Source organism: Rhodococcus sp. C3V (assembly GCF_029269915.1).
GTDB classification, from domain to species: domain Bacteria; phylum Actinomycetota; class Actinomycetes; order Mycobacteriales; family Mycobacteriaceae; genus Rhodococcus_F; species Rhodococcus_F qingshengii.
Map to the genome: position 1 here is coordinate 747,453 of NZ_JARJBE010000002.1, position 57,671 is coordinate 805,123.

Below are 57,671 nucleotides of genomic sequence, written 5' to 3' on the forward strand. Positions count from 1 at the left end.
CGCAGGTCGGTCTCCCCCTTGTTCGGCCACAGCGAGGCCGAGCGCTCGGCCTGAGCGGCAATGGTCAGCGACGGATTCACACCGAGGTTGGCCGAGACCGCTGCGCCGTCGACGACGCTGAGCGTCGGGTAGCCGTACACGCGGTGGTACGGATCGATGACGCCGTGATCGGAATCCGACGCGATAGCGCAACCGCCGAGGAAGTGCGCCGTCAGTGGAACGTTGAAGATCTCGCCCCACGTGCCGCCCGCGACGCCGTCGATCTTCTCGGCAACTCGACGCGTCGCCTCGTTGCCCTCCGGGATCCACGTCGGGTTCGGCTGACCGTGGCCCTGCTTGCTGGTGACCTTGCGTCGACCGAACAGGCCCTTCTTCGTGTACGTGGTGATGGAGTTGTCGAGGTTCTGCATGACCAACGCGATGATCGTGCGCTCACTCCAGTCCTTGACCGTCAACATGCGCAACATCTGGCACGGATTCTTCGCAACCACACCGAGGAACTTGATCCATCGGGGCGTCTTGCCGCCGCCGTCCGTCATCAAGGTCTGCAACAGGCCCATCGCGTTCGATCCCTTGCCGTAGCGGACCGGCTCGATGTGGGTGTCGCTGCTCGGGTGGAACGACGAGGTGATCGCCACTCCGCGGGTCAGATCGAGTGCGGGATCGACCTTGTACTTGCCTGCACCGACAATGGATTCGGAGTTCGTTCGAGTCAGCTCGCCGAGCGTGTCGGAGAGCTTGGGCAGCGCTCCGGTGTCCTTCATGTCGAAGAGCAGATGCTGAGTGCCCCACGTTCCGGCCGCGAGAATGACGTTCGCAGCCGTGTAGGTGCGGCGGTTCTTTCGTCCGAATGCACCGGTTCGCTCGGTGAACACGTCCCACGAACCGTCGCGAGCCTCACGAAGCCCGGACACGGTGGTCATCGGAATGATCTCGGCGCCGGCTGTCTCGGCAAGGCCCAGATAGTTCTTGAGGAGCGTGTTCTTCGCTCCGTGACGGCAGCCCGTCATGCACTCGCCACACTCGATGCAACCGGTGCGCTCGGGTCCGACGCCGCCGAAGTACGGGTCCTTCGCTTTCTTGCCCGGCTCACCGAAGTAGACGCCGACAGGGGTCTGGATGAACGTGTCGCCGACGCCCATGTCGTCGGCGACCGACTTCATGATCTCGTCAGCGGGCGTCATGTGCGGATTCTGCACGACGCCGAGCATCTTCTGAGCCTGCTCGTAGTACGGGGTGAGCTCGCTTCGCCAGTCGGTGATGTGCGCCCACTGCTTGTCCTGGAAGAACGGCTCCGGCGGCTGGTACAGCGTGTTGGCGTAGTTCAACGACCCGCCGCCGACGCCTGCGCCCGCGAGAATGAGGCAGTCGCGCAACAGGTGCACGCGCTGAATGCCGAAGCACCCCAGCTTCGGAGCCCAGAGGAACTTCTTGAGATCCCAACTGGTCTTCGCGAAATCTTCGTCGGCATACCGTCGGCCGGCTTCGATGACGCCGACCTTGTAGCCCTTCTCCACGAGACGAAGCGCGCTCACGCTTCCGCCGAACCCGGATCCGACGATCAGTACGTCGTAGTCCGTTGCCCGTTGCTTGCCCATCAGGACACCTCCACCGTGAACCGTAGTTACCCGCCAGTATGCACCTATCCCTTGTGACTACCACCACAAGGGGCCCCATAAGCGTAACCGCAAGTATCAGGAACGGAAGAAAGTCCTGCACAACGAACTGTGGCCCCGGTTCACGAAGAACCGGGGCCACAGAAAGGTACAAACTACGCGCGGACTGTCAGCCCGACCTTCTGGAACTCCTTGAGATCGGAGTATCCGGCCTTCGCCATCGACCGACGGAGACCACCGACGAAGTTCAGCGAACCGTACGGATCGTCCGAAGGGCCGCTCAGAACCTGGTCCAGACTCGGACGCTCACCATAGGAAACCGGAAGAAGTGCTCCACGCGGAACCGAAGGATGAGCCGCAGCGGACGGCCAGTACCAGCCACCACCCGGCGCCTCGGCGGACACGGCCAGCGGCGTGCCCAGAACGGCAGCGTCGGCACCGCAGGCGATGGCCTTCGCCAGATCACCCGAAGTTGCGATGTCACCGTCGGCGATGACGTGGACGTAGCGTCCACCCGTCTCGTCGAGGTAGTCGCGCCTGGCTGCTGCAGCATCGGCAATGGCCGTGGCCATCGGAACGCCGATGCCCAGGACCTCACCGGTGGTGGTTGCACCCTCGGTAGACCCGTACCCGACGATGACACCGGCAGCGCCGGTACGCATCAGGTGCAGCGCGGTGCGGTGGTCACTGACCCCACCCGCGACAACCGGAACGTCGAGTTCCGAGATGAACGTCTTGAGGTTGAGCGGTTCCTGCTCGGTGTGCACGACGTGCTCGGCCGAGATGATCGTGCCGTGGACGACCAGGAGGTCGATTCCCGCCTTGATCAGCTCCGGCGTCAGTGCGCGCGCATTCTGCGGGCTGACGCGAACGGCAGTGGTGACCCCCGAATCACGGACCTGCGCCACCGCAGCTGCCAGAAGACCGGCCTGCAGCGGAGCCGCATGCAGCTCCTGCAGGTAGCGGATGGCCGCGTCGACGCCACCGTCCTTCTCGGCGATCTCGACGAGACGCCGGAGCTTCTCCTCGACATCGGGGTGACGGCCCCACAGGCCTTCACCGTTGATGACACCGAGGCCGCCGCGCTTACCCAACTCGATCGCGAAAGTCGGCGAGACCAACGCGTCGGTGGGATGTGCGAGGACAGGAATGTCGAACCTGTAAGCGTCGAGCTGCCAAGCAGTCGACACCTCCTTCGACGAACGAGTTCGCCGGGAGGGAACGATGTTCACATCGTCCAACTCGTAGGTACGTCGGGCCGTTCGACCCATGCCGATCTCAACGAGGTCGCGCACGCGCGCCCCTTTCTCGTGTACTGGTTGCTAACGAGCGGTGTAGTTGGGTGCTTCGACAGTCATCGTGATGTCGTGCGGATGGCTTTCCTTCAAACCGGCCGCCGTGATCTGGACGAACTGAGCGTTCTGCAGGTGCTCGATCGTCGCCGACCCCGTGTATCCCATGGCAGCGCGCAGACCACCGGTGAGCTGGTGCGTCACCTGCGAGAGCGGGCCACGGAACGGAACACGTCCTTCGATGCCTTCCGGAACCAACTTGTCCTCGGAAAGTACGTCGTCCTGGAAGTACCGGTCCTTGGAGTACGACTTGGCCTCGCCACGCGACTGCATCGCGCCGAGCGAACCCATTCCGCGGTAGCTCTTGAACTGCTTGCCGCCGACCAGAATCAGTTCGCCGGGCGATTCAGCGGTACCGGCCAGGAGTGAACCCAGCATGGCCGTCGACGCACCTGCGGCAAGAGCCTTCGCAATGTCACCGGAGAACTGGAGTCCACCGTCTGCGATGACGGGCACACCGAGAGGCTTGCACGCGGCAACCGCTTCCAGGATGGCCGTGACCTGAGGGGCACCGACACCGGCGATGACGCGGGTGGTGCAGATGGAACCAGGGCCGACTCCGACCTTGACGGCATCGACGCCGGCTTCGACCAGTGCCAGAGCACCCGCGCGCGTAGCGACGTTGCCACCGATGATCTGAACCCGCTCGCCCAGTTCACGCTTGAGCTTGGCGATCATGTCGAGAACGTTGGACGAATGCCCGTGCGCACTGTCCACCACGAGTACGTCCACACCGGCATCGGTGAGCGCCATCGCGCGCTGGAAGGCGTCATCGCCGGCACCGACTGCAGCGCCGACGAGCAGTCGACCGTCACGGTCCTTGGTGGCGTCGGGATGCTGCTCGGTCTTGACGAAGTCCTTGACCGTGATCAGACCGGTGAGCTTGCCGTTGCCGTCGACGATCGGCAGCTTCTCGATCTTGTGCCGACGAAGAAGGCCCAGTGCCACGTCAGCGGTGACGCCTTCCTGAGCGGTGATCAGGGGCATCTTGGTCATGATCTCCGCGACCGGGCGATTCTGGTCGACCTCGAAACGCATGTCCCGGTTGGTGACGATGCCAACCAGCTGGCCGGCGTCGTCGGTGACAGGCAGACCCGAGATGCGGAAACGAGCGCACTTCGCATCGACCTCACCCATCGTGTCGGTCGGCTTACACGTGACGGGATCGGTCACCATGCCGGCCTCGGAACGCTTGACCGTCTCGACCTGTCCTGCCTGGACCTCAACCGACGAGTTGCGGTGCAGAACACCCATGCCGCCGGCGCGTGCCATCGCAATTGCCATGCGTGACTCGGTGACGGTGTCCATCGCAGAACTGACCAACGGAATCCGCAGACGGATGTCGCGGGTCAGTTGACTGGACGTGTCGACCTGGCTCGGGATGACGTCGGACGCAGCCGGCAACAGCAGCACGTCGTCGTATGTCAGTCCCAGCATCGCGACCTTGTTGGGGTCGTCTCCTCCGGTGTGTACATGTCCTGCAGAACTACTCATGCGGTCAGGACCCTCCATGGACCTAGATTCGCCCAGGGCGACCGCTGTAGCAGCCGCCTCGAAACGGATTACGAAAGCTGGATATCGGATAGAAGGCGCCTGCACGGAAAGAAATTCCTGGCACCTTTTCCCGGCGTTGCACACCATGGTATCGGCTCACTCAAAGGTCCGAACCATCCCACCCACGCTGCGTGTACGCGTAACAAGTGGCGCTGACCCCCCTGACCTGCGTACCGTGGTGCTGTGCGTGATCAACTGCCCCCCGGTCTGCCGCCAGATCCCTTCGCCGGCGACCCAGCTGACCCCTCCGCGGCTCTCGATGCCATCGAGCCGGGCCAACCACTCGACCCCCACGAACGCCAAGCGGTCGAGGAGGATCTCGCTGACCTCGCTGTTTACGAGGCACTCCTCGCTCACCGCGGTATCCGCGGTCTCGTAGTCTGCTGCGAGGACTGCCAACAGGATCACTACCACGACTGGGACATGCTGCGCGCAAACCTGCTGCAGCTGCTCGTGGACGGAACCGTCCGCCCTCACGAGCCTGCCTACGACCCGATGCCTGAGGCATATGTCACGTGGGACTACTGCCGTGGATACGCCGACGCGTCGATGAACGAGGCGATGCACGGCGACGGTTTCGACAGCTGAGCGAAACCTCACCCAAGCTCATACGAAAGTGGCCGACAAGCAATTGCTTGTCGGCCACTTTCGTATGAATTCAGATCGGAACGATGCCGATCAGAGCGGGTCTCAGGGCGGCGGTGACGAGAAATCACCGGACGGCGACGAGGCAGGCGCCAGAGACGTCGTCGTCGTGGTGGTGGTCGTTGTCGTCGTGGTTGTCGTCGGCAACGAGGTCGGAGGCGTCGAGGAAGCCGACGTCGGCGGCAACTGCAGCTGCACTCCCGGATCTGGTTTGGTCGAACTTGTCGGTTCGCCAGGTCCCTGAGGATTGAGCGGTTTGACCGAGGAGCCCGGAATTGCCGTGATCGAAGTGGTCGGGCCGGCCGGCTGACCACTCGTCGGCGGCGGCGCTACAGGTGACGTGGTCTCCTGGACCTGCGTCATCAACTTGCCCCAACGCTCGACGAGGTCGGTCTTGTCCTGCGAGTCCTTGACCGCATCGGCACGGTGAGCTGCGTTGTCCAGCACCATCTTTGCAGCAGGAATGTCTCCGGCAGCCAACAGCCGCTCGGCCTTTTCCAGCTCGGAAGTCGTGTCGATCTTCGCAACTGTCGAGTTTGCCTCGTCGGCGAAGACGACCTGCTTGACACCCCACAGGGCATCGCCGGGCTGGGCGTCGTACGCCATCGCCGTCGCGCCACCGAAGACCACTGCTGCAACAGCTGCAGCGGCGGCGATCGGACGAACCACACGCAATCGAGAACGGGAACGTGAACGCTGACGATCGGAGAAGCCGGACGGCGTCGCTGTGATTGCAGCGATGACATCGTCCAACAACGGACCCTCGGGCATCGGAGTCGCAACGACATCGTCACGCCATTGCGAGAGGATCAACGCAAGTTCGTACTGTTCGGTGCTATCGGTTGCTACCGGCCCACCATTCGAAATGGATTCGATCAGCGCATCGTCACGCCGAACCGCAGCCAAATCCACTGGCGTACCGTCGTCGGCGAGATCACCGAGATTCGAAGCGTCATGCCCCTCGTCTCTAGCCAAAGCTCTCACCTGCTTTCGTCACTTCTTTTTTCAGTTTCGCGATCGCTCTGTGCTGAGCGACTCGTACAGCTCCGGCGGTACTACCGACGGCGACGGCCGTTTCCTCGGCCGACATCCCGACCACCAGGCGAAGTATCAAGATTTCTCGATGCTTCTCCGGAAGTGTGCCGAGAAGTTCGTGCATCTGTCTGCTGGACTCCGAATCGAGAGCTCGCTGTTCGGGACCATCATCCAGTGCTATTACATCCGGTACTTCGGAAACGGGCTCCGACTTGTTACGGGCGGAGCTTCGATGTGCGTCCGCAACCTTGTGCGCGGCAATTCCGTACACAAAGGCCATGAACGGGCGTCCCTGGTCCTGATAACGCGGCAGCGCGGTCATCACGGCCAGACAGACTTCCTGTGCGACGTCGTCAGCGGACAGGTGTCCTCTCTCGGCCGCACCCACTCGACCGCGGCAGTAGCGCACCACCATCGGTCGGATGTTCTCCAGAACCAAAGCTAGAGCTGTACGGTCGCCCTGCGCAGCAGCGGCGACCGCGGTGTCCAACTCATCGCTCGTATTTGTCATCGTCAGCGAAAATCCTGGCGTTACAGTGGCACCTCCCGAGCGGGTGTGCTCCCGCTCTCAGCGGAACCCTCTAAGAGTAACCATCCGGACCGACTGGTCTCCGCATACCTGCCCAGCAGTCGCGATATCGATACAGCTCCTTCTGGAATGTTCTCCGGAGACTTCGGTGGCGTGGTTACGACAAAGGTAGGAGTGATCCACCACGCATCGCAATCAGATCGCCGATCTCCCGGGCACTCGGTGAGGTTCTCTCACCACTGACACCTTCGATCAACAGAGACGACGCCCAGGCCAGGGGCAGCAGGCCGTATTGCCGGCACCGCGCGAACACATCTGCTGCCATCTTCACGGCTGCGCTCGCGTCGGTTCCGGTCAGCGCGGCGCTACGCAGCAGATCCGACTTCACGCGGTGCCGCACAGACTCCGATTCCGCTGACAATTCGACGGCGCGTTCTGCGTGTCTGCGGGCACGAGCGAAGTCGCCTCCCGCCAACGCCAATTCTGCGGAGACCCATTCGATCCGAATTTCCTGCCGCCACAGCCCGCCCTCGGCATCCAGACGCGCCCGACATTGCGCCAGCAGGCGCCAGCCGAGCGGGAGCCTGCCACAGCCGAGGGCGTCTGCGGCCAGACCGGTCAGAGCGTCACAGGCAGCCTCTGGATCACCTGCCAGGCCGCCGACGATCGCCAGTGCGCGCCCGTCCCACGTGGACGCGAGTGCATGGCGTCCGCTCTGGCGAAGAAACGACGCCCTCGTGCTGGCAGACAGAGAGGCAAGAACTCGATCCGAGTGCGTCGAGAACCCGGCCGTGAGCCGATCGAGGACATCCAATGCAGCCCGCGCTCTTGCGTAGTGGCCCTGACCACCCAGCACTACTGCCGTTGTCCACCAATCTCGGGTAGAGCAAGGCGCCGGGAGGCGGTCGAGATCCGGATCCGCACCGAACGCGGCAGACTCGAGGGACCCTGGAAGTGCAGTTGTTTCGTTGGGCACAGGTGATTGAGGGCGCGCAGGTGTCGACACAGGTTGATCATCGCAGCAGCACGAGCAGACATTCGCACGACCGGCGTCACACCAACGATGCCAAAAGTCGCACGAAACACGAAAAGGCAAGTTTGTCGGAGTTAATCAGATATTCAACTGAGATTTGCCAAATGTACTCGTAATGATATTTAACGGGCATATATCCGTGACGTTAACTGCGCATTACTTATTGGACGGATGTCCTAGTTGAAACTTGGGCACTAAGTCCCGAAATGGAGTGCAACCCCGCCCACGCAATATCGGACAAATGACGCAAACCGAGCCGAATGACCGAGTGATTTCGCCGGGCGATCAGCCTCGAACATATCCCTGATCTGTAGGTTTCGCATCTCGAGCAGCCAGGCTTGCCGGCCGCCACCTCGATCGACTCAATTTCGACATCGGCGCAGAACAACGCACGAGGGGCCCGAAATGTAAATATATACTTCGTTAACTCTCGCATTTCGATATATGCCGATCGCCACTGAACGAGCCTATTGACGCGATTTACTCAGCACCCTTACGGTTAGCAAGCGTGAACGATTCAGAAGGCCCGGATAACCTCCGGGCAACTTGGTCCGCTCGTTGATCAACGCGAGCTTGCAGTAAGGAGTCAACATGCCTGCACCGAATCACCTTCCAGGCCCCAACGCAGACATCTGGGACTGGCAGATGCACGGTCTGTGCCGCGGAGTCGACTCCTCCATGTTCTTCCATCCCGATGGCGAACGCGGTAGAGCACGTGCCCAGCGCGAAACCCGCGCAAAAGAGATGTGCCGTCAGTGCCCGGTCCTGATGCAGTGCCGCAGCCACGCGCTGACCGTCGCCGAGCCGTACGGCATCTGGGGAGGAATGTCGGAAACCGAACGTGAACTACACGCGCGCCACCGTCGCACCACCCGCATAGCTTCCTGATACACGTAGGGAGAGCGCACTAGGCCCCCGAGAGTTTTCGGGGGCTTTTGCGTGTGGACGGGACACCGTCGAAAAGAATTTCCGACACGACCCATCCGACCGACGCCCGCCTCCGAATGCCTTCTGACAGTGCACCTCAGCACATCCCTTCAGGAAGGCAGACCCATGAACACCTCTACTCGAGTTCTGGCAGTCACCGCAGCAGCCTCTTTCGCCGTCTTCGGCGTGGTCGGTTGCTCCTCCGACGACAACGATTCGTCGACCGACACGTCCAGCGCCGCCATGACGTCTTCTGCCATGGGATCGAGCATGTCTCCCAGCAGCGCGATGGCGGAGCCTGCTTCTGATCTGGTCGGTGCCGGTTGTGCCGACTATGCAGCTGCAGTGCCGAGCGGCGCCGGATCGGTCAGCGGAATGGCCCAGGATCCGGTTGCCACAGCGGCGTCCAACAATCCGTTGCTCACCACCTTGACCGCGGCGGTCTCCGGCCAGCTCAACCCGGACGTCAACCTGGTCGACACTCTCAACGGTGGCGAGTTCACCGTCTTCGCACCGATCGACTCGGCATTCGCCAAGATCGACCCCGCCACGATCGACAGCCTCAAGACGGACAGCGCCACGCTGACCAAGATCCTCACCTACCACGTGGTTCCCGGCCAGATCGCCCCTGACGCGATCGACGGAACTCACCCCACCGCCGAGGGCGGAACGGTTACCGTCACCGGATCCGGTGACAACATCAAGGTCAACGACGCAACTGTCGTCTGCGGTGGAGTCAAGACCGCAAACGCCACCGTCTACCTCATCGATTCGGTGCTGATGCCGCAGTAGTCCCCACCTGCTGTGCGCCTTTATCAACCCCCCGCGGTTAATAAAGGCGCACAGCGGCCAACGGCGGGCCAAGAGAAAAGAACCGGACATGCACGCTACGGTTGTACGCGATGAAGCGAGACAACTCTTCGTGAGCGAGCCAGACCATGCGTCGGATGCGGCCGACGCATGCCCGACGGACAATTCTGCGGCCCGCACCGCGCGAATCGCGGAATCACGCGAGCTGGCGGTGATCCTCGCGAACGTCGCCGGTGGCGACCAGAGCGCCTTCGCCGAGTTCTACGACCGAACCAGCTCCCGTGTGTACGGCATGGTTCTTCGTGTACTCCGTGATCCAGGCTTCTCAGAGGAAGCGGTCCAAGAGGTCTACCTCCAAGCCTGGAAATCAGCCGACAGCTTCGACCCCGCCAAGGGGTCCGCGCTCTCCTGGCTCCTGACACTTGCTCACCGGCGCGCAGTGGATCGCGTGCGCTCCGAACAGTCGAGTTCGGATCGACAGGCTCTCTACGACACCACCAATGCCACTCCCGAGTTCGACGTCGTCAGCGACGAAGTGACACGAAGAGACGAGCATCGTGCTGTCACCGACTGTCTCGAAACGCTGACGGACACTCAGCGCCAATCGGTGACTCTCGCCTATTACGGCGGCCGAACGTACCGCGAGGTGGCCGAAGATCTCGGCGTGGCGATTCCCACGATCAAGTCGCGAATTCGCGACGGACTACTGCGCCTACGTGGATGTTTGGGGGTGATGTGAGATGGACGAAGAGCTGATCGACTACGCGTACGCCTACGCGATCGATGCGTTGGACCTCGACGAGCGCCGTGAGGTCGACAAACGACTTGCCGCTTCGGACTCCGCGACCCGCGCCGAATTCGACGCCCAGGTCCGGCTCACCGCCGAAACCATGGCCGCGATGACCGTCGTCGACGCCGTCGAGCCCCCGCCGTCGCTGCGCAGCAGCGTCCTCGCCTCGATCGCAGAACAGACCGCGGCTCCCAACGCCCCGGTTTCGCTGGCCGAGCGTCGTAACCGTCGACGCCCGTGGACCATGGCTCTTGCGGCGGCCGCCGCAGTCGCAATCCTGGTCGGCGGCATCGGAATCGGACGCACGCTGTCCGACAACACGCCGCCGCAGAACCCCGCGTCCGAAATCATGGCAGCACCCGACGTTCATGCCACGACGCGTGAAATCCCGGGCGGCGGTAGTGCCACGACGCTGTTCTCGCCCTCCGAAGACGCCGCAGTCCTCGTGATGAACGATGTGACTCCCCCGAGTCCGGATACCGTCTACCAGATGTGGCTGGTGCCGGGCGACACCGACGACACCACGATGATCCCGATGGGGACGATGGCTCCGGGCGACGTCAAACCCACTACCCAGGTGGTGCTCGACGGCATCGGTCCGAATACGAAGTTGGCGTTCACTGTCGAACCGCCCGGCGGATCGCAGCAGCCGACGAGCGAGCCGTTCGCAACGATCCCGCTCATCTGATCGCCAGACGAAAAAAGATCCCCCACCGGAATCCGGTGGGGGATCTCTTCTTTGTCGAAACTACGAGCAGCGAGTCAGTGGCTGTGACCGTGTCCGGTGTCGGCAACTTCCTCGGTCGGCTTCTCGACGACGGCGCTCTCGGTCGTGAGGATCATGCGCGCGACGGAAGCGGCGTTGACCACTGCCGAGCGAGTGACCTTGACCGGGTCGACGACGCCGTCGGCAAGCAGGTTGCCGTAGGTGAGGGTGGCAGCGTTGAAGCCTTCGCCCTTGGTCATCTCGGCGACCTTGCTGACAACGACGGAACCGTCGATGCCTGCGTTGCTGGAGATCCAGAACAACGGAGCGTTGAGGGCTTCGCGGACCACGGCAACGCCGGTGGCCTCGTCACCCGTCAAGCCGAGGTTCCCGATCAGAGCCGTACCGGCCTGAACGAGAGCCGATCCGCCACCGGGGACGATGCCCTCGGAAACTGCTGCCTTGGCTGCGTTGACCGCATCCTCGACGCGGAACTTGCGTTCCTTCAGATCGGTTTCGGTGGCTGCGCCGACCTTGATGACGGCCACGCCGCCGGACAGCTTCGCCAGACGCTCTTCGAGCTTCTCGCGGTCCCAATCCGAATCGGTGTTCTCGATCTCGCGACGCAGCTGCGCAACGCGGGTCGCGATGTCGTCAGCGGTGCCTGCACCGTCGACGATGACCGTCTCGTCCTTGGTGACGACAACGCGGCGAGCGCTGCCGAGCAGCTCGAGGCCGGCTTCCTTGAGCGAGAGGCCGACGTCGGTGTTGATGACGGTGCCTGCCGTGACGACTGCGAGGTCGTCGAGGAATGCCTTGCGACGATCACCGAAGAACGGCGCCTTGACGGCGACGGCCTTGATGGTCTTGCGGATGGAGTTGACCACGAGGGTGGAGAGAACTTCACCCTCGACGTCCTCAGCGATGATCAAGAGCGGCTTGCCGGATTCGGCAACCTTCTCGAGCAGCGGAAGGAAGTCGGGAAGTGAGCTGATCTTCTCGCGGAAGAGCAGGATCAGCGCGTCTTCGTAGACGGCCTTCTGCGCATCGATGTCGGTGACGAAGTAGGGCGAGAGGTAGCCCTTGTCGAACTGAACACCTTCGGTGACAACGAGTTCGGTTGCAACGGTGGAGGATTCCTCGACCGTCACGACGCCGTCGGTTCCGACACGGGTGAGTGCCTCGCCGACGAGCTTGCCGATCTCTTCGTCACGCGAGGAGACGGTGGCGACCTGAGCGATCGACTTCTCGCCCTCGACGGGGGTGGCTGCGGCGAGCAGTTCCTCGACGACCTTGTCGGCTGCGGCGTTGATGCCGACGCCGAGAGCCATCGGGTTCGCGCCCGCTGCGATGTTCTTGAGTCCGCCGCGGACGATGGCCTGGGCCAGAACGGTCGCGGTGGTGGTGCCGTCGCCGGCAACATCGTTGGTCTTGGTGGCGACGCTCTTGACGAGCTGTGCGCCGAGGTTCTCGAAGGGATCTTCGAGCTCGATCTCACGGGCGATGCTCACACCGTCGTTGGTGACGGTGGGGCCGCCGAATGCCTTGGCGAGCACGACGTGGCGTCCACGCGGGCCCAAGGTCACCTTGACGGCGTCGGCAAGCTTGTCGACTCCGGCTTCGAGAGCGCGGCGTGCGGTCTCGTTGAACGCAATTTGCTTGGACATCTGTTCTGTCAGCTCCTGAATCTTCGGGGCGTGAACGCATTCCGCCCCGGGATCCTGTGTGGACTCCGGGGCGGATCACGTGTGTCTTACTTGGAGACGACAGCCAGCACGTCGCGTGCCGACAGGATCAGGTATTCCTGGCCGGCGTACTTGATCTCGGTTCCGCCGTACTTGGAGTAGATGACCGTGTCACCCTCCTTGACGTCGACCGGGATGCGGTTGCCCTGCTCGTTGACGCGGCCTTCGCCGACTGCAACGACGGTGCCCTCCTGGGGCTTTTCCTTGGCTGTGTCAGGAATGACCAGGCCGGAAGCCGTCGTCGTTTCAGCCTCGTTGGCCTGGACGAGGATCTTGTCCTCGAGCGGCTTGATGTTGACGCTCGCCACGATGAGCCCTCCACTTTGGGGTATGTGCGTCCGAGGCGATCCTCGGACAGCTGTTTGGGTATGCCGTTTACGGCGCGTCACTGCAGTCCCGTCGTCGCGGGTGCCGGAACTCGATCAGCGCCAATTGGCACTCTATACGTGAGAGTGCCAACCCTCAAGGACTGGGCGCATTTTTCTCTTCGTCCAGAGCGAAACAGGACAGCCGTCCACCACGTTCACCTATTGTTCACTTCGTGACGAACATCAATCGCCGTAGTTTTCTGACCTTCGCCGGACTCGGCGCCGTCGGCGCGGTCAGCCTTGGCAAGCCGTGGGGCCTGCAATATGCAGGCGCGTCGACCATTCCGACGTCAGGTCCTGGCACCACTCTCGAGTCCGTGTCCACCCCCGTCAGCAGCAGCGGCTACACCAAGCTCACCGCCGGACCCGGTTGGGCGAACATCGTGCGCAGCGAGTTGGCCGAGCCGAAGTCGGGACGCGAGGACCGACGCACCGCGCTCGCCTCACTCGTGCAGTTGACCGACGTCCACATCGTCGACGCCCAGTCCCCCATGCGATTCGAGTACGTCCACCAGATCACCGGCTCGGCGTTCCGCCCCCAGGAGACCCTGACGGCGCACGGGCTGATTTCACTTGTCCGCCGGGTCAATTCGATCGGCAGTGGCCCGCACACGTCGCGACCCTTCGATGCCGTCGTCACCACCGGCGACAACACGGACAACAAGGAATTCGCCGAACTCGACTGGTTCCTCACCTCACTCAACGGCGGAACCGTCGTCGCCAACACCGGTGCCAAGGACCGCTACGAGGGTGTACAGAACTCGGGTGCCGATCTCTACTGGAACCCCGAGTCACCGATGCTCGACATGTACAAGAAGGCCGGATTCCCGGAGATCCCCGATTTCTTCGGTGCCGCTTTCACGCCCGTGTCGAGCCCCGGCCTGAACACCCCTTGGTACTGCGTGTTCGGCAACCACGACGATTCGGTGTCCGGCACGGTGCCCAGCGGCATCCCGCCGCTCGAAGCGATGTACACGGGATCTCTCAAGTTCGAGGTGCCCGGTTCACCGGAGCAGGCCAAGCAGATCGACGTCGCCACCAAGTTCGATCCCAGTGCGATACCCGGAATCCTGTCCGCCTTCACGACGCCGCCGCGCCAGGTCACCCCCGACCCGTCGCGCGCGCCGTTCACACCGCGACAGTTCATCGCCGCACATCTTGATCCCGCGCACACCGGTCCCGGACCCGTCGGACACGGTTTCGCCCCCGACGCCGGCGACACCGGTATCGGTTACTACTCGTTCGAGATCGCACCGGGCGTCGTCGGCATCAGCATGGACTCCACCAACCGCGCGGGCCTCGTCGACGGTTCGCTGGGCGCCGCTCAGTTCCAGTGGATCGAGAACACCCTGCGCGCCGGCAGCAGCACCTACTACGACGCCGCGGGCTCTCGCGTCACCGAGTCGCGAGGTGACACGTATTTCGTGCTGTTCAGTCACCACACGAGCGACACGATGGACAATCTCATTCCCGACCCCGAGAACGTCCTCGAGCCACGCCTGCGCGGTTCACAGCTTCTCGACTTGCTGCATCGTTTCCCGAACGTACTTGCCTGGGTCAACGGACACACCCACGAGAACAAGATCACCCCGTGGCCCGGCGCGACCCCCGAGCAGGGCTTCTGGGAGATCAACACCGCCTCTCACATCGACTACCCGCAACTCGGACGCATCATCGAGATCGCGGACAACCATGACGGAACGGTGTCGTTGCTTGCGACGCTCTTCGAGGCGGAGAGTCCCAATTCCGTCGACTACAGCGACAAGTCGGCAGCCGGGCTCGCCTCGCTGTACCGCGAACTGTCGTTCAACGACATCCACCGCGACCCGAAACTGACGGGTACCGGCGTCGACCAGAACGTCGAATTGTTGGTCCACACCGGACGATGACTCCGATTGCCGCAGTGTCCTAGGTGATTTCAGGTCCGCTCGAAGGCGAGCGGTGCGCTTTCGCCCACGACACTGCGGCAACGACGAATCGAACGCCGAATCCGATCAACACCAGATTGCAGACGATCTGAAGGCTCACGAGCCCCCGGGCAAGGTCCGTCTGCGCGGCGATGTCACCGAATCCGACTGTCGAGAAGACGGACAACGAAAAGTACAGCGCCGCCATACGCGACAGCGGTTCGGTGAAACTGCCAGGGCTTGCATGCTCGACCGAAAAATAGGTGATGGACACCAACAACAAGTACGTCGGCATCACCACCGCCACAGCTTCGACCGCCTGCAGAGATGGCACATCGGAACGCAGAATTCGCCACACCTGCCAGGTGGTCACGGCAAGTACCGCGGCGCCTCCACCGATCAAGAGGAAGATTGCACTGGCGGTATGTACATCGATCCACGGCAGAAAGAAATACGCGCATCCGAAGGCGATCACCGTCAGCGTGGGTCGAAGCACTGCACCACGGATCAGCGCGCGTCGTCGTTCCCGGTCGATGTGGGGAGAATCGCCTTTTTTCCGCATGAATCAATGATCGACAATTTCGCAGGTAAAACCACCCTTTCGGTCCGAAAAGGACGTCACGGAGACGAAAAGCACTGAGCAATCCTCACGAACCTTCTGTAACGTTCATATAACGGCGGTCGATTGAACATTGACCGGTATTGACTGTGAGGAGGTGTGCGATGAGTTGTTCACTGGGAATTTCCACTGGATCTTCCGGTGTCTATTCAGCACTCGTCGACACCGATACCAGCACAAACGCGCCAGGCGCCGTGCCTGCCGAGACTCGCTTCGTCTCGGCGGATCAGGCCAATTCCAACGTCGGTGACCTTGTCAGAGCATCCATCAAGCTGATGACGACGCAGGTAACGGACGGATCTGAAGCGCCGCGCTCGATCGGTGTCAGCTATCGCACGGACGATCAACTCGCGAGCATCAGGTCATCTCTTTCGCGCTCGCCGAAGCAGGTCCGTGCAATCCCCGAGCCTGCCGCCGTACACGCGTATCTCGCCGAGACAGGGAAAACCGAGCGGTACGACACGACAGCTCAGGTGGACGTCGGTGATCAAGGTCTGACGGTGTCCGTCGTCGACCACACCGGTGAAGTTCTGCACTCCGACCGTATCGACGCCCTCGCAGGGGCCGGAATCGACCGGGCATTGGTCGACTTCGTGACGGAGAAGGCGCCAGGGCACTTGCGCCGGTACACCGACGCGGAACTTCTTGCCGCCCGGTGCCATGTCGCCAAAGAGCAACTGTCCACGTCCACCAAGGTGACCGTCGACCTTCCGATCGACGCGATGGCGATCACGCGCGACGAGTTCGAGGCCATCATCGCCCCGGATATCGAGCGCGCCGTCACCTTCATCCGTGAAGTCGTGAAGGGCTCACCGCGGCCCGTCGGTGCCGTTGTACTCATCGGCGGTGGCGCACACATTCCGGCCGTGCGGTCCGCCGTCGCCGCTGCCGTCGACGTCCCCATGGTCGAGATCGTCGAGCCCGAGACTGCGGCAACCAAAGGTGCTGCACTCCTGGCAGATTCGATCACCGCAATTCGTTTCCCGCTGCTGGGCTCCGGAAGTGACCAGCGCTCCGGATCCACCGCCAAGGTATCGGGAGCGTTGATCGGTGCGCTCGTGGTCGGCGGACTGGTACTCGGTTACGGCGCAAAGGAATTGGTTCCGACCGACGACACCGCGGTCTCGCCCGTCGGAACCGGGTCGACCACGACGACGGTGAGCCCCGAAGCGACACCGAGCACCGGATCGACGATCATTCCGTCTCATGATCCTCTGCCTTCGGTAGCCGGCAGCACGTATCCTCGGTACGGGTATCCCACCACCCCGTTCGACTCGCAGCCTTACGACACGCACTCGTACACAACGCATCAGTACACACTTCCGCCTGCGCCGATCCCGGACACCTCGACGACAACCACGCCGCCGACCACGACAACGACCACTCCGAATTGGCCGACCATTCCCGGAATCACGCTGCCCGATCCACCGGCGTGGTGGCCGACGCTACCGGACACCGAGGCGACGCCCCCGGTCGATCCGACCGAGGCAAACCCCGGCGGCGGTCTCGGCCCGGGTGAGAGCGGCGGCGAGAACCCGACGACGCCGGAGACTCCTGGATCTGGTTCCACCGAAACCGAAATCACTACCCCTGGTGGTGGTGATCCGACGACGAAGCCCGGTGAACCGAATACCTCGATGCCCGAAAACGGTCCCGCGACCACACCGGATCGGGAACCGGCCCCGGTCGGCTGATTCTCAGTCGGCCGATTTTCAGTGCATCAGCTGGCTGACGGAGACCGACAGCCCCGGGTCCGTCGCAACACTCAATTCCGAAGGGCCTGCGCCGTTTCCGATCAGGTGAGCGGCCAACGATGCGATCATCACGCCGTTGTCCGTGCACAGTCGAGGTTTCGGAATGCGCAACGTGATGCCCGCTTCGGCGCAGCGCTGCTCGGCGAGTGAGCGGATACGCGAATTGGCCGTGGCGCCGCCGCCGAGAACCAACGTGTCGACCCCGACGTCCTTGGCTGCACGCACTGCCTTCATCGTCAGGACGTCTGCAACCGCTTCCTGGAACGAGGCAGCGATGTCCGGGATCGAAAAGGTCTCGCCTGCGCGCTCTTTCGATTCGACATAGCGCGCGACGGACGTCTTGAGTCCCGAGAACGAGAAGTCGTGCCGCGAATCGCGCGGCCCCGTCATGCCGCGAGGGAAGGCGATTGCGTTCGGATCTCCCTCTTGCGCAGCAGCATCGAGTGCCGGTCCACCGGGAAAGCCGAGTCCGAGCAGTCTGGCCACCTTGTCGAAGGCCTCACCGGCGGCGTCGTCGACAGTCGTGCCCAGTTCGACAATGGGCTTGCCCAGATCTTCGACGTGAAGCAGGTGTGTGTGACCGCCGGAGACCAACAATGCGACGCACGAGGGCAACGGACCGTGCTCGAGAGTGTCCACCGAGACGTGACCGCCGAGATGATTGACCGCATAGAACGGGATGTTCCATGCTGCCGCATAGGCTTTCGCTGCGGCTACACCGACCAGCAGCGCGCCGGCCAGGCCGGGTCCGATGGTGACGGCCAGCGCGTCGGGCTTCTCGATACCGGCGGCAGCAAGGGCACGGCGCATCGTCGGCACGATCGCCTCGAGGTGAGCCCGCGAGGCCACTTCGGGAACCACTCCCCCGTACCTGGCGTGCTGATCCACGCTCGATGCCACCTCGTCGGCCAACAATTCGCAGGTTCCGTCACCGTTCCAGCGGACGATACCGACACCTGTTTCGTCGCAAGAACTTTCGACACCCATGACGATCATGCTTGCTGCTCCTCAATTTCGCGGACACCGAGCACGGCAGGCCGTCTCATCGTGTACGCATCTGCCCCACTGGGCTGGTAGTACTTCTTTCGTGTTCCGACGATCTCGAATCCTTCGCGCCGGTACAGCGCGATGGCAGGTTCGTTGTCGGTGCGCACTTCCAGGAACACCGGGCACTGCCGTGAATCCGCCAGAGTCAGAAGCGCATCGAGCAACGCGCCGCCGATTCCGAGTCGCTGAGCCGAGGGATCTGTACCGATGGTGTGAACCTCGGCCTCCACGTTCGGCGACGCCCCCAACAATGCGACTCCGGCGTAGCCGAGGACGTGACCGTCAGGCTCCCGGGCAACGAAGTAATGATTATGTGCGCCTGCAAGTTCCGAGACGAACGCTTGTGCGCTCCAGGGTCCGTCGCCTGCGAACAACGCGCGCTCCAACTCCGCGCACCGTTCGGCGTCATCGACGTTCATCGGCTCGATGCTGTACTTCATCTGCTCTGTCTCACTTGCCACGTTCTGCAAGGGTCTTCGCGTCCGGGCGTCGGAGGTACAGCGGCTCCAGCGGGGCCGGAACCGAGCCGGCCAGGATCTCGCGAGCAGCGACTGTCACCAACCCGGCCGGTGAAGGTGTCTCCGCCGGGTCGACGGGTAGATCGAAGAAGTCCACGTGCGAAGCGGATCCGGCAATCAGCGTCGAAGGCGAAGGATCGACGTCGCCGGCGGAATTCACAGCCGGTCCTTCGACGCGCACTCCGCCGTCATAGCGCGCCCAGTAGATCTCGCGACGCCTCGCGTCAGTCACGACGAGCAGGCTCGGTGTGGTCGGTACCGCAGCCGCGATCGCATCGAGGCTGCACACGCCGTACACGGGAACACCGAGTGCGTCACCGAAGGCAGCGCCCGTCGCCATGCCGACACGCAGTCCGGTGTACGGCCCTGGCCCGACACCCACGACGACGGCGTTCAAGTCGGCCGGTGTGAGCCCTGCCTCGGCGAGGCATTCGAGGACGTGAGGGGTCAAGACCTCGGCGTGCGCACGAGGATTGACCGTGACACGCACGGCAAGCGTCTCCACTGTGTCCGGTGACTCTGCGTCCGGTGACACTGGGTCCGGTGACGAAGCCGACAGGGAGACGACTCCGGCAGTGACTGCCGGAGTGGAGGTGTCAATTGCGAGAACAAGCACGATTTCTCAGGGTACCCGCACGTGAAGAACTACTTCCGGCCCGGGAGGGTCACGACGTCTGTGACACGAAACGCCGTTTCCGACGTCTGTGACACCAAACTCCCTTTCACGACGTCCAGGACCAACTCGCAGTCCGCACATCCGATTCGGGTTCCCGATGAAGCTGCACTCGCAGGTGCCGTTCGACGAGCCTTTCCACGACGTCACCACCCCATTCGACCACCACCACTGCATCGGTGAGGTCGGTGTCGAGGTCGAGGGCATCGAGTTCGTCGAGCGCATGCGGTCCGCTGTCTCCCAGCCGGTATGCGTCGACGTGGATCATGCCGACGGGAACTCCGCCGCCAGGGCGGGTGCCCGGACGATGCTCACGAGCGATGACGAACGTCGGGGACGTCACCCGGCCCTGCACCCCGAGCCCGGCGCCGATTCCGCGCGTCAACGCGGTCTTGCCTGCCCCGAGTGGACCGTCCAGCACCACCAGGTCGCCGGCAACAAGTCCCGCCGCCAAGCGTCGGCCGAAAGCCTCGGTATCCTCGGCCGTTTCCAACGTGATCTGTCCGGACACGGGAAGTCCCGTGGAGTTCTCAGCCGACATCGGACCGCTCTTCTACCTGCGCTCGCTGCACCAACTTGTCGATTGCGTCCGTCACGATCGCCGGGAACTCGAGCTGCACCAGATGGCCGGCCCCGTGAACTCGCACGAGTTCGGACTCGGGGAGATCGGCAGCGAGACGCTTGGAGCTGATGAACGGAATCATCATGTCTTGATCGCCGCAGATCACGACTGCCGGTGTGTGTGCGAGGACCTCGAGAGAAGCGGACTCGTCGTGCAGTTCCAACGTCCGCAGGAAATTGACGATGGTCACAACCGAGGTCCGGTCGAGCATGCCGTCCGAGAGTTCATGCAGCCGTGGGCTGACATCGGTGCCGTACGAGGCCGCACGCAGGATCGGCGTGATCAATACTCGCGCAGCGCCCCGGGCATGCTGAACCACTCCTGGTGAGGTGCGCACTGCCAACCGGAATCCGTCGATGATCGGATTCTGCAGATTGCGGGTCAGGCCGGTTTCGGCCAGGCCTGCCGCCGTCGTCGCGACCAGCCCCACGCCGATGACTCGGCCCTCGAACCATTCGGGTCGCTGACCGGCGAGCGCGAGTACCGTCATGCCGCCCATCGAGTGACCGACCAGAACTATCGGTCCCTTGGGTACCTTGGCCTCGACGACGGTCGCGAGGTCGCGGCCGAGCTGAGAAACCGTACAACTCTTCGAACGCGGCATGCCCGAGTCTCCGTGTCCGCGCTGGTCGTAGAACACCATGCGAACCTTGTTGCCCCATCGCTCTTCGAGCTGGCGGCGCTGGAAATGCCAGGACAGCGCACTCAGGCAGTATCCGTGCACGAAAACGACCGTCAGCGGAGCGTCGTCCGGTCCCACTTCGCGAACTGCCAGCTCGACACCGTCCTCGGTGCGCACCGTGCTCTTGCGGTCGCGCGTCATGAGGTCGAAGTCCTCGTCCGCGTAGATTTCCCGGCCCGGACGCGTCGCGCTCTTGAATGCGTTCACACCGGCCATCGAGCCGAGCGCCACGGCGCTGAGCAGGCCACCGAGAATGCTCATCTTTCCTGCAGTCTTCATGACGTCTCTCCCCCGATGTACGTACGCACAGTGCGTCCACGTATCCCGGTCACGACCTCGTAGTGAATGGTGTCGAGTACGTCGGCCCAGGCCTGCGCGTTGGGTTCGCCGTGATCGCCGTTGCCGAAGAAGATCGCGGTGTCGCCTTCGCGAACTCCGTCACCGTCCGGACCCAGGTCCACCAATACCTGGTCCATGCAGATTCGCCCGACAGCCTGGCGACGCTTACCGCCCAACTGCACTTCGAACTTGCCACTCAGTGAGCGAGACAAACCGTCGGCGTAGCCGACGGGAAGCAGCGCAAGAGTGGTGTCGTACGGTGCGACCCACTGATGCCCGTAGGAGACGCCCTCTCCGGCGGCTACCTTCTTCACCAGAATCACCTTCGCTCGCAGCGTCATCGCCGGTCGTAAACCGAAATCTCCGAGTTCGGGCACCGGAGACAATCCATATATCGCGATTCCCGGCCGAACCATGTCAAACCGCAGGTCAGGACGGGTGACTGTAGCAGCGGAGTTGGAAAGATGAACGACTTCGGGGTCGAATCCGCGAGCGCGGACGTCGGCAACCGCGTCGATCAAACGCTGCTTCTGCATGTCGATGCCGTCGTGATGCGGTTCGTCCGAGTGCGCGAGGTGAGAGAACACTCCGCGCAGCCTGATCGTGCCCTCGTCCCGCGCAGTGGCGAGGTCGTCGAGCATCTGCGGCCACTCGGTTCTCGAGACGCCGTTGCGATTGAGACCGGTGTCCACCTTGAGCGTCACCGTCGCCTGTTGTCCCAGAACCCGTGCCGCGCCGACGACAGCGGCCAGGTGTCGCGGGGAGGACACGCCGATCTCGACGTCCGATCGGATCGCCGAGCCGAAATCGGCGTCGACGCCGTGCAGCCAGGCAAGGACGGGAGCGGTGATGCCTGCCTCGCGAAGGACCAGTGCCTCCGCGATGGTGGTGACGCCGAGTTCCCGGGCTCCCGCCGAGAGCGCCGTCCGCGCCACCGCAACTGCGCCGTGGTTGTATCCGTCCGCCTTGATGACCGCCATCAACGCTGCATCCCCGGCAAATTCACGCAGAACACGCACGTTGTGCGCGATCGCGTCCAGATCGACGACTGCCTCCGTCTGCGGCCCTACTGCGTCGTCGAGTCGGCTCGCCTTCCCCTCCGCAGGCTCCTTCGGTGCTCTTCCCTGGGCAAGCGTCATGGCGACAATCCTGCCACCCACGCAGAATCGGACACGTGTTCGGGTTTGAACACCCTCAATCGAGGGCAAAAGAGCGAAGCACACGCACTGATTCCCGCAGACCTCCCAGCAGGGGTGAAGCCGAAATCGGTGCTCCGGCGACATCGCTCTGACCGCCGGCAGCGGCGATGTTCGCAGCCAACGCGTGAGCCCGCGCCCCGACGGCCCCGGCTTCGAGAGGGCTCAGACCCGCCGCCAGCAACGCACCGATCACACCGGAGAGGATGTCACCCGAACCTGCCGTCGATGCCCAGGAGCCGCCGGCGTCGTTGACCAGCACCTCACCGCCGGGATCCGAGATCACCGTCGTATGGCCCTTCAGCAGGACCGTGACTCCGAGGCGTGCGGCAAGAGCACGCGTGGCCGCGATCCTGTCGTCGCCAAGAGTTGTGAATCGAGCGAACTCGCCGGCGTGGGGCGTCAACAGTGTCGGCGCGGTCCGGGCTGCGACAAGTTCGGGACGCTGAGCGAGGAGGGTAAGTCCGTCCGCATCGACAACAACGGGTACATCAGTAGCCAGCACCGACGCCAGAAGTCGCGCGGCGTCGTCGTCGGTACCCATACCGGGGCCGACCACCCACGCCTGAACTCGCCCGGCGGCTTGGAAGGTCTCACTCGCAATCACCTCCGGGAACCGGGCGAGCACCTCGGTGGCGCCGTGCCCGGCGTAGCGGACCAGGCCGGCGGTCGCGGTCACCGCGGCACCGGTACAGAGCACGCCCGCGCCGGGATACTGCTCACTTCCCGCAACGATGCCCACCACACCCTGCGAATACTTGTCGTCCTCCGGACCGGGCACCGGCCACAGCGCACCGACCTCCGCCGGATCGAGCGAACCGAATTCGGGTTCGCTGATGCTCAATCCGATGTCCACGAGTTCGACACGACCACACAGCGGAGCCGCGAGTACGTGTACCGGCTTGAGCGCACCGAATGTGACCGTCACATCAGCGGTCACCGACGGGCCGTCCACTGCGCCGGTGTTCGCGTCGACGCCGCTCGGAAGATCGACCGCCACGATCGGTGCATCCACCTGGCCGACGAGATCGGCCGCGTCAGGCCGTAGACCGCCGTGCCCGGAAATCCCGACGATGCCGTCGATCACCAGATCCGGCGACCCGACTTCGGCGGCGACTCGGCCGCCGGCCTTCAAGAGAGCATCGAGGCCCGCCCGATGAGCGCGCGCCGGATCGAGCAACACGGCCCGCACGCTCACACCTCGTTTGCGGAGCAACGCACCGGCCCACAGGGCATCACCGCCGTTGTCGCCCGTACCGACCAGCAGCGTCACCGACCGATGCGCGACCGACCCTGTACGGGAACGCAATTCGTCCGCGACTACTCGCGCAAGACCGTACGCCGCTCGACGCATCAGCACCCCGTCGGGCAGCTTGTCGAGCAGCGGCGCCTCAGCTGCTCGCACCTGATCGGCTGTGTAGTACCCACGCATGTCGGAACCCTTCAGTTGCCGTCGCTACCCTCGAAACCATGAAATCACGTCTTCGCCCGGCAATCGCGGGTCTCGTGCTCGCTCTCGGTCTGGTCGGGTGCAGTTCCGGCACCGACTCCACACCACCGGCTCCGGAAACGACGGCCAGCGGACCCGTGGTGACCATCTCCGGGATGGCGTACTCCCCCGCGTCCATCACCGTGAATGTCGGCGAGACGGTCACGTGGGTGTTCGACGACAACGGAATGGCCCACGACGTCAACGGCCTCGGGGACGCCAAGGGCAAACTCCGCAGTCCGCTCAAGAAATCGGGAACCTACACCTACACGTTCACCGAACCCGGAACCTACGACTACACCTGCACACCGCATCCCGAGATGCGCGGAACCGTCGTCGTCGAGACGCCGTAACGCGCTCGGGCCCCACAGTCTTGCGACTGCGGGGCCCGATTTTCTAGCGAAAGCTACTCGACCGTAACCGATTTCGCCAGGTTACGCGGCTTGTCGACGTCATAGCCACGCGCCGCGGCAACCTCGGCCGCAAAGATCTGCAACGGAACCGTGGACAGCAACGGCTGCAGCAGAGTCGGTGACGCCGGAATCTCGATCAGGTGATCCGCGTGCGCCGCGGCGACGGTGTCGCCTTCCTCAGCGATGACGATAGTCGTCGCCCCGCGCGCCTTGATCTCCTGAATGTTGGACACCAACTTCGAGTGCAGGACAGCGCGGCCCTGCGGCGACGGCATGACGATGATGACCGGAAGGTCCTCCTCGATCAAGGCGATCGGGCCGTGCTTGAGCTCACCGGCGGCAAAGCCCTCGGCGTGCATGTACGCAAGCTCCTTGAGCTTGAGCGCACCCTCGAGCGCCACCGGGTAGCCGACGTGACGCCCCAGGAACAGCACGGTCGACGCGTGCGCGAACTGGCGCGCCAACGCGCGCACCGGTTCTGCCGTCTCGAGTACCTTGCTGACCAATGCGGGCATCGCTTCGAGGTCGGCGTACTCGCGGGCGACCTCGTCCGGATACTTGGTTCCGCGAGCCTGCGCCAAAGCCAAACCGACGAGGTAGTTCGCGGTCACCTGCGCCAGGAACGCCTTGGTGGACGCGACCGCGATTTCCGGTCCTGCCCGGGTGTAGAGGACTGCGTCGGCTTCACGCGGGATCTGTGCACCGTTGGTGTTGCAGATCGCCAGGACGCGTGCCTTCTGGTCCTTGGCGTGCTTGACAGCCTCGAGCGTATCGGCCGTTTCCCCCGACTGCGAGATTGCGACAACAAGCGTCGAGCGATCGAGAACCGGGTCGCGGTAACGGAATTCGCTGGCGAGTTCGACCTCGACAGGTAGACGCGTCCAATGCTCGATCGCATACTTCGCCAACAGACCGGAGTGGTAAGCGCTACCGCAAGCGACAACGAACACCTTGTCGACGTCGCGCAGTTCCTGATCGGACAACCGCTGCTCGTCGAGGACGATCTTCCCGTTCTCGAAGTGGCCGAGGAGCGTGTCGGCGACAGCAGTCGGCTGCTCTTCGATCTCCTTGAGCATGAAGTAATCGTGACCACCTTTTTCGGCGGCTGCGAGATCCCAGTCGATGCGGAACGGGCGTCCTTCTGCCTCGTTACCCGCGAAGTCGGAGATCCGGTAGCTGTCGGCAGTGATCACCACTGCCTGATCCTGTCCGAGTTCAACCGCATCGCGTGTGTGCTCGATGAATGCAGCGACGTCGGAGCCGAGGAACATCTCGCCCTCACCGACACCGACTACGAGCGGCGTCGAGCGGCGCGCGGCAACAATCGTGTCCGCGTGATCAGCGTGCGTGAAGACGAGCGTGAACGCACCTTCCAACCGACGAACCACCGACAGCGCACTCTCGATGAAATCACCTGCCGTCGGCCCCTGGGCGTACGCCCGGGCGACGAGGTGAACCGCGACCTCGGAATCCGTGTCGCTCTGCAGTTCGACGCCTGCAGCCTCGAGCTCCGCACGCAGCGGGGCAAAATTCTCGATGATTCCGTTGTGAACGACAGCCAGCTTGCCCGAGGCATCACGATGCGGGTGCGCATTGCGGTCCGTCGGACGCCCATGCGTCGCCCAACGGGTATGGCCCATACCGGACGTACCGACGAAGTGATCCGCACCGTACTCGCCGAGCTCCGCCTCGAGGTTGGCCAACTTACCGGCCTTACGCTCGATCTCGACCCCACCGGTTCCGTCGAGAATCGCGATTCCCGACGAGTCGTACCCGCGATACTCCATTCGTCGCAAAGCCTCCACCACAACGCCCAGAGCTGGGCGGTGGCCGACGTATCCCACGATTCCGCACATGGTGACTCAGGGTACTTGGACATCGGCGGTGGGCGCATTTTGCGGTTCCCGCACCTGGTTGCAGCGTCCGCTCCGCATACACGAGGCGGCTCATCGGATAACGTCTTCAACCGTGGCACCGAAACTGAAGACACTGACCCGTGAGCTGTCCAAGCGCGGCCCGCACCGAGTTCTCCGCGGCAACCTCGCCCTGGCCGGACAGCCGGGTGTCGTGTACACGCCGGAAACCGGTTTCAATCTCCCCGCCGTTGCCTTCGCGCACGGGTGGATGGTCGGGTCCCACAAGTACGAGCAGACACTCCAGCACCTCGCTTCCTGGGGAATTGTCGCAGCGGCGCCCGACAGCGAACGCGGTCCGGTCCCGTCACATCTCGGATTGGCTGCAGATCTTCGAGCGACGCTCGACATCTGCGTCGGCGTGCGACTCGGCCCCGGACAGATCAGCGTCCAACCCGATCGGGTCGCCTTTGCCGGTCACGGCATGGGCGCGGGCGCTGCGGTACTGGCCGCAGCGCAGCGCGGGGATGTCGGTGCGGTAGCCGCACTGTTCCCGGCCCCGACAGCACCCAAGGCGGAGAACTACGCGTCGAAGATCACAGCGCCCGGATTGATCCTCGCCGGCGAAGACGACGTCGATTCCTTGACCAGCAATGCCCGGCCGCTGAGCGTGGAGTGGGGCGGTCCTGTCATCGCACGTACCGTGAACGACGCCCAAGACGCCGGACTGATCGAAGGCCGCCGACTCCTCGGCGCCCTGGGCCTCGGTGGATCCGAGCGCAAGACACAGGCCGCCACACGGTGCCTGCTCACGGGCTTCCTGTTGTTCCATCTGACCGGCGACAAGAAGTACAAGGATTTTGCTGATCCCGACGTCGAGATTCCGCACACGGCGCCGTTGCTGCCGGTCGAACCTCACTCCGACGCGCGGGCCAGCCAGCTGTTGCGTAAGTAGGAGTCCGTACTCGCCACCGACTCCGGCGGCGAGCACGGCGGCGTCGGCGTCGGCTCTGACGCGGATCGCAGATACGGGCCGGACCTGACCGGCCCATCCGTGTCATTCTCGGCGGATGTCGTTTCGGACGGCGGCTCCTGGTGCGATTCCGCGCTCGCTGCGGCCACTCTGCGCTCACGGAAGTCGTCGAGTTGAGAATCGAGGGTTCGACGGATCGCTTCGAACGGCGCGTGAACGGACTTCACAGCGGACCAGCTCCGGCCAACTCAGCGCCCGTCTCTCCGTCGGGAGCCACGATCGACTCGTCGGGGACTGTGGAAGGCGGCTCCGGGTCCGGCGCGGGCGAGAACTCGGCGTTGGATTCGACCGGCACCTCGTGCTCGCGAATCTCAGGGTCGGGAGTTTCGGGCTGGAGTGTCGCAGGCTGGGACGCTTCTTGCGGGCGCGCCTCGTGCAGCGACATCTCCGGATCGGCATCGAGCACTATTCTCGGCCAACCATTTTCGCTCAACTCCAGGGTGGCCGACACAGAGTTCCCGTCAGCACCTGCAACATCCAGACTCACCCCACGACCGTCGGACGCAATCGAGAAGCCCCAAGTGTTGCCGCCGATCGAGAAAGAGACAGGAGCGGCGGCGACACCTGATGCACTCGGCTCGGCGATCGGAAAGGTTGACGTGAACGCGTCTGTCACCCACTGGGTCGCGGCGTCAAAAGCATGACCAACCGCGCTTGCGCACTCCGCACACGCCCTGTCGAATTCATCGCGAGTATCGAGATACGCCGAACGAAAAACCGTGTCCAGCCATGGCGCCGCACCACGACCGGTGGAAGCGACGTGAGTCAGCTGGTCGATCTCCCCCGCATCCAGACCGCCGATCGTCGCCCGGTCGAGGCTTGCCACCTTGAAAGCCTTGTCTGCCAAAGCCGTTCGAACCGTCCGCGCGAACTCGTCGGCCAGCGTGATCAACAGTGGCGCCGAATCCGCATCGGACCGAGCTTCACGCCGCGCCGCGAAGGCCTGATCTACGACCGCACCCACGCCGGAAACATTCCACACTGCAGGAAGATTCTCCGCCAGGGTCGTCAGCATCGCGATCTCGGCGACCGAACCGTCCACCGCTGCGGCCATGTCCGACGCATCTCGCACTAGTGCCTCGAAATCGATACCAGCCTCTGCGCGATACGCATCCTCGTAGGACGTAAGCATCCGTTCTTCGAAGCCTAACCGAGAGGCCAGGTCGTGAAATCGATCGAAGAACTGCAATCCCCTCGCACCAGCATCCAGGATTTCTTCGGGACGCACGCGTGAATCACGCAGTGCAAGAATATCTTCGACGCAATAGTAGCTGTTTGGTACTGCCTGTGCGGTACCGCTCGTCGGTATCATGAGACCGACCCGCTGGAGTCTCGCAATCGCTGCGCACCCTGACCGTCCACTTCAGCGATCACCTCAGCCGAAGAGGAAAGCCGACGCGCCAACGCATCGAGAAGATCCGCACGGCCAGTCAAGCGAGAATTCAGGACCGCCAATGCCGACGCCAACGCGGCTCCATGCTCGGCGTAATCACGGCCCGAAACGGCACCGCTGAATCGCAAACGCCTGATCGGCTCGGCAGAATCGCGCAGAGCCTGGGCCACCGACACCGCATGGCGTGCCAATTCATCTGTTCCAGCGCGGTCGACATCCACGAGCGCTCCCAAGTTTCAACGGAACCACTCGAACGTCGAGCGGCCTTTGACTCCTTGGACGCAGCAGGGCGCAATTACGTTCCCTCAAAACGCGAACGCGTAATGAGGGGCTAAACCGAACCGACGATCTCGGCCAACTCGTCGGCCAGCTTCTGCGCGAGCGGAAGTTCGGTGGCCTCGACCATGACGCGGACCAGTTGCTCTGTCCCGGACGGGCGCAGGAGCACGCGACCACCGTCACCGAGGACGCGCTCTGCGTCCGCGACTGCTGCGAGTACCGACGGCGATGCTGCGACTGTCGCCTTGTCCCCAACCTTCACGTTGATCAGAACTTGCGGGAGGGTTGTCATCGTTGCGGCCAGCGCGGATGCCGACTTACCCGTGCGAGCCATGCGTCCGAGCAGCCGGAGGCCGGTGAGAATCCCATCGCCCGTGGTGCCGAACGCCGGCAACACGACATGGCCTGACTGCTCGCCACCGAGGCTGTATCCGCCCGCGCGCAGTTCCTCCAGAACGTAGCGGTCACCTACGGCAGCAGTCACGATGTTGATACCGGCCTCGCGCATCGCGATGTGCAAACCGAGATTGCTCATGACAGTCGCGACGAGAGTGTTCTCGACCAACTCACCGGCGTCGTTCATCGCGATCGCCAGAACTGCCATGATCGCGTCACCGTCGACCACCGCTCCGGTCTCGTCGACGGCCAGGCAACGGTCGGCGTCGCCGTCGTGCGCGAGGCCTAGGTCCGCCCCGTGATCGACTACGGCTTTCTGAAGATTCTCCAGGTGCGTCGATCCGCAGCCGTCGTTGATGTTGAGGCCGTCGGGATCGGCGCTGATCGCGATGACGCGAGCGCCCGCTGCCGCGTAGGCAACCGGTGCGAGCGCGGAAGCAGCGCCGTTGGCGCAGTCGACCACAACGGTGAGTCCAGCGAGTGGCTCGCTCGCCGCGCTCGCCAGATGCGCAAGGTACAGCTGAGCGGCGTCGTCGACCGTACGGACGCGGCCGATCCCGGCACCTGTCGGTAGGACGGGCGGTGCAGTGCCGTCGAGTGCATCCTCGATCGCCACCTCGACAGCATCATCCAGCTTGTGTCCACCGGCTGCGAAAATCTTGATTCCGTTGTCCGGCATGGGATTATGCGATGCAGAGATCATGACACCGAGACTGGCGTCGAGCTTTGCCGTCAAGTATGCAACTGCCGGAGTCGGAAGAATACCCACGTCGAGCACGTCGACACCCGCGGAACTCAATCCTGCGGTCACCGCGGCTTGAAGCATCTCACCGCTGGCGCGAGGATCGCGGCCGATCACGGCGGTCGGACGATCGTCCGCGGTGTCGGCTGTCAGTACGCTCGCCGCGGCAACTGCCAATCTCAATGCAAGATCTGCAGTCAGATCCGAATTGGCAAGTCCACGAACACCGTCAGTACCGAACAACCGACCCATAGAACGACTCCTGAATCCTGTGAACCTCGAGAAGGGAACTCGAGAAGGGAATTTCTCCGAGAAACACAAGAGCGAGCGTCCGGTAACGATGGACGCCCGCTCTTGTGGTGAACAGGTGCCGAAGCAGACCCGTCGGGTCAACCTCGGCAAAGCATCAGCGCTTGGAGTACTGCGATGCCTTACGGGCCTTCTTCAGGCCGTACTTCTTACGCTCGACCGCGCGGGCGTCACGCGTCAGGAAGCCTGCACGCTTGAGGGCCGGACGATCATCAGGGGTTACCTCGATGAGTGCGCGCGCGATAGCCAGACGCAGTGCGCCTGCCTGACCGGACGGGCCGCCACCGTGCAGCAGTGCAATGATGTCGAAAGACTCGGGACGCTCGACGAGCACCAGCGGAGCCTTGATCAGCTGCTGGTGAACCTTGTTGGGGAAGTAGTCCTCCAACGTACGACCGTTGAGCTTGAACTGACCGGTACCGGGAGCCATCCGGACGCGAACGACAGCCTCCTTGCGGCGACCGACGGTCTGGACCGGGCGATCGAGGACGATCGGTGCGAGCGTAGCTGCAGCAACCTCTTCGACGACCTCGACTGCGTCAGAGACAAGCTCTTCCACTGCTTCGATGTTCTCTTCGGACACGTTCTGCTCTTCCGGCGATGTCACTGTGCGACCTGCTTGATCTCGAACGGCACCGGCTGCTGCGCGGTGTGGGGGTGATTCGGGCCCGCGTAAACCTTGAGCTTGCTGCTCATTGCGCGGCCGAGCTTCGTCTTGGGGAGCATGCCGACAATGGCCTTCTCGACGAGACGATCGGGAGTCCTGTCGAGGACCTCACCGACAGTGCGGGACTTCAGGCCACCCGGGAATCCGGAGTGGTGGTAAACGTTCTTGCCCTGCAGCTTGTTGCCGCTGATGGCAACCTTCTCTGCGTTGATGATGACAACGAAGTCACCACCGTCGATGTGCGGCGCGTAGGTGGGCTTGTGCTTGCCACGCAGCAAGTTCGCTGCCTGAACGGCAAGACGGCCGAGCACCACGTCAGTGGCGTCGATGACGTGCCACGTGTGGGTCACATCTCCGGCCTTCGGGGTGTACGTAGACACAGATCTTCCTCGTCTTAATTCATTCCACTGCTGACCATGTGCGTATCGCGTAAACGATCCTCGGCGGCCAGTTGAGACCCGAGAACCGCCGGTCTCCACGCATTTCTGCCGGAGCCCTACGGCACGCCACCGATAGACGATACCGGTCTACCCGCTGCCAGGTCAAAGCGCAGCCATTCCTGCCAACAGCATCATCGTCCAGCACAGCGATGCGAGCGATCGACATGCGCCTGCCCCGGCAACCTGACGGTACCGGGGCAGGCGGGGTGTCATCACGGCATGGGATGTTGTCAGCGACCGAACCCGTTTGCGGCGATCCGATCAGCTTCCTGCATCTTCTCCGAGCCGCTCGCCGTCGCTCCGGCGATCTGCGCGAGAACCATGTTCAGTTCTTCGGAAGCCTGGGCCCAGCGACGCTGTGCGTCGTTCCACGCTTCGGAACCTGCCCCTTCCCAGCCTGCTTGCAGCTTGTCTACGACAACCTTGATGTCGCCCTGTTTGTCGTTGATCGCTTTGGCCTGCTGTTTCATCTGATCGGACAGCATTGCGAGGCCGCCGAAGTCGTACTTGATCCTGTCGGACATAACTGCTCCCGGTTCGGTGTGACTGGAGAGAAATTGTGAGAACTAACTTGCGAGAACTACTGGCTGAGGATTGCTTGATCGGACGATGAAGAGCTGGCAGTCAGGACATGTTCACCGTCGCGCCGCGAAGCGAGCTGACGTTGTCGTCTTCGGTCGAGTCGAAGGTTCCCGCGGCCTGTTTGATCTGCTCGCAGATGTCGGTCAGAGCTGTGTCCAACTTCAGGGCCGCGCTGTTGTATCGCTCCATGATTCCTGCGTATTCGACCTGCGCCGCACCGTTCCACGAATTGTGCGAAGCGTCGGCCTCCGACCGAACAGCGTTGACCAGCCCCCTGATGTCACCGAGATGTCCGTCGATGGTCCCCGCCGAATCGATCAATTCAGCGGTAGTTGCGGTAAAGCCCATGTCGTCCCCCTGGATTCGGTGAGTACCGTTCGGTATCGGCGATCACACACAACGGGCTTTGTCCGTCGGATGTGCACCGGGGTCGAGCGGAACTCCCTGATGTGCGCTACACATACTTTGACGCGACCTTCGTGCCAACGGTTCCGGCCCGACCGAAGAATATTTTCAGAACCGACCGATCCGGTCACGGTGTGAATTCGACCGACTGCCAGATCCGCAGGCAGTCCGCTTCGAGACTGCCCCACTCACCGACCAGATACTGGCAGCCGATACTCACTTGCCGTCCGTTGTCGACGTACACGTGCCAACGCACCTCGGAGAAATCGTCCGGAAACTCGACGTACACCACTGCCTGTTTTCCTGCGGCATCGTCGAGCACAGAAAACTCTGCGAACCGCAATGGGTCCTCGAACGTCGAAAACTGCTGACGCAAAACGGCTTCGACGGAATCGAATCCCACACCTTCCGCAAGACGTTTCTCGATGACCACGATCTTGCGATCCGCGCCGGAACCGGGTACCAAATCGGTACGCCCGCTCGAGGTCCCTCGCGACAGAAGCTTCCAATCGGAAGGTACCTCTGCCGCAACGCTTCCCACGTCCACACGCGTGAGTTCCGGCGTGGCACCGGACTCGATCGACGAGATCGAAGTCTTCGGCGCAGGCGTTTCCTGATCCTTCGACGCCTCCACGATCTCGACTTCGACTTCCGCCGTGGCTGCGACCGACCCCGCCAACCGAGAATCGCCTCGATCGCGAGTGGACACCACGACCGTTGCTGTGACCGCACCGGCGACGGCGACCACCGCAAGCGCCGCCGCGAACCATCGACGGCCTCCGCGCCGCCCGCCGACACGACGCGGCGAAGAGGCATTCGAGTCCAAGGAAGGAATCGACTTCGCGCCATCCGTATCGCCTACCCACCCGGCGCCAAAAGCCGAATTGTCGACGATTCGTCCCGAACTGTCCCGCGCGGTTGTCTGGCGAACGAGCGTCTGAGGATCCACCAGAGACGCAGCCACCCGGCTCCCGTCCAGAATTCGAATGCTCGCGTGGCCGTGAACATTCGTCGACCCCCGTTCGAGCGAAGCCGCAACAGCATGAGAGCTCGGCCCGACCAACACCACAGCGTCCCGAACCGATAGATCCCCGATTGCGGAAAACAACCCCGCAACGTCTGCGATCTCCGAACTTTGTGTTCCGTCGATTCGGAGTTCACCGTCGACCTCAGCGACAACAGAAGCGACCACCGTTCCGCCTCGCAGTTCGAGGACGACACACCGCGATCGCCAAGCCGTATGAGCCGACCTCGCCGCCGCGATCGACGTCGGAACGAGTACGACGTCGTGCGCCACTCGACGTGCGGCATCGAGCAATCGCCGCCTGCGTGGGGCACCCCAATCCGAGGGATGACTGAGATGAAGAATGTCTGCGTCGACGATTCCGCACCCGTCCATCGCACTGGAGATCAGCCTGGCCACCTCCAAGACTGTCGGGACAACCCGACCATCCACGTCGACATAATCGTCGTCGATGTAATCGATCGCATTCTCGCCGGCCGCACCGGGGCCCGACGCCGGTTCGCGTCTGAGGTCTGCACTGCAACAGAATTCGCGTTGACCCGACACGACCCAGATATTCGATGCACCCCAATGTAACGAGACCGACACTGCGGACGGAGCGGTCACAGCGGTGGTATCCACGGAACTTGGACAAGTTGGGTTTGCGAGCGGGAAACGTAGACCCCACGGCCTTCCGGCATCGCCGACGCGCGGACAGTGCCAACGAGATTTCCCTCGTCACGGCTTCCGCTCATGATCAATCCGGCCGGCGCCATGTCGCGAATTCTCGCAATGACCGGCTCGTACAGTGCTCTGGCCGCACCACCCGAACGGCGGGCAATAACCAGGTGCAAACCGATGTCCTTGGAGTGCGGAATGTATTCGAGCAACGGCGCCACCGGATTTCCACTCGGTGTGGCCACAAGGTCGTAGTCGTCGATCAGTACGTAAATCTCCGGCCCACTCCACCACGACCGTTCCCGCAATTGCTGCTGCGTTGTTTCGGCGTTCGGCATTCTGGCAGCGACGATCCGAGCCAAGTCGACCATCAACTCACCGAAGGTCGTCGACGACGCCGAGTACCCGCCGAGGTGATTCCCTTCGACCACGCCCAGCAGGGAATGCCGATAGTCACCGATGATCAGCTTGGCCTGGGCCGGTGTGTTCGACGCGATGATCCCTTCGGCTATTCCACGCACGAGAGATGTCTTCCCACACGCGGTGTCGCCGAATATCAACAGGTGCGGGTGTTCCCGGAAGTCCATGTACACCGGGGCGAGGTCGGTCTCACCGAGCCCGATCGGCACGGTGAGGCACCGACCGTCGGCCGCAATCGGTGAGGGCCACCGGGTCCCGACAGCTTCGAGAAGTTCTGCCCGCGAGTAGGAATCCGGGAGCATCCGCACGGTGGGTGCCGGACGCGAATTCGACATGGCTGCAATACGTTCGACCGTCGCCACCACAGCCGTACTCGAGTTCTCACTACCCGGTAGGCCGTCGATTCGAGGTAGTCCGGTGAGAAGGTGGAGTCCGTCGCGAGTGATGCCACGACCCGGTCGACCTTCCGGCACCAGGCCGGCTTTCCGGCGACCCGCATCCGAATCTCCCGGATCACCCAAACGAAGTTCGATGCGAGTACCCAGTTGATCCTTGAGTGCCGGCCGGATCTCGGCCCACCTCGACGTCGTGACGATCACGTGTACGCCGAAGGACAAACCTTGACCGGCGAGCATGTTGATCTGGGGCTCGAGTGATTCGAAATCCGAACGAACGCTTGGCCAACCGTCGACGACGAGGAAGACGTCACCGTGCGGGTCCTCTCGGAGTCCCGCAGCCTCACCTTCCCCGGTGGGATCAGCTGTTCGCAATCTACGGAAATCGGCCATCGATTCGATGCCGAGGTCACGAAACAGTCGCTCCCGTTTAGCGACCACACCGAGTACCTCGGCAACTGTGCGCCGGACGCGGTCGGAATCCAAGCGGTTTGCCACCGATCCGACGTGCGGCAGATCTTTCAATCCGAGGAGCGTTCCACCGCCGAAGTCGAGGCAGTAGAACTGAATCTGTTCCGGCGTGTGCGTCATGCTCAGAGACAAGATCAACGTGCGCAACGCCGTCGACTTTCCCGACTGCGGGCCGCCGACAATCGCGAGGTTGCCAGTCGATCCGTTGAGATCGGCGACGAGTAGATCGCGGCGCTGATCGAACGGCCTGTCGACTATGCCGAAGGGTGCGCTCAGATTTCCGCGAGGTTGATCACCGGTCGCCCACCGCGGCAACAACTGGTCAAGCGTCGGAGATGACTCGAGCGGCGGGAGCCACACTTCATGCGCACGTGGACCGTGACCGCGCATGCGGTCTACGAGGACTCCCATGAGAGTACGTGCATCGTCACCGATTTCACCCATGTCGACGACGTCGGGCTCGACGGGAACGACAACGGCCTCTGGTCCGATCACGGGCTTCGCGGTAAACGGCAGCGGCGCCAGTTCGACGGGGGAATCGACCGAGAATCGAGTGGGCACGATCCGCTCGCCCTCGTACGGGCCTGACACGTACGCACCTTGGAAGCGAACGATCTCAGCAGAATCGGACTTCAGGTATCCCGCACCGGGTGTGCCCGGAAGGTGATAAGCATCGGGAACGCCGAGGACGGAACGAGACTCGTTCGCCGAGAACGTTTTCAACCCGACGCGATACGAAAGATGGCTGTCGAGACCCCGAAGCTTTCCTTCGTCGAGTCGCTGACTGGCCAGCAGCAGGTGAATGTGAAGTGACCTGCCCAATCGCCCGATGGCCACGAACAATTCGGCAAATTCCGGCTGCTGACTGAGCAGTTCGGAAAACTCGTCGACAACCACGAAGAGTGCCGGCAAGGGATCTAGTGCAGCGCCGGCCAGCCTCGCCTTCTCGTAATCGGACACGTTTGCGAAGTTTCCTGCCGCACGCAACAGTTCTTGTCGACGATTCATTTCGCCGGCGAGCGCGTCCTTCATACGATCGACCATCGCCAATTCCTCGGCAAGGTTGGTGATGATCGCAGCAACGTGCGGCGCCTCCTCGAGGCCGAGAAAGGTTGCACCGCCTTTGAAGTCGATCAGGACGAGGTTCAGTGCGTCGGGAGAGTGGGTCGCGATCAGGCCGAGCACCAAGGTTCGCAGGAACTCCGACTTGCCAGAACCGGTGGCTCCGATACACAGCCCGTGCGGACCCATACCGTTCTCGGCCGACTCCTTCAGATCCAGTTCGACGGGGTTTCCGTCTTGTCCGACACCGATCGGCACGCGGAGTCGGTCGCGCCCCTGACGTGGAAGCCAGCCATGCTCAGGATTGAACCTCGCAACGTTTCCTATCCCCAACATCTGGCTCCACGTCCGAAGGGATCGGTCGTCGTCAGCTGCGTCGACGGCATTCTGCGATGCCGCACGGAACGGTGCGATGCGACGCCCGAACGCCTGCGCCAGGCTCGTCGTCGCAGCGTCGGGCCTCGCAAAGTTCTCAACTCCTGCGCTGCTCACCGCGCCGATCTGATCGCTACCGACGACCAGTCGCAACCCACGCGTCGCCACCAACCGCGGGCAGAACCCGCAGAGGTCGAGGACGGTCACCGAGTCGAGCCCGGATTCGGACAACAGGCCGGTGTCACCTTCGAGTAATCCACCGTCCACGACCAGCACGAGATGCGGAACGCCCGCACTGGCTGGAGTGTTGCGAGCGAATCGAGCACGCATCGAAAGCGGTTCCCCGAGGGAACTTTCGAATTCGAGATACGAACCGAACACCATGCGTGCAGTGCCGGTGCCGTCCTGAGACTGCGGGTGTTGCACGTGTGGGAGCCACTTGACCCACTCCCACTCGGATTCGGTATCGGGACCGCACACCACCGCAACTTGGAGCGTGTCCGGACCGTGGAATGTGCACAGCTGCATCAACATCGAGCGGACAAGCGCACGAGCGGAATCTCTCTGCCCCTCGATGGACATCGCAGCAAATCCGCGAAGCGAGACGGCGGTCGGCAGGTCCTGCACAACCGAATGTGCACGGACGAATCGCCGAAGTGAGACAGCAGCGACGGGTTCGAGATCCTCGACCGGCCCGGTCTCCGGAGACACGAGTCTGGTGGCCAATCGCTGTGTACCCAGACCTACCCGAACGTGGCAGTAGTCCGAGTCGGTGATCTGACGCTCCCACATCCGCACAGTCCCGGCCAGTGTCCAGAGCAGCGACGGCTCGGGATTGCTCCACTCGAGAGCAGCACGCTGCGCACCAGACGTCGCAGCAACATCACTACGCATCTGATCCAGGTACCGGAGGTAGTCCTTGCGGTCCTCGTTCGCTTCGGACGCTCTTGCTCCACCGCTACGACCGCCCCCGGCGAGCATTCCGAGCATCGACACCATCATCATGACCGGAAACAGCAGGGACATCGGATTGCGCGCCATGCCGGAAGAGAACATCAGCGCCACCATGCCGATCATGGCAACCACCATGATCACCGGAAGTAGTTTGGTCAGTAGGTTTCCCGGCGTGACGCGAGGTATCTCCGGTGGGGCCTGAAGCGTCACCTCGCCGCCCGGTGTGCGCGGCGATTCACGTCGTGCTCGACGCGCAAATCTGACAGTGCTCAATTCACCCACCCCCATCGGTGCTGCAGCTGTTGCCGCCAGGCGCCTCGTCCGACTACCGCCGGCCCCCCAAGGCGTACTCGCGCAATTGCAAGAGAGTAGATCACAACACCGACACTCGGGTCGGTGCCACCTGTTGTCGGCGCTGTCTCCGATACAGGCGCGCAGTTCATGTCGTATTGTTCGGGTGAACTGGGGTGACGCGAAGGGGGAATCGCGTCATGGGAGGGGACAGATCTTGACCAGCACCACTACAACCAGCGCTGCGAACACCGGAAACGGACGAGGCGCGAGTCATTCTGCCGAACTGTGCAGGTTGACGGTACTTTCAGCCCATTCGCAGGTGGATCTTGCGGTGCCGCTTCGTGTTCCACTCACCGCGGTCATTCCGGGCATTGTGGACACAATTGTCAACCACAGCAATTTCAACGAGTTCGACCACACCACCGAACAATTCGAGCCCGTCGACTGGACTCTGTCGAAAGTCGGCAGGGCACCGCTGGCACCGACGCTGTCGCTGCACGAGCACGGAATCCGCGATGGAGAATTGCTCGTACTCGAGGCCTCGGACACCGCTGCCCCGCCTCCACTCTTCGACGACATCATGTACACCGTCGCGGCCACGGATGCGGACGTCTACCGACGCTGGACTCCGGTCACCGCGCGCATTGTCGGCTCGACCGCCGCCCTCGTCGCTGCGCTCGTCGCGGCCCTCGCCCTGGTCCTCGGCGACACGGGACTGATCGGCGCCGTCTGCGGCGGAGTGACGTCTTTGGTGCTCACCGTCGCCGCCGTCGTGGCGGCGCGGGTGTACGGAGACTCTGCAAGTTCCGTCACGCTCGGATGCGCTTCGGTGCCACTGGCGTTCGTCTCCGGCGCACTCTGCGTGCCCGGCACTGTTCTTTCGGCTCATCTGCTTCTCGGTTCGGCATTTGCCGCTGCGGTAACTCTGATCTGCTTCCGCTTGTGCGGCGCCGGATTAGCTGTCTTCACAGCACTTCTCGTCGTCCTTCTCGCGGCGGTGGGCACCTTTGCCGTCACTACCACGCTTCCCGAGGCGCGCACCGCGACCGTCAGCGGCGCGGTGATTGCCGCCGCATTGATCGTTCTCACGTTCACCGCTCGACTGTCGATGTTGTTCGCGCGACTACCGCTTCCCCCTGTTCCGACGCCGAGTAATCCCCTCGACGACGACCGCGACGGACTGCCCGAACCCGAACTACCCGGGCTGACCGAGTTGGCGGAAAGGGCAGGGCGGGCGCGTAGCTATCTGACCGGGCTGATCGTGGCCACGTCAGTGGTCGCGCTCGTCGCTGCCGTCGCACTCGCGTGGTCCTGGCCTGGTCAGGGGATCGTCTGGCCGAATCTTGCTCTCGCATTCGCGACGGCCGTCGTGCTGATGTTTCGCGGGCGCACCTACGCGGGCGCACAGCAGGCTGTGCCACTCATCGCGGCAGGCATCTCGGTGATTCTCGTTCTCTTGGGCGACATGGCATGGACCCATCGCGACCATGCATTGGTCGTCTTCGCCATCACGATGACCGTTCTCCTCCTGGCACTGGTTCTGGGAATCCTTGCCCCCCAGAACACATTCAGCCCCGTGATGCGACGCGCTGCCGAGCTGTTGGACCTCGCTGCGATTGCAGCAATCGTTCCGCTGATCTGCTGGGTCAGTGGCCTCTTCGCGCTCATGCGTGGCCTCTGAGCGATCGGTGATCGATGGTGATTCGACGGGCAACAAACATCTGCGCCAGTCTCGTGATCGTTGCCTTCAGCGTTCTCGCCGGGGCAGGTGGCGCATCGAGCGCGGTTCCCTCCCCCATCGATCCTGCAATGCTGCCCGAGGACGGTCCGCCTGCACCTCCACAACCCACCGAACAACGAACCCTGTGCGTCCCAGCCGTGGCAGGTGGTGACGGTGCGGACATTCCACGTTCTCAACGAGATCTGGGATTCGATTCTGTGTGGCCGATCACCAGAGGGGCGGGACAGCGAATTGCTGTCATCGACACCGGTGTCAGCAGACATCCCCGGCTGCCATCGCTCGACGGCGGCGGTGATTACGTCGGTACCTCCGACGGCACCGACGATTGTGACGCACACGGAACTGTCGTGGCCGGTCTCATCGCCGCCCAGCAAGTCGAGGGTTCCGGATTCTCCGGAGCTGCGCCTGACGCACAGATAATTTCGATCAGGCAGTCCAGTGCCGCCTTCTCGGTGGCCGGCCAACGCGAAGACCCTGCTGTAGCCGAGAACTCATCCGGGTACGGAAACGTCGACACCATGGCATCGGCCGTCCGTCACGCTGCGGACATGGGTGCAAGCGTCATCAACATCTCCGAAGTCGCCTGCAAGCCTGCCGGGGACGGGATCAGCGACCAACGACTCGGCGCTGCAATCGAATACGCCACGATCGCGAAGAACGTCGTAGTCGTCGCAGCTGCAGGGAACGTCGGATCCGGAGGTTGCAAGAACCAGAATCCGCCGCCGGATCCCCTCAATCCCCTAGCCGATCCATGGAACTCGGTTGCGACGATTGCCAGTCCGGCTTGGTACGACGACTATGTCCTCACGGTCGGCTCGGTAGACCCCAATGGCGCCGCCAGTTCCTTCAGCCTCGGCGGTCCGTGGGTCGACGTGGCGGCGCCCGGCACCGGAATCACCTCACTTCACCCGACGTCGCCCGGTCTGACCATCGGGGTGTACGGCTCCGACGGCGCCGTACAGTCGTTCAACGGGACCAGTTTCGCTGTGCCCTTTGTCGCGGCGACCGCCGCACTGGTCCGGTCGGTTCACCCGGAACTGACTGCGCTTCAGGTCATGCAACGTATCGAAGCCACCGCCCACGCTCCGGCGCAGGGTTGGAATCCCTACGTCGGTCACGGCGTCATCGATCCACTTGCGGCAGTGACGGGCGAATTGGCCCCAGGAGAACGCGTCAAGGTCAACCATCAGTCGGTGTCGATCGATCCCCTACCCACGCCGCCGACCCCCGACAACCGATCTCGCGACACGGCACTCGTCGGAGCCGGAACGGTCGGCACCCTCGCCCTACTGACGCTGTTGGCATCGATGCCTCTTCGTCGAGTAATTCGTCGACATCTTCCCGAACGCCAGAACATCGATCCCTGAACCGTCAGCAGTGTTCAGTTCACCGGAGCGGCCGGCGCTGTATCGGGGGCGATTCCGTCGTGAGCTATCAGTGCATTGCTCTTCTCGAGCGCGGGACCTGATGCAAGTAGGTCGAGCATCTGCCAAGGCGCGCGATCAGGCGTTCGCGTCAATCCGAGCGCGCGAGCGGATATTTCGTCCGGTACACCGTACTTCACACCGGTATCGGCTACGTAGAACACTCCGTCGTGCCTGGTGCTGTTCGTCTCGATTCCGGTCGCTTGAACAAATCCGCCGAATCCCTGTTCGACATGGACGTTGTCGAGATTGTCACCCGATCCGTCCGCCTGCGCCAAGGACACCAACTTGCCACCCTCCGGGATCGGAACCTGCAATCCAGCGACAAGTTTCAGCGTTGCAGAACTACTTTCGGCGCCCTCGACTGCAGGTGAGGGAGCCCATTCCAGACAGCCGACAGGTGCGCCGTGATCATCGACGATCTCCGGAACCACCCTCGGCAACAAGTCGACGGCCAGCTCACTCACCGAGGGAATACGACTGATGGCATCAGGGGTGACGCTCGCGATCCCGGTGGCGCCCTGCGAATCCGAGAAGTAGATCAGTTGGGCGAGCGCCGCACCGATCTTCTGGATCCCGTTCTCGAGTACCACGTAGTACTGCGGGTCCGCACCCACCGAAACCTGGACGACGGAGCCGACAGTCTTGTTCTGCAGAGGAAACCGGGGCGCCGATCCCAGTTGGCGGATTCGCGGAGCCTCGATGCGCGGAACTTCGGGAATCGAATTGAGGAATCCGATACTGATCGGTCGCGCCTGTGCTCCTTCCAGGCCCAAAGCCCGCATGATCGCCGGATCGTCCACATCGATTTCCGCTCGCTTCCCGTCGTACACGAGAAAGTGATCGGAACCCGACTTCACCAGGAATGCACGGTCATTCGTAAGATATGTCGTGTTTTCGCCGACATTGGACGAGCCGACCAGGACCGAAGTCGTCAACGATTTTCTCCCGTCGGATCCGACGGAATCGCACACCGTCCACGCGGCGTTGGTAGGGTCGGCCGATTCCGGCAGCGCGGACGGTGCGCCGGGAATGCCGACGAGCGCGCCCCGGGGTTTCGCCTCGACCTCGGATGCCTTGACTATTGCCGGTTTTCCTGGCGAACCCAAAATCAGTCGTGCGGAGGCCAAGTTCAGCACAGGGCGAAACGTACCCTCCATGGCGACGAACATCGCGCCCGATTCCTTTGCAACGACGATCTCTGCATCGCCGATTCTGTCCTGTGGCCGAAACAGAGCGAGTACAGCGCAACCCGCCAATCCCAGTGCAGCGAGGACTATTCCGACGGTGAAGGCGCGCGACTGTGATCGCATCGGATCGTGAAGCATCCGCACGTCTCGTCTGACCAGCGCATGTTCCATCCGCCTGACCAAGAATCGGTACCCGTTGACCTGCCAGCGCGTGGTAGGTGTCGCAGCCATCATTCCCCCCGTGCCTTACATCCCCTTGCGAAGACACAGTACAGTTCCGCTGGGGCGGAAATTTTCGGGTAGTTCGCAGGTCAGGTATCGGGGAGGAACCGTGGACCGATCGCGGTTGAAGCATTGGCCGTCGTCACACAGGATTTCGACGCGCGAGTTCGTGCCGGCACAGATTTTCGGAATCGGTGCGGGCGGAATCGCGATGGCCAGTGGGCTCGATTGGTTCTGGGCGCTGGCAATCGGTTGTGTGGTTGCCGGATCAATGCTGCTTCATGTGGGCGGTTGGTCGGTAATGTCCTGGATTGTCAGGTACTTTCGCTATCTGCACCGCAAAGACGTCGACCGCAGCACGATCGTCAGTTTTCACACTCCCTCCGAGCAGTCCATCGGGCTCCGAGTGGACGGATCTTCGCTCGTCGCTGTCGTCGAGATCGCTCCCCCACGCGACTACCTGACCAGGATCGGCCGTCATTCGTTCGACGCTTCCCACCTTCTGCCCACGGCAGCCCTCGCCAATTGTCTCTATCAGCACGACATCTCACTCACCGGCATCGACATCGTCAGTCACGGATACCGCGCCGCGTCGGGAACGCCTGCCACCGAAGTCTACGAACGTCTCATCGGACCACTACCAGCCACCGCCACCAGAAGTGTTTGGCTTGCACTACGTTTCGACGCGCTGGAGGGTGGTGCAGCAGTCGAACGCCGGGGCGGGGGCGAACAGGGCGCCGGCCGGTCGATAGCTGTTGCCGCCAATCGTGTCATCCGGGTGCTCGATTCAGCGGGGTGCAAGGCGCGCATCCTGACCGCACCGGAGATCGCGTCGTCCACTGCCCAGGTGACAAGAGGAGTGGCCGGCCACGAGGTCACCGAAACGTGGCGAAGTACCCCCTTACCTGGCGTGTCCAACGTCGGATTTGGGATCGAACCCCGTTTCATCACCACTGCGACCCTGACCCGAGTGTGGGCAGTGGCAACGGTCGGGACGTCCGTGACAATTCGGTTACGACCCACCGGACAACGCGGAGAGGCGAAGGTCAGTGCGACATGTCGCTTCACCACGCGCAATCCACCTGAGAACGCACCGCTGGCCGGTTTGGTCTCGCTACGTGGGCGCCAGCGCGACGGATTGCTGACCAACTTGCCAACCGCATTGGCCGCGCTGGACGGCATCACGCCGGGCGTTCGCATGGACGGGGGCACACTCGACTCACTCGCTCTACCCCTTGCCGGGTGCGGCCAACTCATCGGCTCGGACCGAAACGGGCACGGTGTCACGGCCAGAATTTCGGGGCCGGGCGTCAACACCGTTCTTGTCGCCGGCGAACTCTATCTGGCTCAGCAGTTGATCTTTCGAGCCATCGCGACCGGCGCACTGGTACTCGTCCACACCGATCGACCGCAAGCGTGGACCGCGCTCACCGACTCGATGGGAGTGCCTGACCGACTCCGCGTGTCCGGGCAGGGCGGTGGGCCTGAGGGCGCCTTCAACACTGTCGTATTCGACGGCGTCGAGGGGTTATCTCCGCGTGCCGGCGTGACCGCAATCTATGTGTACGGACATCCACGCCAATGGCCTCGGATCGACCCTGAAATCTCGATAGTCCAGCCATTCGCACTCGGTGACAAGATCACGGTCGAAACCGGCCGTACACGCGTCGACCTGACTCTGGTGACCATCGCTTCCGAGACATCGTTCATCGGCCGTCCACGAGCCGGCGACGCTCACCAGATGGCGTGATCACGTATGTCCAAGATCAGCCGGGATAGGGATCACTTGCACGTTGCATCCGCAATCCGCTTCCCCACCAATCCAATTCACGAATCATCTTCTCGCTTGCATCGATCGCAATCGAATCGACGCCGTACGGCTCGTGTCCGAATTGCTTACGCACCCGGTGGATGGTCACGCTTTGACGCACCGAGACCATGTGCAACTCCGCCACCACTTGCCTCAGTTGCTCGACGGCCCGAACACCACCTGAAATCCCGCCGTAGGACACGAATCCGATCGGCTTGGCACGCCACTCGTGTTTCACCGAATCGAATGCGGTCTTGAGAGCAGCCGGATACCCGTGGTTGTATTCGGAGGTCACGGCGACAACAGCGTCGGCGCGCCCGATTCGCCGGCGGAAAACCTCCGTGGCAGGTGAATCCGAGAAATCCTGGGGCAACGACAGCTCTCTGAGGTCGATCACCGATACGTTCCACGACGGGTTCGCGGTTGCGCGCTCGACAAACCAGTCCGCCACTGCTCGTCCCATTCGCCCCTCGCGGACCGAACCTACGATGACTTCGACGTTCAAAGGTGCCATGAACGTCGATGCTAGCGACTGATCACGCAGTGATCCCGTCCGTGATGAGTGCTGCCAGTTCCCGATAAGCGCTGGCATCGTCCAGACCAGTTGCCCGGTAGACCGCGCGTTGCTGGATCCGAACCATCGTCGCCGCAGCGGCATCGGCGACAAATGATGCGTGTACCTGCCGGAATGCGCCCGAATCGACTCCCTCGACGATGAGCGATCGCACACGATCAGCAGCGATCGACGTGTTCTTCTCGTAGACCTGGCTCGCCGACACCGATTCGGCCAGGTCTTCCATGAACTGACTGGACGCCGCGGACAGCCGATCACCCACTGCTTCGAGATACACCGCGACTCGACGAGTCGGGGCCGTTTCGGCGGCGACTGCACTCTCCACTGCATCGGTCGCCGCCCGGAAGAAGTGCACTGTCACCGCCCGCACCAGATCCTCTTTGCCGGCCGCCACGGTGTACAAGGTGCTCTTGGAGCAGTGCAGACGAGCTGAGATCTCGTCGAGCGTGAGGTGGGCGAAACCCTCGCTCAAGAACAGTTCGACCAGTTGATCGAACAACTCTGCCCTGCGCGCAGTCGTCTTGTGAACCAGCCTTGCCATACCTACAACAGTACTGCAGTATCGTTCTCAGTACTATTGCCTAGCTAGGAGCCGACCGTGCCCGTCGAACGCCTGATGCCCAGCCAAGAAGCTCGCGATCTCATCGAACTGACGCGGGATGTCGCGGACACGGTACTCGCGCCCAAGGTCAACGAATACGAGAAGGCCGAGAAGTATCCAGACGGAGTGTTCCCCGCACTCGGACAGGCGGGTCTGCTGAGCCTTCCGTATCCCGAGGAGTTCGGCGGCGGCGATCAGCCGTACGAGGTGTATCTCCAAGTGCTCGAAGAGATCGCCTCACGCTGGGCAGCGGTTGCCGTGGCGGTGAGCGTGCACAGCCTGTCGTGCTTCCCGCTGTTCACCTTCGGCACCGACGAACAGAAGAACCGCTGGCTACCGGACATGCTGGGCGGCAACACCATCGGCGCGTACAGCCTTTCCGAAGCGCAGGCCGGATCCGACGCCGCCGCGTTGTCGTGCAAGGCGACGCCCACCGACGGTGGCTACCGCGTCAACGGTTCGAAAGCCTGGATCACCAACGGCGGCAAGGCGGACTTCTACAACCTCTTCGCACGCACCAGTGACGACGGTTCACGCGGCGTCTCCTGCCTCCTGGTGGACAAGGACACCGAAGGCCTCAGCTTCGGAAAACCCGAAGAGAAGATGGGGCTACGCGCGGTTCCCACTGCCTCCGCGAACTACGACGACGCCTTCATTTCTGAGGAGCGATTGATCGGTCAGCGCGGCCAGGGGCTGCCGATTGCCTTCAGCGCTCTCGACTCCGGCCGACTCGGAATCGCTGCCGTTGCCGTCGGAATCGCTCAAGGCGCGCTCGACGACGCGGTCGCTTACGCGAAGGAGCGCAAGGCATTCGGCAAGCGGATCATCGATCACCAGGGACTCGGTTTCGTGCTCGCGGACATGGCTGCCGCAGTCGACTCCGCGCGAGCCACCTACCTCGATGCAGCCCGCCGCCGCGACGCCGGAGTTCCGTATTCACGCAACGCGAGCGTCGCCAAGCTCGTGGCCACCGACGCGGCAATGAAGGTCACCACCGACGCCGTTCAGGTATTCGGTGGGTACGGATACACCCAGGACTTCCCCGTCGAGCGCTACATGCGCGAGGCCAAGATCACGCAGATCTTCGAGGGCACCAACCAGATTCAGCGATTGGTCATCGCGCGCCAACTGGCGGGATAGCCCCCCGATACGAATGCCCTCCCACACAGAGTGGGAGGGCATTTTGCATGGTGATGTTCAGTCGCCGCAGCATCCACCCGAAGACGGAATCTCGCGGGTCTCACGGGTAATCGCGTTGCGGGCAGCCAATTCCGAGTAGTCGGGGTAGTCCACGCGGACCAACGAAAGTCCGTGCGCCGGAGCAACGAGGATGGAACTGGATCGCGACGTTTCGTCGAGCAACCCTGCCACCCAGTCGGCGGTGCGCCGTCCCTCACCGACGGAGAGGACTGCGCCGACGAGACTGCGAACCATCGACCAGCAGAATGCGTCAGCATTCACGTAGGCCGTGAACACCGTGCCCACTTGGGTCCAGTCGAAACGCTGCAGCTCCCGCACCGTCGTAGCGCCTTCTCGACGCTTGCAGAATGCCGCGAAGTTGTGCAGACCCAGCAGCCGATTCGACGCATCCTGCATCGCTCCGAGATCGAGTGGTTTGGGATACGAGACGGTGTCGCGTGCGCGTAGTGGTTCCACTCCGAACGCCGCGTTGGTCACCCGGTACTCGTAATAACGTCGCATCGCGGAGAAGCGCGCATCGAAGTCACCCGGAACCACCGATATCTGTTTGACCCGAACGTCCTTGGGCAGAAATCGTGCAAGTCTGCGCACGAGTCGCGACGGATCGTCCGGGAGCAACTCTCCCGGAACATCGACGTGCGCTACCTGACCGGTGGCGTGGACACCGGCGTCGGTTCGACCGGCAACGGTCAACTGAACCGGGTGTCGAAGCACCGTTCCCAACTTGTCTTCGATCTCACCGCACACGGTGCGCAGATCGGTCTGGCGGGCCCAACCCGAGAAGTCGGTGCCGTCGTAGGAGATGTCGAGCCGCAATCGAACGAGCCCGCCGTCCCCGATGGGGGCGGCGGGCTCGTTCGATTCAGCGTGTGCCGAAACCAAGGGAGACTAGTCCTTCTTGGCCTCTTCGGCCTCGGGAGCGTCGGCCGCAGTTGCGGTCTCGTTCTCGATGGCCTCGACGACTGCGTCAGCGTTCTCGACCTCAGCCTCGGTCGCGTCGGCCTCTACGGCCTCGACGACGTTCTCTGCGGCGGGAGCTTCCTGCGAGGACTTGACGCGACGAGCGCGGTCAGCCTCGGAGGTGACGGTCTTTTCCTTGACGAGCTCGATGATTGCCATCGGAGCGTTATCACCCTTGCGGGGGATCGTCTTGATGATGCGGGTGTATCCACCGTTACGGTCCGCGTAGAACGGGCCGATCTCGGCGAACAGGGTGTGAACGACATCCTTGTTGCGGATGACCTTCAGCACCTCACGACGGTGAGCCAGCGTGCCGGCCTTTGCGTGCGTGACGAGCTTCTCGGCGTAGGGGCGCAATGCCTTGGCCTTGGACTCGGTGGTGGTGATGCGACCGTGCTCGAAGAGCGCGGTAGCCAGATTGGCGAAAATCGCCTTCTGGTGGGAAGCCGACCCGCCGAAGCGGGCACCCTTCTTGGGCTTGGGCATGATGATCTCCTAGTAAAGGACCTGAGCTGCTACAGCTGTTCGGTCTCGGCGTAGTCCTCGGTACCTTCGGCATCGCCGAAGGAACCGGCATCAGTGTCACTCCACGTTCCGGTGGCGGCGTCGTAGCCGGCAACGGTGGTGGGATCGAAGGATGCGGGGCTGTCCTTGAGGGACAGGCCGAGCGAATGCAGCTTGACCTTGACCTCGTCGATGGACTTCTGTCCGAAGTTGCGGATGTCGAGCAGATCGGACTCGGTACGGCCGACAAGCTCACCGACGGTGTGAACACCTTCGCGCTTGAGGCAGTTGTAGGAGCGGACCGTGAGGTCCAGATCCTCGATGGGGAGTCCGAAGGAAGCGATGTGATCGGCCTCGGCAGGCGAGGGTCCGATCTCGATTCCTTCTGCTTCGACGTTCAGCTCACGGGCCAGGCCGAAGAGCTCAACCAGGGTCTTGCCCGCCGAAGCGAGCGCGTCCCGTGCGGTGATGGAGTTCTTCGTTTCCACGTCGAGAACGAGCCGATCGAAGTCGGTGCGCTGTTCGACGCGAGTGGCCTCCACCTTGTAGGTGACCTTGAGCACCGGCGAGTAGATCGAGTCGACCGGGATACGGCCGATCTCTGCGCCGGACGCCTTGTTCTGAACGGCGGGGACATAGCCACGACCGCGCTCGACTACGAGCTCGATCTCCAGCTTTCCCTTGTCGTTCAGGGTGGCGATGTGCAGATCAGGGTTGTTCACGGTGACGCCTGCCGGGGGCACGATGTCGCCCGCAGTAACAGCGCCGGGGCCCTGCTTGCGGACGTACATGGTGACCGGCTCGTCCTCTTCGGAGTTCACGACGAGGCCCTTGAGGTTCAGGATGATGTCGGTGACATCTTCCTTCACGCCCGGGACGGTGGTGAACTCGTGGAGAACGCCGTCGATACGGATGCTGGTGACAGCAGCGCCGGGGATCGACGAGAGCAGCGTGCGGCGCAGCGAATTGCCGAGCGTGTACCCGAAACCTGGCTCCAGGGGCTCGATGACGAACTTCGAGCGGTTATCAGCGATGACCTCTTCGGTCAGCGTGGGTCGCTGAGAAATGAGCATTGGTATTTCCTCCTGTACGGACGTCCACTATTTGACGCCCACGATGGGAAAGGGCCTGCGGCCCTGTGAGTGGTTGAGGAGTCCGGAGACTCCTCAACCACTCACGGGGTGCGAAGCGCCTTACTTCGAGTAGTACTCGACGATGAGCTGTTCCTGCAGAGCGATGTCGATCTGCGCGCGCTCGGGAAGCTGGTGAACCAGGATCCGCAGACGCGAGCCGACAACCTGCAGCCACCCGGGAACCGGGCGATCGCCGACGGTCTCACGCGCAACCTGGAACGGAAGCGTGGAGAGCGACTTCTCCTTGACATCGATGATGTCGTACTGCGAGACGCGGTAGCTCGGGATGTCGACCTTCTTGTTGTTCACGAGAAGGTGACCGTGCGTGACCAGCTGACGTGCCTGACGGCGCGTGCGAGCGAGGCCTGCGCGGTACACGACGTTGTCGAGACGCGACTCGAGGATGCGAAGCAGGTTCTCGCCGGTCTTGCCGGGGCGGTTGTTCGCCTCCTTGTAGTACAGGCGGAACTGCTTCTCCATGACGCCGTAGGTGAAGCGAGCCTTCTGCTTCTCCTGCAGCTGGAGCAGGTACTCGCTCTCCTTGATACGCGCGCGGCCGTGCTGTCCGGGCGGGTACGGGCGACGCTCGAATGCCTGGTCGCCTCCAACGAGGTCGACGCGCAGACGACGCGACTTGCGGGTGATGGGTCCGGTATAACGTGCCATTTTCTTCTACCTATCCTTCCCGCTATACCCGACGCCGCTTGGGCGGACGGCAGCCGTTGTGCGGCTGGGGGGTTACATCGGAAATGGTGCCGACCTCGAGGCCAGCGGCCTGGAGGGAACGGATTGCGGTCTCGCGACCGGATCCCGGTCCCTTGACGAAGACGTCAACCTTCTTGACACCGTGCTCCTGCGCCTTACGGGCAGCGCTCTCAGCAGCAAGCTGAGCGGCGAAGGGAGTCGACTTACGCGAACCCTTGAAGCCGACGTGTCCCGAAGACGCCCAGGAAATGACATTTCCGGCGGGGTCCGTGATGGACACGATGGTGTTGTTGAAGGTGCTCTTGATGTGAGCGGCGCCGTGCGGGATGTTCTTCTTATCCCTGCGACGCGTCTTCTGGGTCTTCTTCGGACCGGTGCTACGTGACTTCGGGGGCATTACTTCGCCTTCTTCTTGCCGGCAATGGTGCGCTTCGGACCCTTACGGGTACGGGCGTTGGTCTTGGTGCGCTGACCACGCACGGGCAGACCACGACGGTGGCGCAGGCCCTGGTAGCAGCCGATCTCGATCTTGCGACGGATGTCGGCCTGAACCTCGCGGCGAAGGTCACCCTCAACCTTGAGCGACTCCTCGATGTACTCGCGGAGCTTTGCCAGGTCCTCGTCCGAGAGGTCCTTGCTCCGGAGATCCGGGCTGACGCCGGTGGCGTCAAGGATTTCCTTGGAGCGGGTACGGCCGATGCCGTAGATGTATGTCAGTGCGATCTCCATGCGCTTTTCGCGAGGAAGATCAACACCAGAGAGACGTGCCATGGTGGCATTTCCTTATCGGTGTGCGGAGGTCTGCTCCCAGCCCTTCCCCTGTGCCTCTTGCCGAGTACCGACGCCCGAAGGCGCAGATGATCTCATCAACTAACTCAGTGGGGCCCCGGCCTCCGTGCCGGGGGTGAACCATTGTCCGACCTTGGCGATCGGTGAACGATCGCGTGGGGTCTCGTCAACAATGGCTGGTACTGGGAGGTCTTCTTTGCTTGTTGCCAAGCAGATCTTCGAAAAGCTAGATCTAGCCCTGACGCTGCTTGTGACGCAGGTTCTCGCAGATCACCATGACTCGACCGTTACGGCGAATCACTTTGCACTTCTCGCAGATCTTCTTGACGCTCGGCTGAACCTTCACGTCTTCTGATCTCCTGTTTTGTCGCAGCCCGCCGCGATGAACCGCGGCAGACATACTTCTCCCTGACCCAGGTCAGGTCCGGGAAGTTCGTTACTTGTAGCGGTAAACGATGCGTCCGCGCGACAAATCGTAGGGCGAGAGCTCTACGACAACGCGATCTTCCGGGAGGATGCGAATGTAGTGCTGACGCATCTTTCCGCTGATGTGGGCGAGGACCTTGTGGCCATTCTCGAGCTCAATGCGGAACATCGCATTGGGCAGCGGCTCGACTACTCGTCCTTCGACCTCGATGGCCCCGTCTTTCTTAGCCATATCCTCCGCGATCCGTTTGGTTTGGCATGCTTCGTGCATCGGCTTCCGTTACATTGGCACGCAATGGAAAGATCGTCGGCAGTTCGAAAGCCCGATCCCGGAGTGATCCGGGCGTAGGCACACGAACTATCGACGCGCATAGCGCACCGCCTAGCCATGTTACGCGATGTAAACGACCAGGCCAAATGCGCCTCCGGTCAGGGTGACGACGCACACCGCTCCCCCATCGAAAAAGTCCCAGCCTCGAAATGAGGCTGGGACTTCTCGAACATGAATCATGCTCGCTGCCAACACTTGTCAGCGACTGTGTCGACTACTCCGGCCGGAGTGTCAGAATCCGCGGACCGTCTTCGGTCACTGCGACAGTGTGCTCCCAGTGCGCCGCACGGGACCCGTCGGTCGTAACAACGGTCCAGTCGTCGTCGAGAATCACCGTGTCGGTGGTGCCGAGCGTGAGCATCGGCTCAATCGCCAGGCACGATCCGACAACCAGTTCAGGACCCTTACCCGGGGCACCTTCATTGGCGAGGAACGGATCCATGTGCATTTCCCGGCCGATTCCGTGTCCGCCGTATCCGTCGACGATGCCGTAGGAACGACCGTGCAACTTCTCGGCGGCATGAGTACCGACCTCGATCGCGTGCGAAACATCCGTCAGACGGTTGCCGGCGATCATTGCCGCGATCCCGGCTTCCATAGAAAGCCGAGTGGCTTCGCTGAGCTCCTGATCGGCGACGCTGATCTCACCGACACCGAACGTCCAAGCGGAGTCACCGTGCCATCCGTCGAGGATCGCGCCACAGTCGATGGAAACCAGGTCGCCTTCAGCCAGGATGTCCTGAGCTGAAGGGATTCCGTGAACGACGCGATCGTTGACCGAAGAGCAGATCGAGCCGGTGAAGCCGTGGTACCCGAGGAACGAGGGCACGGCGCCGGCGTCACGAATGACGGATTCAGCGACCGCGTTCAATTCCAAAGTGCTGACACCGGGCTTCGCCGCAGCGCGAACCGCCACCAGAGCCGAACCCACGATCGCGCCGGCAGCAGCCATCGCGTCGAGTTCGCCCGCGGAGCGGAACGGAACAACCTTGCGTTTGCGCCCGAAGACCATTACTTACCCAACGCTGCCAGTGCGCGAGCGTTGACCTCTTCGACCTCGCCGATCGCGTCGACGGAGACGATGCTGTCCTTGTAGTAATCGAACAGCGGTGACGTCTCGTCGCGGTAGACCCGGAGTCGGTTGCGAATGACGTCCTCGGTGTCGTCTGCACGACCACGGGCGAGCATACGCTCGACCACGATGTCCTCGTCGACGACGAAGGAGAGGACACCGTCGAGCTTGGTGTCGAGATCCTTCAAGATTCCCTCGAGTGCCTGAGCCTGTTCGACCGAGCGCGGAAATCCGTCGAGAAGGAAACCGTTTGCTGCGTCCGGTTCTGCGACGCGAGCCTTCACCATGTCGTTGGTGATCGAGCTCGGTACGAGTTCGCCGGCGTCGATGTACTTCTTTGCTTCCACACCGAGAGCGGTGGCCTGACCGATGTTCGCGCGGAAGAGATCACCCGTGGAGATATGGGGAACGCCGAACTTCTCGGACAAGATAGCGGCCTGGGTGCCCTTGCCGGCACCGGGAGGACCAAGGAGGACAAGTCTCACTTGAGGAACCCTTCATAGTTACGCTGCATTAGCTGACTCTCGATCTGCTTCACGGTGTCCAGGCCGACGCTGACCATGATCAGCACCGCGGTGCCACCGAACGGCAGGTTCTGCGCGCCGCCGCCGTTCCCGATGTCGAGGAACAGGTTGGGCAGAACAGCAATGGTGCCGAGGTAAATCGCACCCGGAAGGGTGATGCGACTCAGCACGTAGTTGAGGTAGTCCGCGGTCGGCTGACCGGGTCGGATACCGGGGATGAAGCCGCCGAACTTCTTCATCTCGTCGGCGCGCTCTTCGGGATTGAAGGTGATGGCGACGTAGAAGTACGTGAAGAAGACGATCAGGCCGAAGTAGATCGCGATGTACACCGGGTTGGCCGGATTCACCAGGTAGGTGTTGATGAGGCGCTGCCACCAACTGGGGTCGACCGCTGTACTGGCCGAAGTCAGCTGTGCAATCAAGTTCGGGAGGTACAGCAGTGAAGACGCGAAGATCACCGGGATGACGCCGGCCTGGTTCACCTTCAGAGGCAGGTACGTCGAGGATCCGCCGTACATCTTGCGTCCGACCATCCGCTTCGCGTACTGCACCGGGATACGACGCTGACCCTGCTCGACGAAGACGACACCGGCGATGATCAGCAGCGCTGCGAGGCAGACGAAGGCGAAGACCAGCGGACCACGGCTGTCGAGGATTGCCTTGCCCTCGCTCGGGATACGCGATGCGATACCGGCGAAGATGAGGAGGGACATACCGTTGCCGACGCCACGTTCGGTGATGACCTCGCCGAACCACATGACCATGGCAGCACCGGCAGTCATGACCAGCACGATGATGACAAGTCCGAAGATCGACTTGTCGGCGATGATGTCGTCACAGCCCTGGAGCAACTGTCCGCGTGCCGCAAGAGCGACGATGCCGGTCGACTGCAGGATTGCCAGAGCAATGGACAGGTAACGCGTGTACTGCGTCATCTTGGCCTGGCCGGACTGGCCTTCTTTCCGAAGTTCCTCGAACTTCGGAATCACCACGGTCAGGAGCTGCACGATGATGCTCGCCGTGATGTACGGCATGATGCCGATCGCAAAGATCGACATCTGCAGCAGAGCGCCGCCGGAGAACAGGTTGATCAGCGAGTAGATACCTGCTGAGTCACCGGAGTTGGCGATATCGATGCACTGACGCACACGGCCGTAGTCGACACCTGGGGACGGGATGAGAGCGCCGACCCGATACAGAGCCACCAAGCCGAGGGTGAAGAGGATCTTCCGCCTCAGGTCTGGGGTCCTGAGGGCCGAGACGAAGGCGGAAAGCAAAGATCCTCCTGGCACGACGGTAGGGAGACAGATCGTTTTGACCTGTCGAACTTTTGAACTCTAACAGTGAGCATTTGGGAACTAGGCGGGCAGACCACGAAAACCGGGTAAGCCGAAGATACATTTGCCACTCGGTGACCAGAATACTGGCCCGTCCGAGCATGCACGACCAATCTGTGACACGACCTCGTACCTGTGACACGACCTCGTAGACGCCGATGGCCGCACCGCAGCAAACGCTGCGCTGCGGCCATCGGACTAGCTACGCGTGATCACTCACAGCTCGGTGGCGGAACCACCGGCAGCAGCAATCTTTTCCTTGGCGGAACCGGTGAACTTGTCGACGGTCACCTGAACGGCAACTGTCAGTTCGCCGTCGCCCAGAACCTTGACGAGCTGGTTCTTGCGGACTGCGCCCTTGGCGACGAGATCCTCGACCGTGATTGCTCCACCTTCGGGGAACAGACGGGCGATGTCGCCGACATTGACGACCTGGTACTCGACGCGGAACGGGTTCGTGAAGCCCTTGAGCTTGGGCAGACGCATGTGAAGCGGCATCTGTCCACCCTCGAAGCCCACGCGCACGGTGTTACGTGCCTTGGTGCCCTTGGTACCGCGACCTGCGGTCTTACCACGCTTGCCGCCCTCACCGCGTCCAACACGAATCTTGTTGGACTTGGATCCCGGAGCGGGGCGCAGGTGGTGCAGTTTGATGGTCATGGTTAGACCTCCTCAACTGTTACGAGGTGGCGCACCACGTTGATCAGACCGCGGTTCTGTGCGTTGTCCTCACGAACAACGGTCTGACGGATGCCCTTGAGACCCAGCGTGCGCAGAGAATCCTTCTGGTTCTGCTTGGTCCCGATGATGCTCTTGATCTGAGTGACCTTGAGATCTGCCATTACTTCACACTCCCAGCAGCCTGTGCGCGAGCGCGAAGCATGCCGGCGGGTGCAACCTCTTCGAGGGTGAGGCCGCGGCGAGCCGCAACTTCCTCGGGACGCTGCAGACCCTTGAGCGCAGCAACGGTCGCATGCACGACGTTGATGGCGTTGTCGCTACCGAGCGACTTCGACAGGATGTCCGCGATACCAGCGCACTCCAGCACGGCGCGCACAGCGCCACCGGCGATAACACCGGTACCGGGGCTTGCCGGGCGAAGCATGACGATGCCGGCAGCAGCCTCACCCTGAACGGGGTGAGTGATGGTGTTGGCGATCATCGGGACGCGGAAGAAGCTCTTGCGAGCCTCCTCGACACCCTTCTGGATGGCCGCGGGAACTTCCTTGGCCTTTCCGTAGCCGACGCCGACCAGTCCGTTGCCGTCTCCGACGATCACCAGAGCGGTGAAGCTGAAGCGACGACCACCCTTGACGACCTTGGAAACGCGGTTGATCGTGACAACGCGCTCGATGAACTGTGACTTCTCCGCAGCGTTTCCGCCACGGCCACCGTCGCGACGGTCACGGCCGCCACCACGGTTGTCCCCACGAGCGTTGCTGTTGTCACCGCTGTTGGGGCCATTCTGTCCGGCGGGTCCGCTTCCGCCGTCACGCCTTTGACGTCCCGGCATCAGGCTGTCCTTCCGTTGAAAATGTTGGTCATCAGAACTTCAACCCGCCTTCGCGAGCCGCGTCTGCCAGGGCCGCGATGCGACCGTGGTAGCCGTGTCCGCCGTGGTCGAAGACAACTGCTTCCACGCCGGCAGCCTTGGCGCGCTCGGCGATCAGCTGACCGACCTTCGCGCTCGCAGCCTTCTTGTCGCCTTCTGCCACGAGCACGTCTGCTTCGATGGTCGACGCGGAGGCCAGGGTGTGGCCGGCCAGGTCGTCCACGAGCTGGACGTGGATGTGGCGCGAGGACCGGTTGACGACCAAGCGGGGACGCTCGGGCGTGCCGGAGACCTTCTTGCGGAGACGGAAGTGACGACGCGTCTTCGAGAGACGACGCTTGGTGGACGCATCCTTGCCCAGCGGAATCCGCTTGGCTTTCTGGTTTGCAGTCTGGCTCATATCACTTACCCGTCTTTCCGACCTTGCGGCGGATCTGCTCACCCTCGTAACGCACGCCCTTACCCTTGTACGGGTCCGGACGACGGAGACGACGGATGTTGGCCGAGATCTGCCCGACCTTCTGCTTGTCGATGCCGGACACCGAGAACCGGGTGGGCGACTCGACGACGAAGGTGATGCCTTCAGGAGCCTCGATCGGCACCGGGTGGCTGAAGCCGAGCGCGAACTCGAGGTCCTTGCCCTTCAGTGCCACACGGTAACCAACACCGTGGATCTCCATCTTCTTCGTGTAACCCTCGGTGACACCGGTGATGATGTTCGCAACCAGGGTCCGCGACAGACCGTGCAGCGCGCGGCTACGACGCTCGTCGTCGGGGCGCGTGACGCTCAGCGAGCCGTCCTCTGCCTTTTCGATTGCGATGGGCTCGGAGATGGTCAGCGCGAGGGTGCCCTTGGGACCCTTGACGGTGACATCCTGGCCGCTGATCGTGACGTCAACGCCCGCGGGGACGGTGACCGGAATCTTTCCAATACGCGACATTGTGGTGGCCTCCCTTACCAGACGTAGGCGAGGACTTCCCCGCCTACTCCTTGATTGGCCGCCTGGCGATCGGTGAGCAGACCGGACGACGTGGAGATGATGGCCACGCCGAGGCCTCCGAGGACCTTGGGCAGGTTGGTGGACTTCGCGTAAACCCGGAGACCGGGCTTGGAAACGCGACGCACGCCGGCGAGGCTACGCTCGCGGCTGGGACCGTACTTCAGATCGACGATGAGGGTCTTGCCGACCTCTGCGTCTTCGGTACGGAAATCGGAGATGTAGCCCTCGCGCTTGAGGATCTCGGCGATGTTCGCCTTGATCTTCGAGTGGGGAAGCTTCACCTCATCGTGGTACGCCGTGTTGGCGTTGCGCAGACGCGTCAAGAAGTCTGCGATGGGGTCAGTCATGGTCATAGGTCGACCTCGACACCTTTCTCGCTGTGGTTCCCATGCAACACCGGACGAATCCGATCGTGGGCCTCCAGCAATTCGGCTGGGCCGTCCGACTTGTGTCAG

General features: G+C 62.7%; 60 protein-coding genes (1 of these 60 only partly in view). 13 read left to right on the plus strand and 47 right to left on the minus strand.

From position 1 onward, the window contains the following. The 3 genes from P3G66_RS08525 to guaB all read right to left on the minus strand — a co-directional run. On the minus strand, positions 1–1,598 hold the 5' portion of the coding sequence (locus tag P3G66_RS08525; protein ID WP_276116388.1) for a GMC family oxidoreductase. The gene continues 157 nt to the left of window position 1, outside the view; only the first 1,598 of its 1,755 coding nucleotides appear in the window; its start codon is at positions 1,596–1,598; the stop codon falls past the left edge of the window. A 173-nt stretch (positions 1,599–1,771) separates the two neighbouring features. After that, positions 1,772–2,911, minus strand: coding sequence for a GuaB3 family IMP dehydrogenase-related protein (locus tag P3G66_RS08530; protein WP_003940976.1), 1,140 nt, complete (start codon positions 2,909–2,911; stop codon positions 1,772–1,774). Positions 2,912–2,938: 27 nt separating this feature from the next. Beyond that, positions 2,939–4,462 (minus strand): IMP dehydrogenase, encoded by a 1,524-nt coding sequence (guaB, locus tag P3G66_RS08535; protein ID WP_003940903.1) that lies wholly within the window; start codon positions 4,460–4,462, stop codon positions 2,939–2,941. A gap of 243 nt (positions 4,463–4,705) precedes the next feature. Between guaB and P3G66_RS08540 the strand changes: the two genes are divergently transcribed. Continuing rightward, positions 4,706–5,110: a DUF5319 domain-containing protein gene (locus P3G66_RS08540; RefSeq protein WP_003940777.1), complete on the plus strand. Its 405-nt coding sequence runs from the start codon at positions 4,706–4,708 to the stop codon at positions 5,108–5,110. A gap of 102 nt (positions 5,111–5,212) precedes the next feature. Here the strand turns inward: P3G66_RS08540 and P3G66_RS08545 are convergent, their stop codons facing one another. From P3G66_RS08545 to P3G66_RS08555, 3 genes are all read right to left on the minus strand, one after another. Next, on the minus strand, positions 5,213–6,142 hold the full coding sequence (locus P3G66_RS08545) for an anti-sigma-D factor RsdA (protein ID WP_047270198.1): 930 nt from the start codon (positions 6,140–6,142) through the stop codon (positions 5,213–5,215). Next, entirely contained in the window at positions 6,135–6,713 is a 579-nt protein-coding gene (locus P3G66_RS08550) for a sigma-70 family RNA polymerase sigma factor (RefSeq protein ID WP_003940953.1), read from the minus strand. Before P3G66_RS08550 ends, P3G66_RS08545 begins: the two co-directional genes overlap by 8 nt. Before the next feature lie 175 nt (positions 6,714–6,888). Continuing rightward, entirely contained in the window at positions 6,889–7,707 is an 819-nt protein-coding gene (locus P3G66_RS08555; protein WP_065352180.1) for a hypothetical protein, read from the minus strand. 648 nt (positions 7,708–8,355) lie between these two features. On the opposite strand from P3G66_RS08555, the gene P3G66_RS08560 reads away from it, so the two are divergent. From P3G66_RS08560 to P3G66_RS08575, 4 genes are all read left to right on the plus strand, one after another. After that, complete coding sequence (locus P3G66_RS08560; protein ID WP_003940939.1) at positions 8,356–8,652, plus strand: WhiB family transcriptional regulator; 297 nt, start codon at positions 8,356–8,358, stop codon at positions 8,650–8,652. 165 nt (positions 8,653–8,817) lie between these two features. After that, positions 8,818–9,483 carry a fasciclin domain-containing protein gene (locus P3G66_RS08565; protein ID WP_007728616.1) on the plus strand — a complete coding sequence of 222 codons (666 nt, stop codon included), beginning with the start codon at positions 8,818–8,820 and terminating at the stop codon, positions 9,481–9,483. A gap of 88 nt (positions 9,484–9,571) precedes the next feature. Then, positions 9,572–10,240 (plus strand): sigma-70 family RNA polymerase sigma factor, encoded by a 669-nt coding sequence (locus P3G66_RS08570; RefSeq protein WP_007728615.1) that lies wholly within the window; start codon positions 9,572–9,574, stop codon positions 10,238–10,240. 1 nt (position 10,241) lies between these two features. Further along, complete coding sequence (locus P3G66_RS08575) at positions 10,242–10,979, plus strand: anti-sigma factor (protein ID WP_070162775.1); 738 nt, start codon at positions 10,242–10,244, stop codon at positions 10,977–10,979. A gap of 74 nt (positions 10,980–11,053) precedes the next feature. On the opposite strand, the gene groL is transcribed toward P3G66_RS08575, so the two are convergent. Continuing rightward, positions 11,054–12,664: a chaperonin GroEL gene (gene groL, locus P3G66_RS08580; protein WP_003940715.1), complete on the minus strand. Its 1,611-nt coding sequence runs from the start codon at positions 12,662–12,664 to the stop codon at positions 11,054–11,056. A gap of 86 nt (positions 12,665–12,750) precedes the next feature. Further along, the gene (gene groES, locus P3G66_RS08585) at positions 12,751–13,050 is read right to left on the minus strand and encodes a co-chaperone GroES (RefSeq protein WP_003940763.1); all 300 of its coding nucleotides are present in this window, start codon (positions 13,048–13,050) and stop codon (positions 12,751–12,753) included. 233 nt (positions 13,051–13,283) lie between these two features. Between groES and P3G66_RS08590 the strand changes: the two genes are divergently transcribed. After that, on the plus strand, positions 13,284–14,999 hold the full coding sequence (locus P3G66_RS08590) for a TIGR03767 family metallophosphoesterase (protein ID WP_050656359.1): 1,716 nt from the start codon (positions 13,284–13,286) through the stop codon (positions 14,997–14,999). 19 nt (positions 15,000–15,018) lie between these two features. Here P3G66_RS08590 and P3G66_RS08595 read toward each other — a convergent pair whose 3' ends face one another. Next, positions 15,019–15,579, minus strand: a complete 561-nt coding sequence (locus tag P3G66_RS08595; protein WP_007728612.1) for a potassium channel family protein — start codon at positions 15,577–15,579, stop codon at positions 15,019–15,021. Between the two features lie 161 nt (positions 15,580–15,740). On the opposite strand from P3G66_RS08595, the gene P3G66_RS08600 reads away from it, so the two are divergent. Beyond that, a complete protein-coding gene (locus tag P3G66_RS08600; protein WP_042449735.1) occupies positions 15,741–17,330 on the plus strand; it encodes an Hsp70 family protein in 1,590 nt (529 codons plus the stop codon). Positions 17,331–17,348: 18 nt separating this feature from the next. Here P3G66_RS08600 and tsaD read toward each other — a convergent pair whose 3' ends face one another. The 7 genes from tsaD to P3G66_RS08635 all read right to left on the minus strand — a co-directional run bounded on the left by tsaD (position 17,349) and on the right by P3G66_RS08635 (position 23,899). After that, positions 17,349–18,386, minus strand: a complete 1,038-nt coding sequence (tsaD, locus tag P3G66_RS08605; RefSeq protein ID WP_054827677.1) for a tRNA (adenosine(37)-N6)-threonylcarbamoyltransferase complex transferase subunit TsaD — start codon at positions 18,384–18,386, stop codon at positions 17,349–17,351. Then, positions 18,383–18,877: a ribosomal protein S18-alanine N-acetyltransferase gene (gene rimI / locus P3G66_RS08610; RefSeq protein WP_073512469.1), complete on the minus strand. Its 495-nt coding sequence runs from the start codon at positions 18,875–18,877 to the stop codon at positions 18,383–18,385. The genes tsaD and rimI overlap by 4 nt, the downstream gene beginning before the upstream one ends. A 10-nt stretch (positions 18,878–18,887) precedes the next feature. Then, a complete protein-coding gene (gene tsaB, locus P3G66_RS08615) occupies positions 18,888–19,571 on the minus strand; it encodes a tRNA (adenosine(37)-N6)-threonylcarbamoyltransferase complex dimerization subunit type 1 TsaB (RefSeq protein ID WP_065455183.1) in 684 nt (227 codons plus the stop codon). Between the two features lie 106 nt (positions 19,572–19,677). Beyond that, positions 19,678–20,169 carry a tRNA (adenosine(37)-N6)-threonylcarbamoyltransferase complex ATPase subunit type 1 TsaE gene (gene tsaE, locus P3G66_RS08620; protein WP_003940673.1) on the minus strand — a complete coding sequence of 164 codons (492 nt, stop codon included), beginning with the start codon at positions 20,167–20,169 and terminating at the stop codon, positions 19,678–19,680. Then, positions 20,159–21,211 carry an alpha/beta hydrolase gene (locus P3G66_RS08625; protein ID WP_116056969.1) on the minus strand — a complete coding sequence of 351 codons (1,053 nt, stop codon included), beginning with the start codon at positions 21,209–21,211 and terminating at the stop codon, positions 20,159–20,161. The genes tsaE and P3G66_RS08625 overlap by 11 nt, the downstream gene beginning before the upstream one ends. Continuing rightward, positions 21,208–22,410 (minus strand): alanine racemase, encoded by a 1,203-nt coding sequence (alr, locus tag P3G66_RS08630; protein ID WP_256520533.1) that lies wholly within the window; start codon positions 22,408–22,410, stop codon positions 21,208–21,210. The genes P3G66_RS08625 and alr overlap by 4 nt, the downstream gene beginning before the upstream one ends. A gap of 55 nt (positions 22,411–22,465) precedes the next feature. Next, positions 22,466–23,899, minus strand: coding sequence for an NAD(P)H-hydrate dehydratase (locus P3G66_RS08635; RefSeq protein ID WP_073512438.1), 1,434 nt, complete (start codon positions 23,897–23,899; stop codon positions 22,466–22,468). Between the two features lie 38 nt (positions 23,900–23,937). Between P3G66_RS08635 and P3G66_RS08640 the strand changes: the two genes are divergently transcribed. Continuing rightward, positions 23,938–24,309 carry a plastocyanin/azurin family copper-binding protein gene (locus P3G66_RS08640; RefSeq protein ID WP_003940908.1) on the plus strand — a complete coding sequence of 124 codons (372 nt, stop codon included), beginning with the start codon at positions 23,938–23,940 and terminating at the stop codon, positions 24,307–24,309. Between the two features lie 53 nt (positions 24,310–24,362). Here P3G66_RS08640 and glmS read toward each other — a convergent pair whose 3' ends face one another. Continuing rightward, entirely contained in the window at positions 24,363–26,225 is a 1,863-nt protein-coding gene (gene glmS, locus P3G66_RS08645) for a glutamine--fructose-6-phosphate transaminase (isomerizing) (RefSeq protein ID WP_003940837.1), read from the minus strand. Positions 26,226–26,337: 112 nt separating this feature from the next. On the opposite strand from glmS, the gene P3G66_RS08650 reads away from it, so the two are divergent. Beyond that, a complete protein-coding gene (locus P3G66_RS08650) occupies positions 26,338–27,177 on the plus strand; it encodes a dienelactone hydrolase family protein (protein ID WP_003941000.1) in 840 nt (279 codons plus the stop codon). Here the strand turns inward: P3G66_RS08650 and P3G66_RS08655 are convergent. From P3G66_RS08655 to eccCa, 10 genes are all read right to left on the minus strand, one after another. Beyond that, a complete protein-coding gene (locus tag P3G66_RS08655) occupies positions 27,138–27,422 on the minus strand; it encodes a hypothetical protein (RefSeq protein WP_003940907.1) in 285 nt (94 codons plus the stop codon). The genes P3G66_RS08650 and P3G66_RS08655 overlap by 40 nt on opposite strands. Next, the gene (locus tag P3G66_RS08660) at positions 27,419–28,483 is read right to left on the minus strand and encodes a hypothetical protein (RefSeq protein ID WP_276116390.1); all 1,065 of its coding nucleotides are present in this window, start codon (positions 28,481–28,483) and stop codon (positions 27,419–27,421) included. Before P3G66_RS08660 ends, P3G66_RS08655 begins: the two co-directional genes overlap by 4 nt. 80 nt (positions 28,484–28,563) lie before the next feature. Continuing rightward, positions 28,564–28,869 carry a hypothetical protein gene (locus tag P3G66_RS08665; RefSeq protein ID WP_003941002.1) on the minus strand — a complete coding sequence of 102 codons (306 nt, stop codon included), beginning with the start codon at positions 28,867–28,869 and terminating at the stop codon, positions 28,564–28,566. Positions 28,870–28,979: 110 nt separating this feature from the next. Then, positions 28,980–30,317 carry a phosphoglucosamine mutase gene (gene glmM, locus P3G66_RS08670; RefSeq protein WP_276116391.1) on the minus strand — a complete coding sequence of 446 codons (1,338 nt, stop codon included), beginning with the start codon at positions 30,315–30,317 and terminating at the stop codon, positions 28,980–28,982. Positions 30,318–30,471: 154 nt separating this feature from the next. Next, positions 30,472–30,981, minus strand: a complete 510-nt coding sequence (gene rpsI / locus P3G66_RS08675; RefSeq protein WP_007728596.1) for a 30S ribosomal protein S9 — start codon at positions 30,979–30,981, stop codon at positions 30,472–30,474. Beyond that, the gene (gene rplM / locus P3G66_RS08680; RefSeq protein ID WP_003940842.1) at positions 30,978–31,421 is read right to left on the minus strand and encodes a 50S ribosomal protein L13; all 444 of its coding nucleotides are present in this window, start codon (positions 31,419–31,421) and stop codon (positions 30,978–30,980) included. Before rplM ends, rpsI begins: the two co-directional genes overlap by 4 nt. Positions 31,422–31,711: 290 nt before the next feature. Continuing rightward, positions 31,712–32,005 (minus strand): WXG100 family type VII secretion target, encoded by a 294-nt coding sequence (locus tag P3G66_RS08685; protein ID WP_003940975.1) that lies wholly within the window; start codon positions 32,003–32,005, stop codon positions 31,712–31,714. 100 nt (positions 32,006–32,105) lie between these two features. After that, complete coding sequence (locus tag P3G66_RS08690) at positions 32,106–32,411, minus strand: WXG100 family type VII secretion target (protein ID WP_003940986.1); 306 nt, start codon at positions 32,409–32,411, stop codon at positions 32,106–32,108. 184 nt (positions 32,412–32,595) lie between these two features. After that, entirely contained in the window at positions 32,596–34,038 is a 1,443-nt protein-coding gene (locus P3G66_RS08695; protein WP_276116392.1) for a type VII secretion-associated protein, read from the minus strand. Positions 34,039–34,094: 56 nt separating this feature from the next. Further along, complete coding sequence (gene eccCa, locus P3G66_RS08700; protein WP_218680613.1) at positions 34,095–38,099, minus strand: type VII secretion protein EccCa; 4,005 nt, start codon at positions 38,097–38,099, stop codon at positions 34,095–34,097. A 235-nt stretch (positions 38,100–38,334) separates the two neighbouring features. Here eccCa and eccD point away from each other — a divergent pair, with 235 nt between their 5' ends. Both eccD and mycP read left to right on the plus strand, forming a co-directional pair. Further along, on the plus strand, positions 38,335–39,801 hold the full coding sequence (gene eccD / locus P3G66_RS08705) for a type VII secretion integral membrane protein EccD (RefSeq protein WP_042449844.1): 1,467 nt from the start codon (positions 38,335–38,337) through the stop codon (positions 39,799–39,801). Between the two features lie 14 nt (positions 39,802–39,815). After that, the gene (gene mycP / locus P3G66_RS08710; protein ID WP_276116393.1) at positions 39,816–41,228 is read left to right on the plus strand and encodes a type VII secretion-associated serine protease mycosin; all 1,413 of its coding nucleotides are present in this window, start codon (positions 39,816–39,818) and stop codon (positions 41,226–41,228) included. Between the two features lie 14 nt (positions 41,229–41,242). On the opposite strand, the gene eccB is transcribed toward mycP, so the two are convergent. Beyond that, positions 41,243–42,709 carry a type VII secretion protein EccB gene (gene eccB / locus P3G66_RS08715; RefSeq protein WP_276116394.1) on the minus strand — a complete coding sequence of 489 codons (1,467 nt, stop codon included), beginning with the start codon at positions 42,707–42,709 and terminating at the stop codon, positions 41,243–41,245. A gap of 97 nt (positions 42,710–42,806) precedes the next feature. Between eccB and eccE the strand changes: the two genes are divergently transcribed. Further along, on the plus strand, positions 42,807–44,447 hold the full coding sequence (eccE, locus tag P3G66_RS08720) for a type VII secretion protein EccE (RefSeq protein WP_276116395.1): 1,641 nt from the start codon (positions 42,807–42,809) through the stop codon (positions 44,445–44,447). A 16-nt stretch (positions 44,448–44,463) separates the two neighbouring features. Here the strand turns inward: eccE and P3G66_RS08725 are convergent, their stop codons facing one another. Then, positions 44,464–45,021, minus strand: coding sequence for an NAD(P)H-dependent oxidoreductase (locus tag P3G66_RS08725; RefSeq protein WP_003940967.1), 558 nt, complete (start codon positions 45,019–45,021; stop codon positions 44,464–44,466). Between the two features lie 22 nt (positions 45,022–45,043). Further along, positions 45,044–45,622 (minus strand): TetR/AcrR family transcriptional regulator, encoded by a 579-nt coding sequence (locus P3G66_RS08730; RefSeq protein WP_003940885.1) that lies wholly within the window; start codon positions 45,620–45,622, stop codon positions 45,044–45,046. Positions 45,623–45,679: 57 nt separating this feature from the next. Here P3G66_RS08730 and P3G66_RS08735 point away from each other — a divergent pair, with 57 nt between their 5' ends. Next, a complete protein-coding gene (locus P3G66_RS08735; protein WP_276116396.1) occupies positions 45,680–46,822 on the plus strand; it encodes an acyl-CoA dehydrogenase family protein in 1,143 nt (380 codons plus the stop codon). 57 nt (positions 46,823–46,879) lie between these two features. Here P3G66_RS08735 and truA read toward each other — a convergent pair whose 3' ends face one another. From truA to rpsH, 17 genes are all read right to left on the minus strand, one after another. Continuing rightward, positions 46,880–47,764 (minus strand): tRNA pseudouridine(38-40) synthase TruA, encoded by an 885-nt coding sequence (truA, locus tag P3G66_RS08740; RefSeq protein WP_042922421.1) that lies wholly within the window; start codon positions 47,762–47,764, stop codon positions 46,880–46,882. Positions 47,765–47,770: 6 nt separating this feature from the next. Beyond that, positions 47,771–48,328, minus strand: coding sequence for a 50S ribosomal protein L17 (gene rplQ, locus P3G66_RS08745; RefSeq protein ID WP_003940748.1), 558 nt, complete (start codon positions 48,326–48,328; stop codon positions 47,771–47,773). Positions 48,329–48,357: 29 nt separating this feature from the next. Continuing rightward, on the minus strand, positions 48,358–49,419 hold the full coding sequence (locus P3G66_RS08750) for a DNA-directed RNA polymerase subunit alpha (protein ID WP_003941016.1): 1,062 nt from the start codon (positions 49,417–49,419) through the stop codon (positions 48,358–48,360). Between the two features lie 120 nt (positions 49,420–49,539). After that, positions 49,540–50,145 (minus strand): 30S ribosomal protein S4, encoded by a 606-nt coding sequence (gene rpsD / locus P3G66_RS08755; protein WP_003940769.1) that lies wholly within the window; start codon positions 50,143–50,145, stop codon positions 49,540–49,542. A 22-nt stretch (positions 50,146–50,167) separates the two neighbouring features. After that, positions 50,168–50,581, minus strand: a complete 414-nt coding sequence (gene rpsK / locus P3G66_RS08760; RefSeq protein WP_003940683.1) for a 30S ribosomal protein S11 — start codon at positions 50,579–50,581, stop codon at positions 50,168–50,170. Continuing rightward, positions 50,581–50,955 (minus strand): 30S ribosomal protein S13, encoded by a 375-nt coding sequence (rpsM, locus tag P3G66_RS08765; RefSeq protein WP_003940834.1) that lies wholly within the window; start codon positions 50,953–50,955, stop codon positions 50,581–50,583. The genes rpsK and rpsM overlap by 1 nt, the downstream gene beginning before the upstream one ends. A 250-nt stretch (positions 50,956–51,205) precedes the next feature. Continuing rightward, positions 51,206–51,319: a 50S ribosomal protein L36 gene (gene rpmJ / locus P3G66_RS08770; RefSeq protein ID WP_003938068.1), complete on the minus strand. Its 114-nt coding sequence runs from the start codon at positions 51,317–51,319 to the stop codon at positions 51,206–51,208. Positions 51,320–51,409: 90 nt separating this feature from the next. Continuing rightward, a complete protein-coding gene (gene infA / locus P3G66_RS08775) occupies positions 51,410–51,631 on the minus strand; it encodes a translation initiation factor IF-1 (protein WP_003418601.1) in 222 nt (73 codons plus the stop codon). Positions 51,632–51,944: 313 nt separating this feature from the next. Beyond that, positions 51,945–52,742, minus strand: a complete 798-nt coding sequence (gene map / locus P3G66_RS08780) for a type I methionyl aminopeptidase (protein ID WP_003940806.1) — start codon at positions 52,740–52,742, stop codon at positions 51,945–51,947. Next, positions 52,742–53,287, minus strand: coding sequence for an adenylate kinase (locus P3G66_RS08785; RefSeq protein WP_003940868.1), 546 nt, complete (start codon positions 53,285–53,287; stop codon positions 52,742–52,744). Before P3G66_RS08785 ends, map begins: the two co-directional genes overlap by 1 nt. After that, complete coding sequence (secY, locus tag P3G66_RS08790; RefSeq protein ID WP_003940773.1) at positions 53,284–54,603, minus strand: preprotein translocase subunit SecY; 1,320 nt, start codon at positions 54,601–54,603, stop codon at positions 53,284–53,286. The genes P3G66_RS08785 and secY overlap by 4 nt, the downstream gene beginning before the upstream one ends. 276 nt (positions 54,604–54,879) lie before the next feature. Then, the gene (gene rplO / locus P3G66_RS08795; RefSeq protein WP_003940829.1) at positions 54,880–55,323 is read right to left on the minus strand and encodes a 50S ribosomal protein L15; all 444 of its coding nucleotides are present in this window, start codon (positions 55,321–55,323) and stop codon (positions 54,880–54,882) included. A 2-nt stretch (positions 55,324–55,325) separates the two neighbouring features. Beyond that, positions 55,326–55,505: a 50S ribosomal protein L30 gene (gene rpmD / locus P3G66_RS08800; protein ID WP_003940751.1), complete on the minus strand. Its 180-nt coding sequence runs from the start codon at positions 55,503–55,505 to the stop codon at positions 55,326–55,328. Continuing rightward, positions 55,505–56,176 (minus strand): 30S ribosomal protein S5, encoded by a 672-nt coding sequence (rpsE, locus tag P3G66_RS08805; RefSeq protein ID WP_003940718.1) that lies wholly within the window; start codon positions 56,174–56,176, stop codon positions 55,505–55,507. The genes rpmD and rpsE overlap by 1 nt, the downstream gene beginning before the upstream one ends. 31 nt (positions 56,177–56,207) lie before the next feature. Further along, positions 56,208–56,615, minus strand: coding sequence for a 50S ribosomal protein L18 (rplR, locus tag P3G66_RS08810; protein WP_276116397.1), 408 nt, complete (start codon positions 56,613–56,615; stop codon positions 56,208–56,210). Position 56,616: 1 nt separating this feature from the next. Beyond that, positions 56,617–57,156, minus strand: a complete 540-nt coding sequence (rplF, locus tag P3G66_RS08815) for a 50S ribosomal protein L6 (RefSeq protein WP_003940970.1) — start codon at positions 57,154–57,156, stop codon at positions 56,617–56,619. 14 nt (positions 57,157–57,170) lie between these two features. After that, positions 57,171–57,569, minus strand: a complete 399-nt coding sequence (rpsH, locus tag P3G66_RS08820; protein WP_003940873.1) for a 30S ribosomal protein S8 — start codon at positions 57,567–57,569, stop codon at positions 57,171–57,173. Positions 57,570–57,671 lie beyond the last annotated feature (102 nt).

Bases quoted from the DNA above. Each gene is read 5' to 3' on its own strand.
- guaB (WP_003940903.1), bottom strand. From the start codon at position 4,462: ATGAGTAGTTCTGCAGGACATGTACACACCGGAGGAGACGACCCCAAC.
- P3G66_RS08550 (WP_003940953.1), bottom strand. From the start codon at position 6,713: ATGACAAATACGAGCGATGAGTTGGACACCGCGGTCGCCGCTGCTGCG.
- P3G66_RS08560 (WP_003940939.1), top strand. From the start codon at position 8,356: ATGCCTGCACCGAATCACCTTCCAGGCCCCAACGCAGACATCTGGGAC.
- P3G66_RS08565 (WP_007728616.1), top strand. From the start codon at position 8,818: ATGAACACCTCTACTCGAGTTCTGGCAGTCACCGCAGCAGCCTCTTTC.
- P3G66_RS08570 (WP_007728615.1), top strand. From the start codon at position 9,572: ATGCACGCTACGGTTGTACGCGATGAAGCGAGACAACTCTTCGTGAGC.
- P3G66_RS08575 (WP_070162775.1), top strand. From the start codon at position 10,242: ATGGACGAAGAGCTGATCGACTACGCGTACGCCTACGCGATCGATGCG.
- groL (WP_003940715.1), bottom strand. From the start codon at position 12,664: ATGTCCAAGCAAATTGCGTTCAACGAGACCGCACGCCGCGCTCTCGAA.
- P3G66_RS08595 (WP_007728612.1), bottom strand. From the start codon at position 15,579: ATGCGGAAAAAAGGCGATTCTCCCCACATCGACCGGGAACGACGACGC.
- P3G66_RS08600 (WP_042449735.1), top strand. From the start codon at position 15,741: ATGAGTTGTTCACTGGGAATTTCCACTGGATCTTCCGGTGTCTATTCA.
- tsaD (WP_054827677.1), bottom strand. From the start codon at position 18,386: ATGATCGTCATGGGTGTCGAAAGTTCTTGCGACGAAACAGGTGTCGGT.
- rimI (WP_073512469.1), bottom strand. From the start codon at position 18,877: ATGAAGTACAGCATCGAGCCGATGAACGTCGATGACGCCGAACGGTGC.
- tsaE (WP_003940673.1), bottom strand. From the start codon at position 20,169: ATGTCGGCTGAGAACTCCACGGGACTTCCCGTGTCCGGACAGATCACG.
- P3G66_RS08625 (WP_116056969.1), bottom strand. From the start codon at position 21,211: ATGAAGACTGCAGGAAAGATGAGCATTCTCGGTGGCCTGCTCAGCGCC.
- alr (WP_256520533.1), bottom strand. From the start codon at position 22,410: ATGACGCTTGCCCAGGGAAGAGCACCGAAGGAGCCTGCGGAGGGGAAG.
- P3G66_RS08635 (WP_073512438.1), bottom strand. From the start codon at position 23,899: ATGCGTGGGTACTACACAGCCGATCAGGTGCGAGCAGCTGAGGCGCCG.
- P3G66_RS08640 (WP_003940908.1), top strand. From the start codon at position 23,938: ATGAAATCACGTCTTCGCCCGGCAATCGCGGGTCTCGTGCTCGCTCTC.
- glmS (WP_003940837.1), bottom strand. From the start codon at position 26,225: ATGTGCGGAATCGTGGGATACGTCGGCCACCGCCCAGCTCTGGGCGTT.
- glmM (WP_276116391.1), bottom strand. From the start codon at position 30,317: ATGGGTCGGTTGTTCGGTACTGACGGTGTTCGTGGACTTGCCAATTCG.
- P3G66_RS08685 (WP_003940975.1), bottom strand. From the start codon at position 32,005: ATGTCCGACAGGATCAAGTACGACTTCGGCGGCCTCGCAATGCTGTCC.
- P3G66_RS08690 (WP_003940986.1), bottom strand. From the start codon at position 32,411: ATGGGCTTTACCGCAACTACCGCTGAATTGATCGATTCGGCGGGGACC.
- mycP (WP_276116393.1), top strand. From the start codon at position 39,816: ATGGTGATTCGACGGGCAACAAACATCTGCGCCAGTCTCGTGATCGTT.
- eccB (WP_276116394.1), bottom strand. From the start codon at position 42,709: ATGATGGCTGCGACACCTACCACGCGCTGGCAGGTCAACGGGTACCGA.
- P3G66_RS08725 (WP_003940967.1), bottom strand. From the start codon at position 45,021: ATGGCACCTTTGAACGTCGAAGTCATCGTAGGTTCGGTCCGCGAGGGG.
- P3G66_RS08730 (WP_003940885.1), bottom strand. From the start codon at position 45,622: ATGGCAAGGCTGGTTCACAAGACGACTGCGCGCAGGGCAGAGTTGTTC.
- rplQ (WP_003940748.1), bottom strand. From the start codon at position 48,328: ATGCCCAAGCCCAAGAAGGGTGCCCGCTTCGGCGGGTCGGCTTCCCAC.
- P3G66_RS08750 (WP_003941016.1), bottom strand. From the start codon at position 49,419: ATGCTCATTTCTCAGCGACCCACGCTGACCGAAGAGGTCATCGCTGAT.
- rpsD (WP_003940769.1), bottom strand. From the start codon at position 50,145: ATGGCACGTTATACCGGACCCATCACCCGCAAGTCGCGTCGTCTGCGC.
- rpsK (WP_003940683.1), bottom strand. From the start codon at position 50,581: ATGCCCCCGAAGTCACGTAGCACCGGTCCGAAGAAGACCCAGAAGACG.
- rpsM (WP_003940834.1), bottom strand. From the start codon at position 50,955: ATGGCACGTCTCTCTGGTGTTGATCTTCCTCGCGAAAAGCGCATGGAG.
- infA (WP_003418601.1), bottom strand. From the start codon at position 51,631: ATGGCTAAGAAAGACGGGGCCATCGAGGTCGAAGGACGAGTAGTCGAG.
- map (WP_003940806.1), bottom strand. From the start codon at position 52,742: ATGGTCTTCGGGCGCAAACGCAAGGTTGTTCCGTTCCGCTCCGCGGGC.
- rplO (WP_003940829.1), bottom strand. From the start codon at position 55,323: ATGACCATCAAACTGCACCACCTGCGCCCCGCTCCGGGATCCAAGTCC.
- rpmD (WP_003940751.1), bottom strand. From the start codon at position 55,505: ATGGCAGATCTCAAGGTCACTCAGATCAAGAGCATCATCGGGACCAAG.
- rpsE (WP_003940718.1), bottom strand. From the start codon at position 56,176: ATGCCGGGACGTCAAAGGCGTGACGGCGGAAGCGGACCCGCCGGACAG.
- rplR (WP_276116397.1), bottom strand. From the start codon at position 56,615: ATGAGCCAGACTGCAAACCAGAAAGCCAAGCGGATTCCGCTGGGCAAG.
- rplF (WP_003940970.1), bottom strand. From the start codon at position 57,156: ATGTCGCGTATTGGAAAGATTCCGGTCACCGTCCCCGCGGGCGTTGAC.
- rpsH (WP_003940873.1), bottom strand. From the start codon at position 57,569: ATGACCATGACTGACCCCATCGCAGACTTCTTGACGCGTCTGCGCAAC.